The sequence below is a fragment of the Pilosibacter sp. NGB245 genome, assembly GCF_057397225.1.
Map to the genome: position 1 here is coordinate 1,522,652 of NZ_CM171584.1, position 57,671 is coordinate 1,580,322.

Consider the following 57,671-nt stretch of genomic DNA (forward strand, 5'->3'; position numbering starts at 1 on the left):
CGACAGGTACATCGAGCTCCGGAAGCACTTCCGGCAGTAGTTCCGGAACTTCCGGTCCGGGAAGCAGCACTTCCGGGACACAGAGTTCCTATCCGGAAGGTGCTTCCGGCTCCGGAAAGCTCGTGACGACATCTTCGGGCACGACCGGTACCTCCGGAAGTACGAATCCGGGAAGTACAGGTTCGTACCCGGAAGGCGCCTCCGGCAGCGGAAAACTTGTGACAGCGTCAAGATAGAACAAAACGTATTACAGGTCTGTTTCTGGAAAGACTATGCCTGGATCAAGATGATATAGGAGCTTATTCTGACAGGGACCGTGATTTACCCATTGCCTTTGCGGGCAGGAGATCAGGTATTTGTCTGAATGAGCTGGAATAGGAGAAGAATATGAAACAATGTATGAAAAAACTGGCGGCAGGACTGCTGGCGTTCGCTCTGATGGTCATGCTGCTGCCAGCAGGATCCATGGTCTCTTTTGCGGCTTCCGGGAAACTCTCATTTTCCGACCCGACCGCTTCGGTGGGAGATCAGGTATCTGTCACGATGAAGATCACTTCGGACGGAGCTCTCGGTTCCTCGGACGTGATGCTCCAGTATGATGCGGATGCCCTTGAATTTGTCAGCGGAACAAATGCAAACGGCGGCGCCGGTTCGGTCCGCGTGACCGGTTCTGCGGAAGCCGCAGACCAGAAGGTATTCAGTTTTACACTGAAATTTAATGCCTTAAAGGCGGGAACTTCCTCCATCACGGTGACATCCCAGGAGGTTTATGATGCAGATTCCAAGGCTGTAACACTTGACCATGTCGGAAGTGCTTCCGTGAAGATCAATGCGGCGGCGTCTTCCTCCAAAGATGCGTCCCTGTCATCCCTTGAAATCTCACCTGGTACGCTGAAACCGGCGTTCTCCGCCGATGTTACGGAGTACACGGCTGCGGTTTCCAGCGATGTGACTTCCGTAACGGTCAGTGCACCTGCAAAAGATGGAGCTGCAAAGGTTGCCATCAGCGGAAACGATGATCTTCAGGACGGGGAGAACACGATCACCTGTACCGTTACGGCGGAAGACGGGGAGACAACAAAGACGTACACGATCGTTGTGACAAAGTCTGACGATGCGGCATCTTCCGATGAGGAGACAACTGCGGATTCCACTGAGACAAGCGGCGGTGTTGTCGGCGAGGAAGGCAACTGGACGGTTGCGGATACCTTTGATGATTCGGAACTCCCGTCAGGCTTTACTGCGACGGAGATCGAGTATGAGGGAAGAACCGTAAAGGCAGCGACAGATGATTCCGGAATGACCCTGCTTTACATGACCGATGATACCGGCAAGGGAGATTTCTTTGTATACAACAGTGAGACCGGAACATTATCCGCATATGTGGTCGTCAAGATGGCGGAGAAGACGGTTGTCGTTCTTCCTCCTGAGTGCATCCCTGAGGGAACAGCTCTTCCGGATGGATTTGCCGAGTGCACCATCGATATCGGAGATCATACGGTTCACGGCTGGATCTGGAAGGACAGCGGAGATTCTGCTCCGGAATACTGTGTAGTCTACGGCCGGAATGAAAATGGCGATGAAGGCTTCTACCGCTATGATCAGAAAGAGATGACGCTCCAGCGTTATTTCCAGGATCCGGATGCGGCAGATGCGCGCAGCAAGTACTTAAAGGTTGCGGAGGATTACAACAGTCTGTTAAAGGACTATGAGATTCGCGGATTCTTTGTGATCGGACTCTTTGCACTCTGCATTATCTTAGTGATCATTGTGGTCGTTCTTCTGCTCAGAAAGCCGAAGGCACCGAAGAACCCGGGCCGCGACAGATACGATGACGAATATGATGACTACGAAGACGGACGGAAAAACAGAAAGTCCGGGAAGCAGACAACGAAAAAGTCCGGAATGACGGCGAAAGCACCGGAGAGAAGATCGGCCGCAAGACCGGCTGCCTGCACAGAAACACTTCCGTATGAGGAAAATGAAGAAGCGCCGCGCAGAAGACAGCCGGCTGCACAGACACGCCGTCCGGCGGTACAAACCCGTGAAACGGTAAGAACGGAAAGACCTTCCGCAGAAACCGGAACAGCAGCACCGGAGAGACCGGCAAGACCTGTCAGAAAGAATGTCGCAGATGTGGAAAAAGATCTGTCGAGAAATCTTGCGAAGGAAGCGGAAGCCGCGAAAGCAGCTCCTGGTAAGAAGACAGAGAATGATGATGGCTTCGAGTTCATCGATCTGGATCTGTAAGGAAATGTAAAAAACAACGAGCCAAGGTCCGCGCTTGCGCGAGACCTTGGCGACTGTCGCGATAACAAGGGGAAACTCGCGAAGCGTGTTTTCACTTGCCTGATCGGCTTAAACGTTGTGTACATGGAGAATGATAGAATAAAAAAGGTCTGAGCAGCATTAAAGACTCAGACCTTTTTGTGCAAAAAGTTTTATGTGATAAAATCAGCTGTTTCTTACCGGTTCATCTCACTTACCGGACCTGTGGAATGATGTTCGCGGATGATCCGGTCGATCTCTTTGAAATCGGAGGACGGAAGATCGCCGGGTACCGTGTTTTTGACGCTCGATGTGGCATTTCCGAACTGCATGGCCTTTTCAGGGTCGCCGTATTTTAAGAGTCCAAAGAGGACACCGGCCACATAGGCGTCACCGGAACCGATCCGGTCGATGACATCGATGTCGTTGTAAGGCGCCTCTGTGTAAAATTTATCAGAGCGTGCGTCGTAGACGATCGAAGTGAAGTTGTGTTTTCTCGGGCTGATGACCGTGCGCTGGGTGGTGGCAACGATCTTTACGCCATAATCAGTGGCATAGCTCTTCATGATCTCCTTCAGGTCACCGGTCTTTTTGAACATCCGGCGGCTTGTCTCCTCGGAGACAAAGAGCACATCGACGAGCGGAAGGATCTCCTCGATCGTCTTTCTGGCATCTTCCTCACTCCAGAGGTTCGCGCGGTAGTTGACATCGAAGGAGATCGTAGCTCCAGCGGCCTTGAATCGGCGGATCAGCTCCACGGCAACATTCTGCATGTTCTGACAGAGCGCTAACGAAATTCCGCTCGTGTGGAACATTCTCGCGGAGTGGTAGATGTCATCCGGGATCTCACTCATTTTGATCCTCGTGACGGAAGCCTGATGGCGGTCATAGACGATCGTAGGCTTTCTCGGGGCAGCGCCCATCTCGTAATAGTAGAGTCCTAGTCTTGCATCCGGTGTGTCGTCATAGACGAGATAGTCATCGGATACGCCGACAAAACGGATCCTGTTTTTAATGAAGGTTCCGAGCTCATTCTGCGGAAGTTTGGAAACGATACCGGTACGAAGTCCTAAAAGGGCAACGCCGGAAGCAACATTGAGTTCCGCTCCGCCGGCACGCTTTTCGAAGATATCGCCATCGACGATGCGGGCATGACGCGGCGGGGAAAGGCGCAGCATGATCTCACCAAATGTTATCAGATCGAAAGAATTCTTGTCCATATCATTTCCTCCGGATTTTATATATTGTGAAAAATTTAGCAGGTTATAAGGACAGTATAATCCCTGAATACAGATTCGTCAAAGGATTTTCTACATTTTCAGTCAATAATTTTCACCCTTTTTCATTGGCAGAAATTTCGGTTCAGAAGATTCCTGCCGGTAAAAAGGAAAGATAACATAGTCAAGGATGTAAATCCTGTAAAATTTCCCCTTTAATTCTTTGATAAAGTGTGCTAATATTTAGTATTATATCTATAACAGTTCGATATCTGATCCTGCCGGAAAAGGAAATACGGCGGAAATTGAAAATAGAAGGATGTACGGGCATGTTATTGAAAAAACGAAATGGAGGAAATTGATATGGCTGAGAATATGACACCGGCTGAGGAAACAAAAGAAGTAGTTTCCAAAAACTTTATCGAGCAGGAAATTGATAAAGATCTTGCGGAAGGAGTATATGACCATGTCCAGACCCGGTTCCCACCGGAGCCGAACGGCTACCTTCATATCGGACATGCAAAATCGATCATCTTAAACTCCGGTCTCGCAAAAGAGTATGGCGGAAAGTTTAATCTTCGTTTCGATGATACAAACCCGACGAAGGAAAAAACGGAGTTTGTACAGTCGATCACAGAGGATGTAAAGTGGCTTGGCGCTGACTTTGAGGACAGATTGTTCTTTGCTTCCAACTACTTCGACACAATGTATGAGTGTGCAGTAAAGCTGATCAAAAAGGGAAAAGCGTTTGTCTGCGATCTTTCTGCTGACCAGATCAAGGAGTACCGCGGTGACTTCACAACACCGGGTAAAAACAGCCCGTACCGTGACCGTTCGATCGAGGAGAACCTCCAGTTATTCGAAAACATGAAGAACGGTATGTACAAGGACGGTGAGAAGGTTCTCCGTGCGAAGATCGATATGGCATCCCCGAACATCAACATGCGTGATCCGGTCCTCTATCGTGTTGCCCATATGACACACCACAACACGGGAGACAAGTGGTGCATCTACCCGATGTACGACTTCGCTCATCCGATCGAGGACGCAGTCGAGCACATCACACACTCCATCTGTACTCTGGAATTTGAGGATCACAGACCTCTCTACGACTGGGTCGTAAGAGAATGTGAATTTGAGAATCCGCCTCGTCAGATCGAGTTCGCAAAGATGTACCTGACAAACGTTGTAACCGGAAAACGTTACATTAAAAAACTCGTTGAGGACGGGATCGTGGACGGCTGGGATGACCCGCGTCTTGTTACGATCGCTGCTCTCAGAAGAAGAGGATATACACCGGAATCTTTAAGAATGTTCGTGGATCTCGTCGGTGTTTCCAAGGCAAACAGCTCCGTCGACTATGCGATGCTGGAGTACTGCATCCGTGAGGACCTGAAGTTAAAACGCCCGAGAATGATGGCTGTTCTTGATCCGGTCAAACTTGTGATCGACAACTATCCGGAAGGACAGACCGAGATGTTAAGTATCCCGAACAACCTTGAAAATCCGGAGATGGGCGAGCGTGAGGTTCCGTTCTCAAGAGAACTCTACATCGAGCGCGAGGACTTCATGGAGAATCCGCCGAAGAAGTATTTCCGCCTCTTCCCGGGCAATGAAGTGCGTCTCATGGGAGCTTACTTCGTGACATGTACCAGTGTTGAGAAGGATGAAAACGGAAATGTGACAGTGATCCACTGCACATACGATCCGGAAACAAAGAGCGGTTCCGGATTTACCGGAAGAAAGGTAAAAGGAACGATCCACTGGGTATCTGTTCCGACAGCCGGAAAAGTCGAGTGCCGTCTCTATGAGAATATCGTGGATGAGGAAAAAGGAAAGCTGAACGCAGACGGAACCCTGAACTTAAATCCGAACTCCAAGACCGTCACGACCGCATATGTAGAGCCGAAGCTCATGGAGGCAAAGGCTTACGACAGCTTCCAGTTTATGAGAAACGGTTATTACTGTGTAGACTGCAAGGACAGCGAGGAAGGAAAGCCGGTATACAACCGTATCGTTTCCTTAAAGAGCTCCTTCAAGCTTCCGAAATAAAGATTTATGGAATTGATCGTACCGTTAAATGTACAGGGGGACAGGCCTCTGTATGAACAGATCTATCAATATATCAAAGATGAGATCCGAAAAGGCAATATAAGACCGGAAAAGCAGCTCCCTTCATCCAGGGATCTTGCGAAGAGCCTTAAGGTCAGCAGGAGTACGACGCAGCTTGCGTATGAGCAGCTGGTGTCGGAAGGTTATCTTGAGGCAGTTCCGCGAAAGGGTTATTTTGCGGCGTCACTGGACGGAATTTTTCCTCCGGTGGCGCGGCCTGCCGTTGCCAGAACGGATCAGAAAAGAGAGCTGTCCTCCGGCATGGAACAGGAAAATGCCGGGGAGCAGCTCTTTTCGGAAAAAATGGAAGTGGATTTTTCCCCGCGCGGGATCGACCTGGAGGGCTTTCCCTATGCGACCTGGAGAAAGATCAGCCGTGCTGTCCTGAAGGAGGAGGACCGGGATCTTTTTTTGAAGGGGGATCCGCAGGGAGACCTGATCCTCAGGGAGGCGATCCGGGAATATCTCCATGCGGCGCGCGGCGTGAACTGCGATGCATCCCAGATTATCATCGGAGCGGGAAACGAATATCTTCTGATGCTGCTCTCCCAGCTGCTCGGAAAAGATGCAGTGATCGCAATGGAAGATCCCACTTACCGACAGGCGTACCGGGTATTATCCGGCGTGGGGCATAAAGTCCTGCCGGTGGGGATCGATAAGAATGGATTCTGTGTAAAAGAGCTTGAGGATCAGACTGCGCAGGCCGCGTATGTGATGCCGTCCCACCAGTTCCCGACAGGGATCGTGATGCCGGTAAAGCGGAGGCAGGAGCTTTTATCCTGGGCGGGGGAGCTTCCCGGAAGGTATCTGATCGAGGATGACTATGACAGTGAATTCCGGTATAAGGGAAAACCGATCCCGGCGCTCCAGGGGATGGATCAGACGGGTTCGGTCGTGTATATGGGAACCTTTTCGAAGGCTATCGCCCCTGCGATCCGTGTGGGATACATGGTGCTTCCGGAAAGTCTGCTTTCCGTATACCGCAAAAAGGGAAGATTTTATTCCTCGACGGTATCCAGAGTCGATCAGAGGATCCTGGCGAATTTTATTTCCGGGGGATATTTCGAGCGCCATCTGAACAGGATGCGCGAGATCTACAAGGGAAAGCATGATGTACTCCTTGGTGCATTAAAACCATTGGAAAAACGGTTCGAGATCAAGGGGGAATACGCGGGACTTCATGTTCTTCTGACCGACAGAAAGGGTGAAGCGGAACAGGCGCTTTTAGCGAAGGCAGAAGAAAAAAAGGTCCGCGTCTACGGTCTGTCCGGATTTTGTATGGAAGAAAGGCGGGCAAAGGAATCCCACACGATCGTTCTTGGGTATGCAGGACTTACAGAAGAGGAGATCCGGAAGGGCGTGGAACTTTTGCGCGAAGCGCTGGAGTGAAAAAAGGATAGAGGAAAAGATACAAAAAGGGATATACATTTGAAAATGTATATCCCGAAGATTCAAAAGTGACTATTGAAATACATCGTGCTTCTCGTATCCGAGGTCGGAGGAGAGGGCGGATGCATAAAACTGGACAAGATCTCTCTGGGTCTCAAGAAGTTCCGGAGAGTCGATCCGGATCTCCGGGGCAATAATGCCGATGGAACCTGCAAGCTCGCCCTCAGAGTTGAAGACCGGGGCACCGATCCCGACAGCATCGTTGACATATTCTCCGCGGGTAATGGCGTAGCCGTCCTGGCGGATCTTTTTTAACTCTTCGCGCAGATCATCTGGGCGGACATGCGGGAACGCCTGGTCGTGGATGATGATGGTTCGGAAATATTCGTCGATGAAGGTCGGAGTCTGCCATGCAAGGAGGACCTTTCGGATCGCTCCGCAGTGCATATACATCTCGTAGCCGAATTCCTCGACGACCTTTAAGTGGCTCGGACCATCGACTTTCTCGATCACAAGGCCCTTATTGCCGACCGGGATCACGAGATAAGCGTCCTCCTTTGTCTGCTTTGCGAGCTGCGTCAGGATACTGTGGGCAGCATCCTGAAGACGGATCCCTCTGGCGGCAGCCTTTCCTAAAGGAATAAGTGCCGGACCGAGCCGGTAGGTGTGGGATCTGTCATCGCGGATCACATACTTTTTCTCACAGAATGTCTGAAGGATCCGGTGTACCGTACTTGGGGGAAGCTCCATCGCTTCCGCCAGTTCCGCGATCGAGAAATTGCGGTTTTTTTCTTTCAAAACTTCTAATAGCTCCATGGAGCGGAGAAGACTTTGTATCATTCAGTTTTTCCTTCCTCCGTATCGTCCTCAACTACAACGGAGGATGTTTTTTCATTTGCTGCAGATCCCTCTGCCGCAGAGCTGCTGTCTGCTGCTGTTTCGCAGGTTCCCTCTGCTGCTGAACATTCTGCTGTATCGGGATCTTCTTTTTTTTCTGCTGCAGGATCATCGGCGGTCTCTGCGTCTTTTCCGGAGTTGATCGTAATATAAGTTCTTTCCGGAGCATTTTCCGCTTTCTCTTCATTTTCATCAGAAGGGGAATCTTCTTCCTCGTATTCGTGAAAATCCTGATCGAGCTCATCATTGAAGGATTTTAATTTCAGATAGTAGGAGATACCGGCCGCAACTGCGCCGCCGAGCATCGCGCCAAATGCGATAAGAAGGCCTGATTTCTTTTTTGACATGGTTCATTCTCCTTTCCGCTGCATCCAGAGGATCGAAGATCCTGCCTGCAGCCGCCAGTCTGCTATTTATAATCATAATCGAATTCATGGGAAAAAGAAAGAGATAATTATGAAAAAAGTTAAAAAAATGTATAAAACCAATGAAAAGTTTTTACAGTATACGGACATTCCATGCCCGCCTACTGTAACAGGAAGATTCCCGGAAGGCTTGTCTGTATGAAGATTCTCCGCGTAAATTGATATATATTGAACGATTGACGGAGGAAAATGCAGAAAATTCATAGGTCACAAATTTTTCATAAAATAATTAGCACTCATGACTTGACAGTGCTAACAACATGTGCTATAACATGATTTGTGACGAGGGGTCAGGGAAAAGACCTTAGTCAGACTGAATAAGATAAAAGAAAAAAAGAATTGTGACTGAAAATTACAGAGCGGTCACAAGAGCTTGTAAAATGACAAGGAGGAGTCAGTAATGAAATTAGTACCATTATTTGACAGAGTTGTTTTAAAACAGTTAGTTGCAGAAGAGACCACAAAATCCGGTATCGTTCTTCCGGGTCAGGCAAAGGAAAAACCGCAGCAGGCAGAAGTGATCGCTGTTGGTCCTGGCGGAGTTGTTGACGGAAAAGAGATCAAGATGCAGGTAAAACCGGGCGATAAGGTCATCTACTCCAAATACTCCGGAACAGAAGTAAAAGTTGAGGAAGAAGATTACATCATCGTAAAACAGAATGATATTCTTGCAGTGATCGAATAATCACTTATTATTGATTGGAGGAATCTTAACATGGCTAAGGAAATTAAATATGGCGTTGAGGCCAGAAAAGCTCTTGAAGCTGGTGTAAATAAACTTGCTGATACCGTTCGCGTAACGATCGGACCGAAAGGAAGAAACGTTGTTCTCGACAAATCCTTCGGTGCTCCGCTCATCACAAACGATGGTGTTACGATCGCAAAAGAGATCGAACTGGAAGACCCGTTTGAGAACATGGGCGCACAGCTGTTAAAAGAAGTTGCAACAAAGACAAACGATGTTGCCGGTGATGGTACAACAACCGCTACCGTTCTTGCACAGGCTATGGTAAATGAAGGTATGAAGAACCTGGCAGCAGGTGCAAACCCGATCGTATTAAGAAAAGGTATGAAGAAAGCTACCGACGAAGCTGTTAAGGCGATCGCAGAGATGAGTGAGCCGATCAGCAGCAAGGACCAGATCGCAAGAGTTGCAGCAATCTCCGCAGCAAGCGATGAGGTCGGCGAGATGGTTGCAGACGCAATGGAGAAAGTTACAAACGACGGCGTTATCACAATCGAAGAGTCTAAGACCATGAAAACAGAGCTTGACCTTGTAGAAGGTATGCAGTTCGACCGTGGATACATTTCCGCATATATGTGCACAGATATGGAGAAGATGGAGGCAACTCTTGATGACCCGTATATCTTGATCACAGATAAGAAGATCGCAAACATCAACGATATTCTTCCGTTACTCGAGCAGATCGTTAAGACAGGTGCAAAGCTTCTCATCATCGCTGAGGATATCGAAGGCGAGGCTCTTACAACTCTTATCGTCAACAAGTTAAGAGGTACATTCAGCGTAGTTGGCGTTAAGGCACCGGGCTACGGCGACAGAAGAAAAGAGATGTTAAAGGATATCGCGATCTTAACAGGCGGTACTGTGATCTCTGATGAACTCGGTCTTGACCTCAAGGATGCTACAATGGAGCAGCTTGGACGTGCAAAATCCGTTAAGGTTCAGAAAGAGAACACGATCATCGTTGACGGTCTCGGCGACAAGAAAGCCATCGCTGACAGAGTTGCCCAGATCAAAGGTCAGATCGAAGAGACAAAATCCGATTTCGACAGAGAGAAACTTCAGGAGAGACTTGCAAAACTCGCTGGCGGCGTAGCTGTTATCCGTGTAGGTGCTGCTACTGAGACAGAGATGAAAGAAGCAAAGCTTCGTATGGAAGATGCTCTTGCAGCTACAAAGGCAGCTGTTGAAGAAGGTATCATCGCAGGCGGCGGATCTGCTTATGTTCATGCAGCAGAGAAGGTTGCAGCTCTTGTAAACGGCATGGAAGGCGATGAGAAGACCGGCGGAAAGATCATCTTAAAGGCTCTCGAAGCTCCGTTATTCCACATCGTATCCAACGCAGGTCTTGAGGGTGCTGTGATCGTAAATAAAGTAAAAGAGCTTCCGGTTGGCCAGGGCTTCGATGCTTACAACGAAGAGTTTGTTGATATGATCAAAGCTGGTATCCTTGATCCGGCTAAGGTTACAAGAAGTGCATTACAGAACGCAACAAGTGTTGCTTCCACACTCCTTACAACAGAGTCCGTTGTTGCAAACATCAAAGAAGAGACTCCGGCAATGCCGGCAGGCGCAGGCGGAATGGGCGGAATGATGTAATTTCTTCCGGATCCGTGCAATCTGAATGAAAATAAATAAGACCATCGGCGGTTCTTTGGGCCGTCGGTGGTCTTTTTTTACAAGTTACGGCATTTTTGAAAGCTTGCTGTTCTGGTATTCTCCGGACCAGGTCACATCCCGGTCAAACCAGGGGAGCGGAGGAAAGGCTTTTGCGTCCTCCTCGGAGGAAAACTCAATCTCCGCGAGCATGAGTCCGGCGAATTTTCCTTCAAAGACATCGAATTCCACGGTGAGATCCTCGCGTCCCGGGACAGGGAGCAGGTAGCGTTTTTTCGTGAGGACGTTCCCGTCCGCTTTTGTGAGCAGGTGGGCGTAGGCCTCTTTTGTGAGCGGAAGATTATATTCTTCCCTCGCGAGAAGTCCTTTGGATTTGTAGGTGAGGTAGTAGTTGTCATCTTCCTTCCGGATCCTCACCACAGGTTCGGTGCAGAGGTATGCCTGTTCGATCTCATGAAGAGGGAAGGACCCATAGTTTTCAGGAGGTGTCGTGACGAGAAATTTGCGTTCGATTTCCATGATAAATATCCTTTCTGGGATGCCGGCGGTTGCGGCAGGAGATTTGATCGCCAGTTCTTATGAAATTACCGGCAGTGATTGAAACAAACTGTAATAAATCATATCATATCGCAAGGAAAAAGTAAGGTCTTTTGTAAAAAAACATGTTACAATATCAGTAAACAAATGTAGATGAAAGTTCAGCGGTTCCAGTATGCGGAATCCGGGAGAATGTCCTGTTTTTGCATATCGGTCAACACTGTTCATGAGAAAAGGAGGAGTGCGTATGTGGACAAGGGCAGAGTTAAAGAACCGTGCAAAAATGTGTCTGAGCAGATAGTACTGGGCGGCATTTGCGGTGAGCCTGATCTTTGCGATCCTCAGCGGATTCGGCGGATCGAATGCAAACACGCAGAGAGTTACAAGCTACCTGGAGCAGAATGCGATGGGAAGCAGCCGGGATGACCAGAGCGGTCTTTTAATCGGTGAATTAGGAGGCGACGGCAGCCTCAGTGGAAGTACCCAGAGTGGTCTTGCCAGCGGGATCGAGCTTGTCCCTGGACTTGGCGACGCTTACGGACCGGGAGCCGGAAATGCCGGATCCATGGTTGCGAGCAACCTGTTTTACCGTCTTTTCGCGGGAGCGGTGGTCGTTATTGTGATCGTCTCTGTCGTGATCGGAATTTTTGTACAGCCATTGTTTGAAGTCGGACGGAACCGGTTCTATCTGGAAAGCCGTGTGACGGGGCAGTCGGCGGGTGTCGGAAAGATCTTCTGGGGATTTTCCAATGGATATTTAAAGATCGTGGGAACCCAGTTCCTTCGGGGACTGATCACAGAGAGTGTTGTGATCCTGGCCAGTCTGTTGGGATTTCTTGCGATCTTGTTTAATGGTGTTGAATGGATCGGCAGTGTATTTTGGGCAGTAATGATATGCGCTACGATAGGAGCTTTTGTTTCTGTTTATTTCCAGTACTGCTATCTGATGGTTCCATATATTCTTGCTGAAAACCCGGATATGAAGACGATGGAAGTTTTAAGACTCTCGAAAGAGATGATGGATGGACAGAAATGGAACGCCTTTGTACTCGGTCTTTCCTTCCTGGGATGGCAGCTTTTAGGAACCCTGCTCTGCGGTATCGGAACCTTCTTCGTCCAGCCGTATGTGGATGCAACCTTTGCGGAGCTTTACGCAGTGCTTCGCGGACCATATTCGGGACGCCTGAATGGATTCGGAGGGGAACCGTTTGTACAGAATAACGCGCGCTACGGCGGACAGTATGTGGAACCGGACAGTGTGAGAGATGTCGGTGGGAATGAAAACCCGGGCGGCGGATACGGTGCGTATGGAACCGGAAATATGAACGGCGGCTATGGACAGAATGGCGGAACCGGTTATTCGTACGGACAGGGACAGAACAGCGCCTCGGACAGCTGGAATGATATGCCGCAGGAGCCGTATCAGTATCATGGACCAGAGCAGACCGTGGATTCTTCCGCACAGCAGCAGGCGGATGCAGAGGATCGCGGAACAGAAGTAAAACGGTCGGAGGGCGGACCTGGACGCGGATATTATCTGAACGGGAAATTTTATCCGTATACGGATGATGAGAAAGACGGACAGTGATGTTGAAAAAATGTAACTATTCAGTAGGTCTGCGCACTTGCTGCGCTGACCGTAATAAAGCACAGGCCTGGAGGCAAAAATCCCATCGGCGAAGCCGATCTGGAATGGATTTTTGCTCGTAACTGTGAGGGTACTGAACAGTTACGAAAAAATGAGATTTGCGGGGGATTTCTACTGCGTTATAAGGCAGGGATTTCCCCCGCACTGCGATCAGAAAGGTGCGTAAATGAAAATGGCAAGAGTATATGCGTTTGTGGCAGACGGAATGGAAGAGGTGGAGTGCCTCGCGGTGTGTGACTGCCTGAGAAGAGCGAAAGTGGATGTGAAACTGGTCTCCATCATGGGAAGAAAGATGGTGACGGGATCCCACGGTTTTAAGATTGAGGCGGACTGTCTGTTCGAGGAGATCGGGGATGACGCAGATGTGCTGTTCCTCCCGGGCGGACTTGTCGGAACGAATAACCTGAAGGCGCACAGAGGTCTGGCAGAGATGCTGAAGGCCCATGCTGCAGCAGGAAAGCGGCTTGCGGCGATCTGTGCGGCTCCGAGTGTTTTAGGGGAGCTCGGTCTTGTCGAAGGCCATCGTGCGACCTGCTATCCGGGGTTTGAGAATCAGATGAAGGGTGCGGACTGCCGCGGCGACGGTGTGGTGACGGACCGGCTGATCAGTACCGGACGCGGAATGGGATGGGCGATCGACCTTGGGTTGGAGCTGATCCGTATTCTGGTGAGCGAGAATGAGGCGGAGAAGATCAGGAAGGCGATCCAGTATGAGAGATAAATAGACTCGCTGAGGGTGTTGGCTGAGGTACGCGGTGAGTATCCGGGCAGGTGCACGCGGGGATGCGGGGATGGTTCCGCTAAGCTTGCGTGTGCCTGCTAAAGGCGGAACACAGATGCCGCACTGTCTGAGCGCAGCGAGTATGCGGCATCTGTGTTCCAACGCAGTCACCCGCGAGCTAAGAGGAACCAGATCCCCGGATCAAGGTGCGCCTGCCTGGATACTCACCGCTGTGGGGCAGGCGCGTTATGTGAGCGTGGTGTGCCGGGAATGGTATGGACTGGCAGGCGTGGGGAGAGAATGCAGGTATTTGCAGCAAGAATATCCCGTATTTTCTGGATTTTTTGTAATTTAGGTCTGGTCTTTTTATGCGTCTTATGTTATAATTTCATGCGGCGCTATGTGCGCGTGACGGAGAAGTGATGCCTGCGGGCGGATTTTTCGCTGAGCGGCCATCATAATGCCGGAAAACGTGTAACGCCCAAAAAGCGGCAGTTACGAGATCATACGGGCGGGACCATCCGATCCCCGCTATCGATATATTTAAGGAGGAACTCATAAAATGAGCGTACAGGTTGAGAATTTAGAGAAGAATACGGCAAAACTTACAATCGAAGTGCCGGCAGAAAAGTTTGAGGAGGCTGTACAGCATTCCTATAATAAGAATAAGGGTAAATTCAATATCCCGGGCTTCAGAAAAGGAAAAGCTCCGTTCAACATGATCAAGAAGATGTATGGTGTTGGCGTATTCTACGAGGATGCCGTTGATGAAGTGATCGACGCAAGCTATCCGGATGCTGCAAAGGAGAGCGGACTTGAGATCGTTTCCCGTCCGGCTGTTTCCATCGAGCAGATCGAGGAAGGAAAGTCCTTCATCTACACAGCAAAGGTTGCTGTTAAGCCGGAAGTTACTCTTGGCCAGTATAAGGGCGTAGAGGTTCAGAAGACAAAATCTGACGTTACAGAGGAAGATATCGAGACAGAGATCAAGCGCGCAAGAGAGAAAAACTCCCGCCTGATCACAGTTGAGGACAGAGGCGTTGAGGATGGCGATCAGGTAACGATCGACTTCGACGGTTCCGTAGACGGAAAGAGATTCGAGGGTGGCAAGGCTGAGGACTATCCGCTTACGATCGGTTCCCATACATTCATCGACAACTTTGAGGAGCAGCTCATCGGCAAGAAGACCGGCGAAGAGTGCGAAGTAAACGTAACATTCCCGGCTGAGTACCATGTAGAAGAGTTAAAGAACAAACCGGCTGTATTCAAAGTAAAAGTAAAAGAGATCCAGAGAAAAGAGCTTCCGGAAGCAAACGATGAGTTCGCAAGCGAAGTATCTGATTTCGATACAATGGAAGAGTACAAGAAAGACCTTACAGAGAAATTACAGGCTGAGAAGATTGAAGCAGCTAAGACAGCAGACGAGGATAAGGTCGTTGCTAAGGTAATCGAGAACGCAACAATGGAGATCCCGGATCAGATGGTTGAGGAGCAGGTTAACGGTATGGTTAACGACTATGCGCGCAGACTTGAGAGCCAGGGTATCTCCTTCAAGCAGTATGTTGAGATCACAGGCATGACAGCTGAGAAGATCGGCGAGCAGATGAAGCCGCAGGCGATCAAGAGAATTCAGACAAGACTTGTTCTCGAGGCAGTTGTAAAGGCTGAGAACATCCAGGCTGACGATGCTGCAGTTGAGGAGCAGTTCGACAAGATGGCTGCAGACTTCAAGATGGATAAAGAACAGATCAAGGGTATGTTTGGTGAAGAGCAGATGGCACAGTTAAAAGAAGACCTTGCTGTACAGAAAGCGATCGACTTCCTTGTAGCTGAGGCAAAGTTCGTTGACTAATCAGGGCAACATACTTTAGACGGATCTGCACAGAAAACATGGTGGAAAGTGGTCTGATGACGGACCATGACCCGCATTCAGAGGGGGTTGCTGCGGAGAGCTTTTCGCGGCAATCCCCAGTCGGTTATACAGGGATAGTTCCGAAATGTGTGCAGACAGCCGGAATTTTGACGGTGAGCACAGGTTCCGGACAGATATTTCTGTGTGCCGCGATCATAAAAGAAAAGATGGAGGAAATAATATGAGCTTAGTACCTTATGTGCTTGAATCTACAAGCAGAGGAGAGCGTTCCTACGATATCTATTCCAGATTATTAAAAGACCGTATTATTTTCCTCGGTGAGGAAGTAAACGATGTGAGCGCGAGCCTTGTTGTGGCTCAGCTCCTGTTCCTGGAATCCGAGGATCCGAATAAGGACATCAACCTTTATATCAACAGCCCGGGCGGTTCCGTAACGGCCGGTATGGCGATCTATGATACGATGAACTATATTAAATGCGACGTATGCACGACCTGCATCGGTATGGCTGCAAGCATGGGAGCATTCCTTCTCTCCAGCGGTGCGAAGGGCAAACGTTTTGCGCTTCCGAACGCTGAGGTCATGATCCATCAGCCGTCCGGCGGGGCACAGGGTCAGGCGACGGAGATCAAGATCGTTGCGGAGCAGATCTTAAAGACAAAAGAAAAGCTCAACAAGATCCTGGCTGCAAACACAGGGCAGCCGCTCGACGTGATCGCCCGCGATACGGAGAGAGATAATTATATGACAGCGGAAGAGGCAGCCGCATACGGCCTGATCGACCGCGTGATCACAGGACACTAGGTCCGGTTATAAATTTAGAATTGAGGTGCGAACATGCCAGTAAGACCTGAGGAAAAGATCAGATGTTCCTTCTGCGGAAAGAATCAGGATCAGGTAAGAAAAATGATAGCCGGCTCCAACGGCGTCTATATCTGTGATGAGTGTATCGAACTCTGCAGTGAGATCCTTGAGGAAGAACTCGGAAACGAGGAGGAGGAAAGACCGGATTTCTCCGGAATCAACCTCTTAAAACCGAAGGAGATCAAAGAATTTCTGGACGACTATGTGATCGGACAGGATGAGGCGAAGAAAGTTCTTTCCGTGGCTGTTTACAATCATTATAAGAGAATCACATCGAAGAAGGAAAGTGATGTTGATCTTCAGAAGAGCAATATCCTGATGCTCGGTCCGACCGGATCCGGCAAGACTTATCTTGCGCAGACACTTGCGAAGCTTTTAGGTGTTCCGTTTGCGATCGCAGATGCAACGACGCTGACTGAGGCCGGTTATGTCGGCGAGGACGTGGAGAACATCCTCTTAAAATTGATCCAGGCAGCAGATAATGATGTGAGCCGTGCGGAGTACGGTATTATTTACATCGATGAGATCGATAAGATCACAAAAAAATCCGAGAATGTGTCCATTACCCGTGATGTTTCCGGCGAGGGCGTCCAGCAGGCGTTGTTAAAGATCCTGGAAGGTACTGTTGCAAGCGTTCCGCCTCAGGGCGGCAGAAAGCATCCGCAGCAGGAGCTGATCCAGATCGATACGACGAACATCCTGTTCATCTGCGGCGGTGCTTTCGATGGCCTTGAGAGAATTATCGAGTCCAGACTGGAGACAAGTTCCATCGGTTTCGGCGCGAAGATCGTGGATAAGAAAAATACGGATATCAGCAAGCTGTTAAAGCAGGCGATGCCGCAGGATCTTACGAAATTCGGTCTGATCCCGGAGTTTGTCGGAAGAGTCCCGGTGATGGTATCCTTAGATCTTCTGGATGAGGATGCCCTTGTGCGGATCCTCACGGAGCCGAAGAACGCGCTCGTAAAACAGTATCAGAAGTTATTTGAGCTGGATGACGTGAAGCTGGAGTTCACTCCGGAGGCTGTCCACGAGATCGCCCATATGGCGGTGGAGAGAAAGACGGGAGCAAGAGGACTCCGTGCGATCATGGAATCTGTCATGATGGATACGATGTACGAGGTTCCGTCCGATTCCAACGTGGGTATCTGTACCGTTACGAAGGATGCGGTGGACGGAAAGGAAAAGCCGGAAGTCGTATACCGCGATGTGACGGTGCCGAAAAAGGCGTTGTCCGGAAGATCCAGAAAAGATGGAAACGGGGAGATCGCGTAAGAGAACGGCTCTCCTTACAAAATGAACCTGCAGGACCCGTATCCCGCAGATAAGAGGGGCTGCTGCGCACAGAAATGTCACGGCAGCCTTTTTGACGCAATGTATCCGGAAACTGCCGGAGACGTTTTTTACAAATACGATCGATAGGACAGCCGCATTATCCGATGGGATGCGCTGACCTGTCTGAAACTGTCTCATAGAAAAAGGCGGAAATCACGACGATCGGAATGTCGGAAATGGATTTCCGCTCAGGAGAAATGAATGGAAGATAAGAAAATTACGATGCCGGCTGTGGCACTCCGGGGACTTACGATCCTCCCGGGAATGGTGCAGCATTTTGATATCAGCCGGGAAAAATCTGTCCGCGCGGTGGAGACAGCCATGATGGGAGACCAGAAGGTCTACCTTGTGACGCAGCGGAATCCACAGCAGGAGGTGCCGACGGCCGCAGATCTGTATCAGATGGGAACGGTATCCCAGATCAAACAGATCGTGAAAATGCCGAACGGGATCCTGCGCGTGATGGTGGAAGGATTAGAGAGAGCGGCTCTTCTCACACTGTTCGAAGACGGACAGTATCTGGAGGCGGAGATCGAGGACGCTCCGATGCAGGAGGAGCAGCTCTCGGATACCGTGAAGGAAGCGATGAGCCGGATCGTCAAGGAAAAACTTGAGGAGTTTGGAAACGCGAACCCGAAGGCGGTGAAGGACTTTATCGGAAGTCTCCTCGTGATCACAGACCTGGAGCCGCTCCTGACCCAGACAGCGAACGAATTCCCGTGGGATTTTGCTGTAAAGCAGGAGCTTCTGGAATGTGACTATGTAAGCCACCTCTACGACCGGATCGTGTATTATCTGATGCGTGAGATCGAGATCCTGATGATCAAGCGTGATTATCAGGGAAAAGTAAAGGAACATATCGATAAGAACCAGCGCGACTACATCCTGAGGGAAGAGCTGAAGGTCATCCGTGAGGAGCTGGGAGATGATGCCGGGGCGGAGGACGCTGACGGGTATCTGGAACAGCTTGAAAAGCTGAATGCGGATAAGGAGACAAAGGAGAAGATCAAAAAAGAGATCCAGCGTTTCAAAGGCATGCCGGGCGGAAGCCAGGAGGCAAATGTCCTGCGCACCTATATCGAGACGGTCCTCGAGATGCCGTGGAAGAAGACGTCCAGGGACAATCAGGACATCATCCATGCGAAGGAAGTGCTGGAGGAAGATCACTATGGTCTGGAGCAGGTAAAAGACCGCGTTCTGGAATTCCTTGCGGTCCGCGCCCTCACAAAGAAAGGCACAAGCCCGATCCTCTGCCTTGTGGGACCGCCGGGAACAGGTAAGACCTCCATTGCGAGATCCGTGGCCCGCGCGCTCGGAAAGAAGTATGTAAGGATCAGCCTCGGCGGCATTCACGATGAGGCGGAGATCCGCGGCCACAGAAAGACGTATGTCGGCGCGATGCCGGGCCGGATCGCCGATGCGATGCGCCAGGCAGGCGTGGCGAACCCGCTGATGCTCCTGGACGAGATCGATAAGGTCTCCGCGGACTACAGGGGAGATGTCTCGTCTGCGCTCCTTGAGGTCCTTGACGGAGAGCAGAATGGGAAATTCCGCGACCACTATCTGGAAATCCCGTTAGACCTTTCCGGAGTCCTCTTTATCGCGACGGCCAACGATGTGTCCACGATCCCGAGACCGCTCCTTGACCGTATGGAAGTGATTGAAGTGTCCAGTTACACGGAGAATGAGAAGTTCCATATCGCGAAGAAATATCTCGTTCCGAAGCAGTTAGAGAGAAACGGACTCACAGGGGAAATGCTCTCCTTCAGCGATAAAGCGCTGGAAAAGATCATCCACAACTACACGAGGGAAGCCGGAGTCAGGAACTTAGAGCGCCGGATCGGCGAGATCTGCCGGAAGGCGGCAAGAGAATTCCTTGAGAAAAAACGGAAATCCGTGCATATCACAGAGGGAAATCTTCAGAAGTATCTCGGAAAAGAAAAGATCACCTTCGAGAATGCCAACGAGGAGGATGAAGTCGGGATCGTGAGAGGTCTCGCATGGACCAGCGTTGGCGGGGATACTCTCCAGATCGAAGTGAATGTGATGCCGGGCGACGGAAAACTCCAGATGACAGGCCAGATGGGCGATGTTATGAAGGAATCCGCGCAGATCGCACTGACGTATGTAAGATCTGTGGCTGACCGGTACGGTGTGGAAAGCAAATATTTTAAGGAACATGATCTGCATCTTCATATTCCGGAAGGTGCGGTGCCGAAGGATGGCCCGTCCGCGGGCATCACGATGGCGACTGCGATGCTCTCCGCAGTGACCGGCAAAAAGGTCCTCGCCAGCGTTGCAATGACCGGCGAGATCACTCTGCGGGGGTGTGTACTGCCGATCGGAGGCTTAAAGGAAAAGACACTTGCGGCGAGAATGGCACATATGAAGAAGGTGCTCGTGCCGGACAAGAACCGGCCGGATATGGCGGAGATCTCGAAGGAGATCACGAAGGGCATGGAGATCGTGTTCGTGAAGACCATGGACGACGTGGTGCGCGAAGCGTTCGCGTGATACAGGAAAGCTGCACCAGCCAGATAGAAGGAGAATAGGAATGGTTATCAGAAATGTGGAACTTGAGACCGTCTGCGGTGTGACGAGCACACTGCCGGAGAATACGCTGCCGGAGTTCGCGTTCGCGGGAAAATCAAACGTGGGAAAATCTTCCCTGATCAACGCACTCATGAACCGGAAAGCGTTGGCGAGAACGTCCTCCCAGCCGGGAAAGACCCAGACGATCAACTTTTATAACATCAACGGAGATCTCTATTACGTGGATCTCCCCGGCTACGGTTACGCGAAAGTTCCGCAGTCTGAGAAGGTAAAATGGGGCAAGATGATCGAGAATTATCTCCATAAGTCCCAGATGTTAAAATGCGTCTTCCTTCTCGTGGACATCCGTCATGAGCCGTCTGCCAACGATAAGACTATGTACGACTGGATCGTTTACAACGGCTTCCGCCCGGTCATCATTGCGACGAAGCTTGACAAGATCAAGCGGAGCCAGATCCAGAAACAGGTAAAACTCATCCGGACCGGTCTCGGAATGGAGAAACAGGATATCCTGATCCCGTTCTCCGCTGAGACCAAGCAGGGAAGAGAGGATATCTGGACGCTCATCGACAAGATGGCTGCCGGAGAAGATCTTCTGACCGCCGAGGAGGAGATCCAGGCGGAGAAAGCCGCGGAATGGGCTGCGAAAAAGGCTGCGAAGGAAGCGGAAAACGCAAAGAAGGAACAGGAATAAGAGAATGTAAACAAAAAAGCGGCATTGCCACAGAACATGATCTGTGGAAATGCCGCTTTTGAATATCATCCCTTCATCAGCGTTTTCATCACATAGGAGTAGATCTCCTGGCTCCGCTCCTTCCAGTGGCTGGCCATCGTCTCAGCCTGGTCTTTGTCGGGGACGGAGAGATCGAAGCCGATGAGGATGGATTTTCCCTCCCGGACTTCGCAGTGAACGATGTAGTCCTGGTTTGTTGATTTATAGAAGTCGGAGATGACGCCAACCTCGTTGCGGAGGCGGAATTTGTTCTCTTTTAAGTAGCTGTCGATATCCTCGATGATCGCGGGGGAGATATTGTTTCCGAAGAAGGAGAGCGTGTCGTCACCCTCTTTTGTGATCTCGTAGCGGGAGGAATTGTGGGTGGATTCCATCCGGATCAGCCCCGCCTCTTTCAGCTCATTTAATGCCTGCTGGAGCGTAAAATACGTTGTATATTCATGATCCAGGAAAAAATCCGTGAGCTGGGAGTTTGTCAGCGGAAAGTTGACATGGTCCAGCATATATAAGATCATCAGTTTGTAGAGCGTGATCGGATCAGATAACATAGGGGTTGCTCCTTTATTTTAGAGTCTGTAAAAATCTTTGCGAATACATCTATTTTACAGGTTTCACTGAACGGATTCAAGTCCTTTTTCCGGCTTCCCATGAAAAAGGTCGAAAATTGTAGTGAATTTGAACGGAAAATGTGCTATGATGATACCACGAATATTTCAGCAGATCGCAAAAGCGCGGGGCGCAGAGCGATCGGGTATCGGATAATGAATTTAAGGTGAATGAATATATGAGAGAACGGATCATGCGCCTTTCCAGAGGAATCGTGGACGCGGAGACGCCGAAGCTGTTCCTTGAACCTGCGAAGGTCGAGGAGACTCTGGGGAGCGATACAGTTTATAAAAGAGAACTATACCTGGCAAGCGAGAATAATTTGTATATCAAAGGTCTTGCCTACTCAAGCCACAGCCGTGTAAGGATCTTAAAGAGTGCCTTCGGAGGCTTAAGAAACCATATTGTCTACGAGGTCGACACCTCCTGGTGCGAGAACGGAGACCTGATCAGGGGAAACTTCACGCTTGTCACGAACAGCGGAGAACTGGAGGTTCCTTTTCTTTTTCGTGTCGAGATGATCGAGTCCGTCCGTGTCCTGTCAACCCTGAAGACGATGGAAGACTTTGTGGAGCTGGCAAAAAGAGATATGGATCTGGCGCTGCGACTTATGGAGTACCGGGATTTTACGGAAGCGCCGTTCTTTAAGGACCTGAAGATCCGCACGATCTATGAGGGATTGAAGGGACATGGAAACCGCCAGAATGCATTGGAAGAGTTCTTCCTGGCAGCAGGCGTGAAGGAGCCGATCGAACTGACTCTTTCGACGGCGAAAAAGGTCTACGACAGACCGAAGGATATCGTGAGCGATAAAGTAGTCCTCCGGAAGAACACTTGGGGATATATCTATATGGAAGTCCGTGCTGACGGTGATTTCATCGAGATCCCGAAAAAAGTCATCACTCAGGCGGATTTTGAGGATGACCGTCTGGATCTCCGCTTCCGGATCCATCCGGAGCGGATGCACCGCGGAAAGAACCTGGGTGCGATCCGTCTTCTCACGGTCCACGGAGATACGGTGATCCGGATCGAGGCGATGGGAGAGGAACCGGAGAAAAAGCGCGCCGAGGGCGAGATCAGCAAGGCCGGTGTCTGCCGGTATATGAAACTCCGCGAAGCTTATGAGAGCGGACTTTACGACAAAAAACTCGTTCTCGGAAAGATCCAGAATGAGCTGGATGCGATCCGCGGCGCAAACGGCGGTTCCGTGATCCTGTCCTTACTCCAGGCGGAGACGTATCTGGATGCGGGAAGACCGGATCAGGCAGCGTTATGCCTGGATGATTCCTGGGAGACGGTCGCGGCTCTGAGAGACCGTCTCGGAACACTTTACTGCTACTATCAGTACCTTCAGTACCGGTTGGAGCCGGATGAGGAGAAAAAGGACGCGGTGATCCGCCTGTTCCGGAAGAAACTGGAGGATGCCAACGGAAGATTTTATCTGCAGCTTTTACAGCTGAAAATGATGCCGGAGATGTATGAGGAGGAGGAAGCGCTCGCGGAGAGCTTTAAGATGCAGTATAAGAACGGCTGCCGCAGCCCGTTCCTCTATATCGAGACGATCCGGCTTTTCGGGAAGAACCCGGAGCTTTTAAAGACGATGGATGTCTTTGAGATCCACGCTCTCTACTACGGGGCGATGAACGGACTTGTGGGGGAGGAACTGGCGGAGCGGATCTGTGCGCTGGCGCCGGGGGCGAAATTCTTCCACCGCCTGTATTACAGACTGCTCGCAAAGCTTTATGAAAAGTATCCGACGAAGGAGATGCTGACTGCGGTATGCTGTCTCCTGATCAAGGGAAATGTCCGCGGAAAAGAGAGCTTTTCGTGGTATGAAAAGGGGATCAGCCAGGAGATCAGTCTCACGAGGATCTATGAATATTTCCTCTATGCGCTTCCGGATTCCTACGAGCAGATGATGCCGCGCCAGGTCCTTTTATACTTCTCCTACGAGAGCGCCCACCTGGACCAGAAGAGCCGGGCGGCTCTCTACGCGAACGTGGCTGCCTATATTCCTCAGGATGATCCGCTCTATAAAAAATACGAGCGCGAGATGGAAAAGTTTGCCATGGAGCAGCTGTTCGAGTCCCGGATCAATAAGAGACTCGCGGTGATCTACAAACATATCATCTACCGGGACATCATCGATGAACAGGTGGCGCGGGTCTTACCGGGGATCTTAAAGGCGAACCGGATCCGGGTCAAAGATTCGGCGATGAAATATGTGATCGTCTCCAACGAGATCCTGACCGGCGAGGACGCTTACCCACTGCAGGACCAGACGGCCTATGTGCCGCTGTTTTTTGAGGACAGTGTGATCATGTTCCAGGATACCTTCGGAAACAGGTATCTGGACGTGGAATATACGAAAGAACCGGTTCTCGACGAGAAAGAACTGGAAGAAAAATGCTTTGAGATGTATCCAGAGCACCCGATGTTAAAGATGAAGGCGTGCCTGGAGATCATGAAGAAAAAAGATCTCGATAAAGAGGATGTGACTGAGCTCGAGACGGCTCTGGACAACCTCCCGGTGAAACCTGCCTATCAGCAGAAGATGCTGACGAGGATCATTTCCTATTACCGCGCGGCTCTCTCAGGCGATGATGAGGTGATGGACGCGGAGGGCGGTGCGTATCTCTTAAAACTTGATAAAAAGACACTCTCCAGACCGGAGCGTGTGGATGTCTGCGAGACGCTGATCGTCCAGAGTTACATGGTCCAGGCCTACGAGATGATCAAAGAGTTCGGCGAGGAGCAGATCCGCGTGAAACGGCTTGCGGCCCTTGTATCCCAGCTGATCCTGGACCGGATGTTCGAGGAGGATGAGCTGCTTCTCCACCTCGCGGGCCGCGTATTCGCGGACGGTCACGGAGACAGCGTGATCCTTGATTATCTCTGTGAACATTATAACGGCAGCGGCGAATCCATGTACCGGATCCTTGCGGAGGCTGTGAAGACCCATGTGGAGACATACGATCTGGAGGAGCGCCTGCTTGCCCAGTACCTGTTCTCCGGCTGTGAGAAACATATGGACACGGTATTTGATCTCTATGCGTCGAGAAAAGAGACCAGCGATGTGATTGTGAAGGCGTACTTTACGGTGAAGTGTACGGAATATTTTCTGCGGGATGTCGTCCCGGGGGATAAAGTGTTTGCGTACCTGGAAGGCGCAATCCATGGGATGGAGCTTCGGAAAGTCCCGGAAATCTATCTTCTGGCACTGGCAAAATTCTACTCTGGCCAGGCATCCATCTCCGAGGAGCAGAAAGAGCTTCTCTCCCGGATGATGGATATTCTCTCCGCACGCGGCATGGTATTTGCGTGGTATAAGGATCTGGCGAGATATGTGGAAATGCCGGGCGAAGTCATGGACAAGGAGATCATTGAGTACCATGGACGGCCGGACGGAAGACCGATCTTAAAGATCCGGATCCTGCCGGATGAGGAAGAGTTCCATGAGGAAGAGATGAACATGGTCTATAAGGGGATCTATGTGCGTCAGAAGCTCTTATTTGACGGCGAGATCATGGAATACGAGATCTGGGAGAATGAGGACGGAACGATGGTGAAGAAGGCGGAGGGCGAAGTGACCTGCAGCGAACCGGCGACCGGGGACAAAGGCAACCGCTTTACGGCTCTGAATTCCATGAATCTCTATCTCGGAATGAAGGATGACCGGAAATTGAAAGAAAGCATGACAGAATATGTGACGGACAGTCAGATCGCGAAAAAACTGTTCCGTCTGGCGTAACGAGGACAAAGGAATGGAGAAACTGATCATTGGCATCGACCTCTGCGATAACTACACCCAGGCAGCTGTCCTGGGGCGTGAGGATGCGTGGATGCTCCCGACCGTCATCTGCAGAAAGAAGGCTGCGGAAGAGTGGTATGTGGGGGAAGATGCGTACAAATATACGCTGGTGGGCGAGGGAGTCATCGTTGACAAGCTCCTTAGCCTGGCGGCAAAAGAAGGAACGTCCACTATCGGAGGCGTGAAATACGGCGGAATGGAGCTGCTGCAGAGATTCCTGGGCAGCATCCTCGCCATGGTCCGGGCAGAGTACGGCGGGCAGAAGATCGACGAGCTGGTCATCAGCCTGAAAAACATGGAGATGAAGCTTTTAGAAGGTCTTACGGCCAGCGTGGAGGCCCTAGGCGTTCCGAAGGGATGCATCCATATCGCAAGCCACACGGAATGTTTTGTCCACTATGTGTTAAACCAGAGGAGAGACGTCTGGGGAGGCCAGGTGGGGATGTTCTCCCTGTCGGACGAAGATCTGCGCTACTATGAACTGAAGGTCACGAGAGGACCCCGCCAGATGACGGCCATGGCGGAGCACGAGGAGCTGGAAGAGGGCTTTAGCCTGAGCGTCCTGGATACAGGCTCCGGGGCAAAGATGGCGGATAAGATCCTCTGCGCCTGCGGGGAGCGTTTTCTGCAGAAAAAGATCTTTTCCTCGATCTTCCTGACGGGAAAAGGCTTTGCGAGAACAGACTGGGCGCCGGAATTCATGAAACAGATCTGCAACAGGAGAAGAGTCTTTGTGGAGACGGCTCTCTTTGCGAAGGGCGCTGCCATGAAGGCAGAGGAATACTTAAACGAGAGCGATTCCCCGTCATTTGTCTGCCTCTGTGAGGGCAAATTATGGTCCACGGTCTCCATGGAGGTCATGAAGCGGGACGCGAAGTCGGAGCTCGTCCTGGCATCTGCCGGTGAGAGCTGGTATGAGGCGAGAAGTGTGGTCGAAGTGATCCCGGACGGGGAACGTGAGATCACGTTCACGATCACGCCGCAGCAGGAGCCGAAAAAGAAACGCCAGGTGAAGGTTACCCTTGACGGATTCCCGGAGCGTCCGAATAAGACGACGAAGATCCGGGTGGCTGTCGGCTTCCTCGATGAGAAGACGATGGTGGTCAAGCTCACAGACCAGGGATTCGGGGAGCTGTTCCCGAAGACGGACGCGGTGGTCCGCCAGGAGGTGACGTTATGAGTCTGATTCTCTGCAGACAGGAGCCTGTGAAGATTCCTCTTTATATCGAAGATCTTGGGATCCATATCTATTCTTCCCAGGAGCTCTGCTATGTGATCTACAATAACCCGCTGCTGGTTCTGGAGGACTTTATCGACAGCCGCCTCACGGAGTTCCTCCGGAGTGAGCTGCGCATGCCGTTCCTCGCGGAGAAGATCGAAAAATGGATGGAGAGCCGCGGTGCGACGGAGGAGATCCTGTATCTGATCCTTCAGGAGTGCAACTATTATTCCCCGAAGGAGCAGGCTGCTTACCGTCAGACGGTAAACGGATTAAAGAAACTCACGGAGGAAGAATACAAGAAACGCCGTGCGGATTATTTTTACGGTCTTGATCTCTTCGGAAAAGCAGTCACGATCTACGAGCAGATCTTAGACGGGGCAGGACGCCATCTCTCCGGGGATTTCCGCGGGAAAGTCTGGAACAACATTGCAGCCTGCTATGCGAAGCTTTTCTGCTACCAGAAGGCGATGCATGCCTACGAGAACGCCTGGAATGCAAAGGCGGAGGCGGAGTATGTGAAGCGCATGTACTTCCTCACGGCGCTGAATCCGGAGCTTAAATTAAAAGATAAGTTCCAGGAGATGATCGGGGAGGATGACAAGGAAGTCTGGGATCAGGAAGTGAAGGAGGCAAGGGAAGAGGCGGAAAAAGCGCCGGAGACCTTAAAACTTGCCGCTGTGTTCGAGAAAGACCCGGCCGGCCGGATCGCGGCGGCGGGGGATGTGCTGAACCGCTGGAAGATGGAATACAGGAGAATGCTGTAAGATCATTTTCACGGGCAGAAGTTTTTGGACCGGAAAATCCTGTGTGATACAGGGACAGTGGTGGATTTTGCTGACTTTTTCCTTGACATTTTATCAGGATTCTACTATATTAGGAAAGAGCAGTCGGAAAATATTTGCGGCTGTGAAGCGAACCGGATGAAAGAAAGAGCCGGTCTGGGAAACAAGTGAAAAGCTGGGAAGAAGAGGAGTACATTTTTTGCGCCTCCAGAGAGAACTGTCCATTGGCTGGAAGACGGTTTGGGAATGCGGAAATGGAAGGTAGCTTCGGAGCCGGAGCAGTGAACGGAAAGTAGCTGTTCCCGGGGAGAAACCTCGTTAAGAACAAATGAGATACTGTCTGAAGGATCGGAAGGTCCTGGGGATGGTGAATAAAGGTGGTAACGCGGTGATTCGCCCTTTGCATGAATGTGCAGAGGGCGTTTTTGTTTTAGCGGGAAAGTCCGGCAGGATTTCCGGAAAAACAAAAGGCACCGGCAACAGGAGTACAAAACGATGACAAAGAAAGATTCCAAACAGAAAAAAGTACAAATCACAAACTGCGAGACCTGCGCCTTTTACACATATGATGAAGAGTATGGCTACTACGTCTGCGAGGCAGATCTGGACGAGGACGAGATGTCTGCGTTCCTTCGGGGAAGTGATTTTTCCTGCGGGTTCTACCAGCTTGATGATGAATATGCCATCGTAAGAAAACAGATGTAGAAAAGAATAAGGAGAAGACCATGAAAGAACTGGAAAAGACCTACAATCCGGCGGACATTGAAGACCGCCTGTACCAGAAATGGCTGGACAACAAGTATTTCCATGCAGATGCGGAGAGAGGAAGACGTGAGGGCAAGAAGCCGTTCACGATCGTAATGCCGCCGCCAAACATCACAGGACAGCTTCATATGGGACACGCTCTTGACAACACGATGCAGGATATCCTGATCCGTTACAAGAGAATGCAGGGCTACGAGGCACTCTGGCAGCCGGGTACTGACCACGCAGCCATCGCTACCGAGGTCAAGGTTATCGACAAGTTAAAGAAAGAGGGCATCAACAAGAACGACCTCGGACGTGAGGGATTCTTAAAAGAGGCCTGGAAGTGGAAAGAGGAGTACGGCACAAGGATCATCAAGCAGCTCCACAAACTCGGTTCCTCCGCGGATTGGGACAGAGAGCGCTTCACGATGGACGCAGGCTGCTCCGAGGCTGTTTTAGAGGTATTTACACGCCTCTATGAGAAAGGATATATCTATAAAGGATCCAGGATTATCAACTGGTGCCCGGTCTGCAAGACATCCATCTCCGACGCTGAGGTTGAGCACAAGGAGCAGGACGGCTTCTTCTGGCACATCAACTACCCGATCGTAGGCGAAGAGGGAAGATTCGTTGAGATTGCGACGACAAGACCGGAGACACTGCTCGGCGATACCGCCGTTGCCGTAAATCCGGAGGACGAGCGCTACAAAGACATCATCGGAAAGATGTTAAAGCTTCCGCTCACAGACCGCGAGATCCCGGTGATCGCAGATGAGTATGTTGACAAGGAATTCGGAACCGGCTGCGTAAAGATCACACCGGCTCACGACCCGAACGACTTCGAGGTCGGAAAACGCCACAACCTGGAAGAGATCTGCATCATGAACGACGATGCGACGATCAATGTTCCGGGCAAATACTTCGGCATGGACCGCTATGAGGCGAGAAAAGCCATGGTCGAGGATTTGAAGGAAATGGGACTTCTCGTGAAAGTTGTTCCGCACAGCCACAATGTCGGCACCCACGACCGCTGCGGCACGACCGTAGAACCGATGGTAAAACCGCAGTGGTTCGTAAAGATGGACGAGATGGCAAAACCGGCGATCGAGGCATTAAAGAGCGGCAAATTAAGATTCGTTCCGGAGAGCTTCGGAAAAACATATCTCCACTGGCTCGAGGGAATCCGCGATTGGTGTATCTCCAGACAGCTCTGGTGGGGCCACAGGATCCCGGCTTACTACTGCGAAGAGTGCGGTGAGATGACGGTTGCAAAAATGATGCCGGAGAAGTGCCCGAAATGCGGCTGCACACACTTAAAGCAGGATGAGGACACCCTCGATACCTGGTTCTCCTCCGCATTATGGCCGTTCTCCACACTCGGCTGGCCGAAGGAGACCGACGAGATGAAGTATTTCTATCCGACAGACGTTCTCGTTACCGGATACGACATCATCTTCTTCTGGGTCATCCGTATGGTATTCTCCGGACTTGAGCAGACCGGCGAGTGCCCGTTCAATACGGTCCTGATCCACGGCCTTGTCCGCGATTCCCAGGGACGCAAGATGAGTAAGTCCTTAGGAAACGGGATCGATCCGCTGGAAGTCATCGACAAGTACGGTGCAGATGCTCTCCGTATGACTCTTATGACAGGAAATGCTCCTGGAAACGATATGCGTTTCTACTGGGAGAGAGTCGAGGCGAGCAGAAACTTCGCAAACAAGGTATGGAACGCGAGCCGTTTCATCATGATGAATATCGAGAAGGCACCGGCAGGCGAGGCGAAGCTCAGTGACCTTACGGCAGCAGATAAATGGATCCTCTCCAAGGTCAATGATCTTGCGAAGGAAGTTACGGAAAACATGGACAAGTACGAGCTCGGAATTGCCCTCCAGAAGGTTTACGATTTCGTTTGGGAGGAGTTCTGTGACTGGTACATCGAGATGGTAAAACCGCGTCTCTGGAACGATGAGGACCAGACGAAGGCAGCGGCGATCTGGACATTAAAGACAGTCCTGATCAATTCCTTAAAGCTTTTACATCCGTTCATGCCGTTCATCACGGAAGAGATCTTCTGCAATTTACAGGATGATGAGCCGTCCATCATGATCTCCTCCTGGCCGGTATATAAGGAAGAGTGGAATTTCGCCGAGGATGAGCATGCAGTCGAGGTCATCAAGGAGGCTGTCCGCGCGATCCGTAATGTGCGTACATCCATGAATGTTCCGCCGAGCAGAAAGGCGAAGGTGTTCGTTGTGACTGAGGATGCTGATCTCACAAAGATTTTTGAGAACAGCCGTGTATTCTTCAGCACGCTTGCTTCTGCGAATGAGGTTGTGATCCAGAAGGATAAGACAGGAATCGGCGAGGATGCCGTATCCGCAGTGATCCCGAAGGCAGCGATCTATATGCCGTTTGCGGAGCTTGTTGATATCGAGAAAGAGACGGAGCGCCTGAAGAAGGAAGAGGAGCGTCTTACGAAGGAGCTTGCGCGTGTAAACGGAATGCTTGCGAATGAGAAGTTTGTGAGCAAGGCGCCGCAGGCGAAGATCGATGAGGAGAGAGCGAAGCTTCAGAAGTATACAGAGATGATGGAGCAGGTGAAAACTCGGTTGGCGCAGCTTGGAAAGTAAGTGATAGCGCGAAAGTGCTGATGATATAGGGGCAGCCGCAGGTGTTTATTACCTGTGGCTGTTCTGTTTTGAAGGGAAGGTTGTCTGAGAGGTTGGCGGAAGTACGCGGTGAGCGTCCGGACAGGAGTGCCCGGGGATGCGGGGATGGTTCCTCTAAGCTCCCGGGCGCTTTGCTCGGTGATGGCGGTGAATGTCCATGGGTGGTGAGTTTTGCTGGAATGCGTCGAATTGTTCCGACAGGTTCAGGTTGCAAATTTGATGAGAAACGGGTATCATATGTGAGGGAAGCAGGTCACGACGAGGAGGAGTTTTCTTGGAGTACATAACGATGCAGGAGGCGTGGGATCAGATCGAGGCAATCCCGGGGTATGCGAGGAAGAAGAGCGGGATCCCGAAGATACGGGAGTTTCTCGGGCTTTTGGGCGATCCGGACCGGAAGTTTCAGGTGATCCATGTTGCCGGGACGAACGGAAAGGGTTCGGTTTGTGCTTTTTTGACATCGATGCTCTGCGAAGCGGGAATCCCGTGCGGAACGTTTGTTTCGCCGCATCTGGTGGATATCCGGGAGCGGTTTCTGATCGGCGGGGTGATGGTCCCGGAGGCGGATTTTGTAAGGGCGTTTCTGGAGGTGCAGGCTGCCTGTGAGAAATGGACTGCGCGGGGAACGCTTCATCCTACCTACTTTGAGTTTTTGTTTTACATGGGACTTTGTATTTTCCGGAATGCCGGTGTGGAGGTTCTGGTCCTGGAGACGGGAATGGGAGGTACATATGATGTGACGAACGTGGTGGAGGATCCGCTTGTTTCGGTCATCACGTCCATCAGCATCGATCACACGGCGTTTCTGGGATCGACGATCGCGGAGATCGCGGCGCACAAGGCGGGGATCATAAAGCGGGGCCATCCTGTGGTATATGACTGCAGTTCTCCGGAGGCGGCAGCGGTGATTTCTGCGAAGGCTGAGGAGCTGGGAGTACAAAAGTTTCCTGTGACGCCGGAGACGGCAGGTCGCGGGATCCGAACCCATCTCGCGGGTATGGAGGCTGATACGGCTGCCCGGCTGGACAGAAATCTGTTGGAGCTGTCTTACCGCGGAAGAGATGTGCTGTTTGAGATCCCGTTTGAGGCGCCTTACCAGTTTATGAACGCGGCGCTGGCGATCCGGGCGTTAGATATCTCGGGACTTCCTGTGACACCGGAGCAGGCGAAGGCAGGGGTTCGGAAAGCAAAATGGCCCGCGCGGATGGAACAGATCTGTCCGGGCGTATACCTTGACGGGGCGCACAATGAGGATGGGATCCGGGCGTTCCTGGATGCGGCCTGCAGGCTGAAGAAATTGCGGGATCCGGATCATGTGAGGATCCTGTTTGCGGTCTCCGCGGACAAGAAGTACCCGGAGATGCTGGCTGAGATCAGAGAGCGTCTGCAGCCGGATTTCTGGATCCTTGCGAAGATGGAGTCCCATCGGACGCTTTCCGTCAGGGAACTGGAGGAGGCGGCAAAAGTGCTTGCCGATCAGGAATGCGGGAAAAAAACGGAAATCCTGGTTTGTCCGGATGTGAAAGAGGCGTTAAACCGTCTGTTCCGCATTCACGGGGAGCATGATCTGACTTTGATCGCCGGATCGCTGTATCTGGCGGGGGAAGTGAAGGAGTGTTTCGGGAACTCAGGCTGAGAAAAGTGATAACGGATGCTGCGGAAGATACGAAAGCGGCAGCAGGAGCGGCGGTCTCGTGCATGGAACGGACTGCAGCGATAAAGGAGAGACAGATATGATCAATTTTGAAGAAGAGATCGAGCGTTTTAAACCGAGTCTGGAGGTCGAGGCGGTCAGCGATGCGATTGTAAAGAGTGACCTCACAGATATGGCTGACATCATGATGGACATCATGAAGGATATCAAGAAGGAAAAGTAATATATGGATGAAATGCAGAAGATCCAGTACGCGGCGAACAGCTATTATAACCGTGGTCTGGAAATGGCAAAGGAGAGAAACCTTTCCGGGGCGGCGAGATTTTTAAAGCGCGCCCTGCAGTTTAATAAATACCACACGGATGCCAGAAACCTTCTGGGACTCATCTTTTACGAGATGGGGGAGACGTCGGATGCGCTGATCCAGTGGGTCATCAGCATCAATCTCCAGCCGGACAACAACCGCGCGGACCATTACCTTGACGAGGTGCAGAGAAAGCCGGGACAGCTGGAGATCGCGAGCCAGATGGTGAAGAAATTCAACCAGGCACTGTTTTATGCGCAGAATGACAGCGATGATCTCGCAGTTCTGCAGTTAAAGAGGATCGTCGACGAGAAGCCGAATTTCGTGAAGGCGCATCTGCTCCTCGCGCTCCTCTACATGGAGCACGGCGATTATGTGAAGGCGGGAAAGTCCCTGGTCAAGGTGCTCCAGATCGACAACAACAACGAGAAGGCCACCCGGTACATGGAGTATGTAAAAGAGCATACCGGAAAGGCGGAGGTGGAAAAGAGAAAGCTGAAAAATGCGTTCTCCCACCGGGAAATGCAGGATGATGATGTGATCCTGCCGCCGACTTATAAGGAGAATACAGGCTGGCAGTCGATCATCAATATCGGCATCGGTCTTGTCCTGGGCGCGGTCATGGTCGTATTCCTCATCATGCCGGCGAGAGAGCGGGCGCTCAATTATGAACATAATCAGGAGATGCAGTCCTACACGGATAAGCTGAATCTCGCAAACCAGGAGACGGACAAGTTAAAGCTCCAGGTGGAGGATTACCAGAAGCAGAAGGAGGACGCGGAAGGTCAGTTAAATGACCTGAAGGGGGATTCAGGAAGCACGGTAAACCAGTATGCGACACTCGCAAAGATCCTCGATGCGTACCGAAAAGGGGACATGAACACGGCGGTTTTAAGCTATGTGGACATGGATCAGTCGAAGATCACGGATGACAGTTCTGTGGCGATCTTAAATGAGATCAAAGCGGACATGGACACAAATGCCCCGGCGGTCCTTATGGCGGCGGCTGCTCAGTCCACAGCTGCCGGTGACTATGACACAGCGCTCCACTATTATGAAAAATACATGGAGATCGACGACAAGAACCCGGAAGTCATCTACGACATGGGCATGGTGTACAAGTCAAAGGGCGACACCGACAATGCGAACCAGATGTTCGGACAGGTCATCATGAACTTTGCGGATTCGGAGTTTGCGGAGAAGGCGAAGACGGAGCGGGGATACTAGAAATCAAATAAAAATGATCAAGAGACTTTACAGAAGAAAAGCTGTGAGGTCTCTTTTTGTTTGGCCGGAAATAATCAGATTATAGAAAAGGAGAGGAAGAACATATGGAAGATTCATTTGTATACGAGGCGAAAGGTCCGACACTCATCATTCATCTGCCGAAGGAGTTTGACCACCATAACTGCAGGAATCTGCGGTATGAGACGGATCTTCTGATGGCGGAAAATTATGTTTCCAGGATCATCTTTGATTTTACGCGGACGCGGTTTATGGACAGCTCCGGCATTGGGGTCCTCTTAAACCGCTACAAGCAGATGAAGGCGGGGCACACAAGCTTTTACGGCGCCTGCCCGCAGGTCATGCGCGTTCTGAAGGTTGCGGGGATCCTGGGACTGATGCACCAGTATGAGTCAAAGGAAGAAGCGATCTACAGCAGGGAGGTATAGGGATGGAGACGACGGTGAAGAATGTGCAGAATGGGAAAGGCGAGGAGACGGCGGCGTGTGAGACGATGGAACTCGTGATGGAGAGCCGGTCCGAGAATGAGGAGTTTGCGAGAGTTGTCGCGGCTGTCTTTGCGAGCCGCCTGGATCCGACCCTGGAAGAGCTGGATGACATCAAAACGGCAGTCTCGGAGGCGGTAACGAATGCGGTGATCCACGGATACCGGGGCGGGAAAGGGAAAATAACTCTCGCTGCGACAGCATGGGGGAAAGAGCGGCTGTTTTCCGTGACGGTCCGTGACGAGGGCGTCGGGATCGCGGATGTGGAGCAGGCGATGGAGCCGATGTTCACGACATGCCCGGAGGACGGTCGGTCCGGCATGGGATTTTCCTTCATGGAGGCGTTTATGGACCAGGTGGAGGTCGTCTCCGCGCCGGGAAAGGGAACCTCCGTCACGATGAAAAAGAAGATCGGCAGGTGACGGGATGGCGGACACTGCGGAACTTTTAAAATGTTCACACGCAGGGGATAAAGAGGCGAGAGACCGGCTCGTTATGGAGAATGCAGGACTTGTCTGGAGTATTGTAAAGAGGTTTGCGGGCCGTGGAACGGAAGTGGAAGATCTGTTCCAGATCGGAAATATCGGGCTCATGAAGGCCATTGACCGGTTTGACACAGAGCTTGGCGTCCGGTTTTCAACGTATGCGGTGCCGATGATCCTCGGGGAGATCCGCCGGTTTCTCCGCGACGACGGCATGATCAAGGTCAGCAGACCATTAAAGGAGCTTGCCGGGAAGGTAGGAGCGGCGAGAGAGAAGCTGGAAGCGGATCTCGGGCGGGAGCCGACCGTGGAGGAACTTGCAAAGTCCGTAGGGGCGAGCCGTGAGGAGGTGGCGGCATCCATGGAAGCCGGGGCGAGAGTCGGCTCCATCTATGAACCGTTTGATCCCGGGGACGGGACCGGCGGCTGTCTGGCCGATAAGATCGCGGAAAAGACATCGGAGAACGACCGCGTCCTGGACAGGATCGTTTTGTCAGAGCTTCTCTCTGACCTCGGGGAGCGGGAACAGCAGCTCATAAAGCTGCGCTATTTTGAAAACCAGACCCAGACTGCAATCGCATCCCGACTTGGAATTTCACAGGTTCAGGTGTCACGGCTGGAGAAGAAGATCCTGCGGGAGATGCGGGAGAGGATGATGGGGTGAAGGGGACATTATAGAGTGATTTAAGGAAAATGATAAGAGTGTATTGGCTGTAGCTGATACACTTTTTTGTTGGAACGAACAGCAGGTAAAGAAAGATCACATTTGCAGATCAGAATTGCAGTCAGAATAAATTTAAAATGCGAGTTTGTAAAGCATGGATACGAAAAAGTGCTGTATCGATTGTACTGTTCGCATTCCTATGGTATGATAAAAGAAGTGAAATACTGAAGATGAAATAGATAATGGTAAGAGGTGACAATATGGCAGTGTGCTATAAAAAACTTTGGAAAATGTTGATCGATAAAGATATGATAAAAAAGGATTTACGCCTGCAGACTGGTTTCAGCACGACAACTATGTCAAAGCTGTCTAAGGATGAAAATGTCAGTATGGATGTAATTGAAAAAATTTGTACTGTGTTAAATTGCGATGTTGGAGACATCATGGAGTTTATACCTGATAAAAAAGAGGAACAGTAGAAAAAGCGGATTCTTCGGAAACAGAAAGCGACTCAAAATAATCAGGTGGCGAATGCTACCAAAGAGAGCGAGGTGTTACAATGACCATAGAAGAAATTCTTGCAGGAGAATCGAAGAATGTGGAGTTCAAAGAGAACCTGCCGGAGAAAAGCATTAAATATATGAAGTCTGTGGTTGCATTTGCAAATGGAACCGGAGGAAAAATCATTTTCGGAATTGCAGATAAAACCAGAGAGGTTATTGGCTTTGACAAGGAAGATGTGTTCAAAAAAATGGATGCCATTGCCAATGCCGTATCGGATAGCTGCGAACCGGCAATTATTCCGGATATTACATTACAGACAGTTGACGGTAAAACAGTCATTGTAGTGGAAATTTCTGAAGACAGACAGCGACCGTATTATATCAAAGCTCTTGGCAGAGAAGGCGGTGTATATGTCCGTGTTGCCGGAACTACCCGCCTTGCCGATGAGTACATGATAAAAGAGCTGATGTTTGAGGGAAGTAACCGTTATTTTGACCAGGCTTTGTGCACCGGACTGACCATTACAGATGAAGATATTGATGCTCTTTGCAAAGCAATGAAGGATCAGGCAGTTAAAAATGCTCATAACGAGGAGCAAAAAGCGTCCATCAAAGACGTTGGCAGACAGCAGCTCCGTTCCTGGGGAGTATTGATTGAGCGTGAAGGAAAAGATTATCCATCCAATGCTTTTGCGATTCTAACGGGCAAGGGAGGACTGCATGTTGCAACGCAATGTGGCGTGTTCAAAGGAACAACAAAAGCGGTATTTGTTGATCGTAGAGAGTATACAGGTCCGCTTTGGGAACAGATAGACGAGGCATTTCAGTTTGTTTTGCGAAATATTCACCTGGGTGCGACGATTGTGGGGCTTTATCGACAGGATGTTTATGAAATTCCACCGGATGCTATTCGTGAGTTGATTATCAATGCAATGGTGCATCGGAGCTATCTGGATCATGGTACGATACAAGTTGCAGTATATGACAACCGCCTGGAAATTACTTCTCCTGGAAAGCTGCCAATGGGACAGACCATAGAGCGCATGAAAAAAGGATATTCTAAAATTAGGAATGAAGCACTTGCTCATGCATTTGCATACATGAATCTGATCGAGCATTGGGGAAGTGGTATTCCGAGAATCATTGATAAAGTAAAATCTGCTGGACTGCGGGATCCGGAGTTTATTGGCGGTGAGGTTGACTTGCGTATCAACATTTACCGGGAGCAAAATAATGCCATTAGCATTAAGAATGGCGTTGATACAGAAAAAAATGGCATTGATGGCGTTAAAAATGGCACTGATGGCGTTAAAAATGGCATTGAAAATGGCGTTGATGAAGTGTTATACACAGATAAAGATCTCTCAGATCATATTCAAAAACTACTGAAGATCATTACCAAATATCCGACAGAAACGCAGGCACAGTATGCAGAGAAGCTTGGGGTATCTAAAAGAACAATCTCCAGAATTTTTTCGGAATTAAAAGAACAAGGCATACTTGAACAGCAAGGAACCAGAAGAAAAGCAAAGTGGATTATTTCCAAAAACAAATAGGAGGGGCAGCAAAGCGTCCGAGACGAATGTGCAGCCGGCGTTGCTGGGGCTGCTTTGCGAAGAAATTGGAGTGGGGTTCTCCCATACAAGAAAATGAGCGTGGATAGCGTCCATGCTCTGCGTGCGCAAGACTTGAGACTTATGAGATAACTTATGAACTTATGAGATGTCGGCATTTTTTATTTACTCTTAAAGCGTGATATATTATAATGTTAATATAATTTTGGATGTTTAGGAAACCACTTTGAAAGTAATAAGGCGATGAAAAATGGCAGTATCATACAAAAGATTATTCAAACTTATGATCGACAAAAAGATGCGAAAAAAGGATTTATGTGAGCTTGCTGGTGTCAGCACAAGCACTATGAGTAAGATGGGGCGGGATGAGATTGTTTCACTTGAAGTTATTGACCGGATCTGTCAGAAATTGAACTGTAATATTGAGGATGTTCTTGAGATTCTGCCTGACAGTCCCGATAGTAGGACATCAAGAGATGTAGAATAAGGACTAAAACAAAGGTAGGTGAAAGAATTGAAAGTACTTGATAATATCACCAGTACGGTTCGGGATGATCTGCAGGTAGAAATCAAAAGAGGCAGCAAGGTGTCAATAGCGGCAGCCTGCTTTTCGATGTATGCGTATAAAGAATTGAAAAAGCAGTTGGAATTGGTGGACGAGTTCCGCTTTATTTTTACTTCGCCCACCTTTGTTAAAGAAAAAGCCGAAAAGCAGAAGCGTGAGTTCTACATTCCCCGGCTTTCCCGTGAAACCAGTCTATACGGCACAGAATTTGAAATCAAGCTGCGCAATGAAATGAACCAGCGGGCAATCGCCAGGGAGTGCGCTGATTGGATCAGGGAAAAAGCGAAATTCAAGTCAAATACTACAGGTGAAAACATGGGTGGCTTTATGACCGTGGATTCGGGCGCGATACAGACAACCTATGTTCCAATCAATGGTTTTACCACAGTAGACATTGGCTGTGAACGTGGAAACAACAGCTACAACATGGTCACCTGCATGGAAGCTCCGCACTCTCAGCAATATATGCAGCTTTTTGATGGTCTTTGGAATAACCGGGAAAAGATGCAGGATGTCACGGACGTAGTTTTGGAAAACATTAGTACGGCTTATGCGGAAAATTCTCCGGAGTTCATCTATTTCATGACACTGTATCATGTGTTCAGTGAATTTTTGGATGATATCTCTGAAGATGAACTGCCGAACGAGGCTACTGGTTTCAAGCAGAGCAAAATCTGGAGTATGCTTTATGATTTCCAGCGGGATGCCGTGCTTGCCATCATCAACAAATTGGAAAAGTACAACGGCTGCATTCTTGCCGATAGCGTTGGTCTTGGTAAAACATTCACTGCTCTTGCAGTTGTAAAATATTACGAGAATCGAAACAAGTCGGTGCTGGTGCTATGTCCGAAAAAGCTGGCAGAAAACTGGAATACATACAAGGATAACTATGTCAATAACCCGATTGCATCGGACAGGCTGAACTACGATGTTTTGTTCCATACGGACCTTTCCCGCAATGGCGGACAGTCCAATGGTCTTGATCTGAACCGCCTGAACTGGGGCAATTACGATCTGGTAGTCATTGATGAATCGCACAACTTCCGCAATGGTATCGGTACGCACAGCAAGACGCAGGATAACCGTTATCAGCGTCTGATGGATAAGGTGATCCGTTCCGGCGTTAAAACCAAAGTTTTGATGCTCTCGGCAACGCCGGTCAACAACCGCTTTGTTGATTTGAAGAACCAGCTTGCCCTTGCCTATGAGGGGAACTCGGAGTTCCTTGATGAGCGGCTGAATACATCCAAAAACGTGGAGGATATTTTCAAGCAGGCGCAAAAGGCGTTCAATGCCTGGAGTAAATTGCCCCAAGAAGAACGAACCACAGATGCACTGCTGCGCACATTGGATTTCGACTTTTTTGAGCTATTGGATAGCGTGACCATTGCCCGCTCCCGTAAACATATTGAAAAATATTACGACACCAACGAAATAGGAAAATTTCCCGAACGGCTCAAGTCAATTTCCAAACGTCCCTGCCTGACGGATTTGAACAACGCCATCAACTACAACGAGATTTATGAGCAGCTCATGCAGCTTTCCTTGTGTGTATGCGCCGTCCAATTACATTTTCCCCAGCAAGCTCCAGAAATATAAAGAGTTGACCCACAACAAGGGTGAAAACCTGACCCAGACAGGCCGTGAGCAAGGTATCCGCCGCTTGATGAGCATCAACCTTTTGAAGCGTCTGGAAAGCTCGGTTCATTCTTTCCAACTGACATTGACCCGAATCAAAGAGCTGATCAATGGTACGATTCAGTCCATTAACCAGTTTGAGAAATACGGTCGGGCAGATTTGGATATGTACGATGCCGGCGGCGATGACTTTGATATAGACGATGAAAACACGGATTTCTTTACCGTTGGCAAAAAGGTAAAAATTGACCTTGCTGATATGGACTGGAAGAGTTGGCGCACGGAGCTTCAGCGGGATGCAGAGGTTCTGGAACTGCTGACCTTTATGGTTGCCGATATTACCCCGGAGCATGATGTCAAATTGCAGGAACTGTTAAAACTGCTATCTGAGAAAATTGAGAATCCGATCAATTCTGGGAACAAGAAAGTGCTGATCTTCTCGGCGTTTTCTGATACAGCCGAGTATCTGTATGACCATGTCAGCAAGTATATCAAAGATAAATACGGACTGAACACAGCGGTAATCACCGGTTCCATTGATGGTAAAACCACGATCAAGGGATTTCAGGCAACACTGAACAATGTTCTGACCTGCTTTTCCCCTATCTCCAAAGGTCGGGATGTTCTGATGCCTGGCAGTACCACGGAGATTGATGTGTTGATTGCAACGGACTGTATCTCGGAAGGACAGAACTTGCAGGACTGCGATTATCTGATCAACTATGATATCCACTGGAATCCGGTTCGCATTATTCAGCGGTTTGGCCGTGTTGACCGTATCGGCAGTCGTAACCAGTACATACAGCTTGTAAACTTCTGGCCGGACTTGACGCTGGATGAGTATATCAATCTGAAATCTCGTGTGGAGACCCGCATGAAAATCACGGTTATGACCTCTACCGGCGATGATGACCTGATCAATCCAGAGGAAAAGGGAGATTTGGAATACCGCAAAGCGCAGCTCAAACGCTTACAGGAAGAAGTGGTTGATATTGAGGATATGTCCGATGGAATCTCAATTATGGATTTGGGGCTGAATGAATTCCGGCTCGACTTATTGGACTACATAAAACGGAATGGAGACATGGACAAAAAGCCTCGTGGGCTTCATGCTGTGGTGCCTGCCACGGATGAACTGCCGGATGGCGTGATCTTTGTGCTGAAAAATATCAACAACAGCGTCAACGTGGATAACCGGAACCGCATCCATCCGTTCTACATGGTTTATATCGGAGTGGACGGTCAGATTATCTGCGATTACCTGAATCCGAAAAAGATGTTGGATGATATTCGCTTGCTCTGCCGTGGAAAATCCACACCGATCAAAGAGGCATACGAACGCTTTAACCGGGAAACGGATGATGGGCGGAATATGGCGGAAATGTCTGAGCTGCTGAGCGAAGCAATCAATTCCATCATTGATGTGAAAGAGGAAAGCGATATTGACAGTCTGTTCTCTGCCGGTGGAACATCCGCTTTAATGAGCGACATATCCGGGCTGGATGATTTTGAACTGATTTGCTTCCTTGTTGTGAAATGATTGTCTGGAGGTGAGATGCCGTGCTGGGATTGCCAAAATCGACGGAGTTTAACAAACGTATCCCTAAGCAGAAGTTTTATGAAAACATTGCTGTGACACCGGCTATGAAAAAAGCGTTCGTGGAGCAGATCAGGATTATCTACTGGCGCAATAAAATTGCTGCCACCACCCTGAATCTGGCTGCTGGCGAACAGGTGACAGAGATTGAGGTGTTCGAGGTGAGGTTGTCTGCCCCGGAACTGGACGAATGCGTGTTGCGCCAGATCGACCGGGAAATCCCGTATCACATCTTGTTTTTGCTGGAATACGAGGGCAGGTATCAGGCTGCTATCGGTTACAAGGAAGCTGCGGCGGGTAAAAAGGCCTTTAAAGTTGACCGCTATTATTATACGGATTGGCTGGAAGAAAGTGAACTTCCGGTGCATCTGGACGGGCTTTCGCTGGATGCCGTGTATGAGAATTTTGTACGGCAGATTGCGGGGACGGCTCTCGGTTCAGATAAATCCTCTACTCTGAAAGAAAGTGTAGAGCAGCAGAAACAGCGAGAACAACTGGAAAAGCAGATTGCGGCTTTGGAAGTAAAAATCAGGAAAGAAAAACAACCAAAGAAGAAATTTGAATTAGTACAAGAGCTGAAGAATATGCAGGGAAAATTGGAAGGTGCGGTGATAAGTTGAATATGGATGAAACATACAATCTTCCAGAATCGTTACGCAAAAGCATTGAGCTTCAGAATAGGTTGCAGGAAAGCTGCAAACCAATTTTAGAGCAGCAGGCTCGTATACAGCAACTTACTGCCCCTTTGCTAAATAGTTTACCTACAAGCAACCTTGCGGTATCTGCCTTGAATGGTCTTGCTCATATGACAGAGAGCCCGGCAGTACAACTGATTCGAGAGAATTCGATGCTGATGCAGAATGCAACGGCATCCTTATACAAATCTATCCAACCGTTCAGACTTGACAATTCGATATGGGAGCAATTTCATACAAATACCGCAGCTATATTAGATTCATATAGAGATGCTGTTTCGGGTAATTTGGCAACAGGCCTTTGTGCATCCTTGGCTGTGGTAAATGCACAGATTGCAGCTTCGCCAGCCTTGCAATGGATTCATAGCATTGATTTTTCACCGTGGATAGATACGTTGAGAAATCTACACATTGGGGACGATTTTCTAAAACGTTACCGTGAGCTAAATGACGTTTGTCTGACAGCTTTGTATGAATGCAAATGGTTCCCCTATGCAAGTTGGTCTGCTGATCTGAGGTTGACAAGAGAAATATATCATGTCTTGTCAACCAGTCGAGGAGCCAGTAAAAGGCGAGAAAAGAGAGTCGATAAACTGATTCTTGGATACTATACTCCACAACGTATCAAAGAAATTAAACGGACGTGGAATGATTCGGATTTAGAACCGCACATTAAGAAAATCCTTGGGCAAGCACTTGAAGCACACCTGCGTGGCGAATATGCGCTATCAATAGCATGTTTATCAACCATGTGGGAGGGATTGATTCATCATAAGCTGCATATTACGGGGCGGTACAGTCAAAAGAAGACCGGCAGAGATTTTAGCGAGTTGATAAAAGAAAATGATTTGAAGCCTGTGTTTGGAGAGTTTTACGAGAAGCTAATCGTCTGTGATTGTAATACGGTGGATGAGGTTGTTGAGGGAATCCCCAACCGGAATGGTGTTTCTCACAGCAAATATAAAAAATATCCAAACAAAAAAGCCTCACTGAATGCGATCTCAATAGCGGATTTTATCATACACTTGGAGCCAAAACAGGAAACGGAGGAACAATCAAATGGACAAACTGAAAATGCACAGCCTTGACGGCGTGGAGAGAAATATAGAGCTGATCGGCAAGCTGTTCCCCAATGCCATCACCGAAGTGATGCGTGACGGCAAGGTGGAACACGCCATTGATTTTGACGTTCTGCGGCAGGAACTTTCGGATTCCATCGTGGAAGGCCGAGAGGAACGCTATCAGTTTACCTGGCCGGACAAGAAAAAAGCCATGCTGGCGGCCAATGCGCCCATCACGGCAACACTGCGTCCGGTTGTGACGGACAGTGTTGGCAAAGATGGCACGCCCGGTGGCTTTGACAGCGAGAACCTTTATATCGAGGGCGATAATCTGGAAGTGCTGAAACTCTTGCAGGAAACCTATCTTGGCAAGGTCAAGATGATTTATATTGATCCGCCCTACAACACCGGCAACGATTTTGTCTATGAGGACGACTTTGCCCAGAGTGCTGACGAATATATGGGAAACAGCGGTCAGTATGACGAAGAAGGCAACCGGCTTGTGACCAATACGGAGAGCAATGGTCGTTTTCATACAGATTGGTTGAATATGTTATATCCACGACTGCGGTTAGCAAAGGATTTTTTGAGTGATGATGGGGTTATATTTATAAGTATAGACGATAGTGAATTGCGAAATGTGCTTAAAATTGGTGATGAGGTTTTTGGAAACGCAAATTTTGTTGCATGTTTGACTCGAGTGGCAAAGACAACTAGCTTCAGAGGGAATTATTTTGTGCCAAGTAAGGATTATATTGTTGCCTATTGCAAGAATATTGTCCTTCTTCCAGCGTTCCAGGATGAAGTTACGAATGACGAACAGTTTAAGAAAATCGAAACAGATGGACCGCGAAAGGGTGAATACTATCGTGATGATATTGCTTTCTATTTATCCACATTGCAGACACGTCCTAATCAGCGATACTTTATTGAATGCCCAGATGGAGAGTTAGTGGTTCCTCCGGGAGAGACAATTCCAGGAATAAAAAAAGACGGTGAAAAAGTGTTGCCGCATGATGGTGATGGTGTTTGGAGATGGGAACAGAAACAATACCTAGCAAAAAAGGATTTGTTGTCATTTAAGCAAACAAAAACATCTCCATTATTGAATCAAAATGGAGAGAGAGCAAAATGGAATATTTATACCAAAAGTTACTTGAATGATAAAAAGGAGAAAGGGAATATTCCCAGAGATCTCTTAGAAGGCTTTCTGAATCGAAACGGAAGCGAAGAACTTAAAAAACTAGATATTCCATTTTCGTTTCCTAAACCAAGCAGCCTAATAAAATATTTGATTAAAATATTAAATGCCGATAAGGATATAATTGTAATGGATTTCTTTTCGGGCTCTGCTACTACTGCTCATGCCGTTATAAGGTTAAATGCTGAAGATGGGGGCAATCGTAAATTTATTATGGTGCAGTTGCCGGAAAAGACGGATGAAAAGAGCGAAGCATACAAGGCTGGCTATAAGAACATCTGCGAAATCGGCAAGGAGCGTATTCGCCGGGCGGGCAAGAAAATCAAAGAGGATGCCGGCCTGACGGCTCCGGCGGATCTGGATATTGGTTTCCGCTGCCTGCGTCTGGACGAAAGCAATATGAAGCCTGTATACTACACTCCGGATGAAGTCGGTCAGCAGGATCTGTTCTCTCTGGTGGACAACGTGAAGGAAGACCGCACCCCGGAGGATTTGCTGTTCCAAGTGATGCTGGATTTGGGCGTGCTGTTGTCCAGCCCGATCGAAGTAAAAGAGATCGCAGGCAAAAAGGTGTTCAACGTGGCAGACGGTTTCCTGCTGGCCTGCTTCGACCATAATGTGACCGAGGAAACCGTCAAGGCCATTGCACAGATGAAACCTTACTATGCCGTGTTCCGTGACAGCAGTATGGCAAACGACAGCGTTGCCACAAACTTTGAGCAGATTTTCGAGACGTACAGCCCTGATACTGTAAGGAAGGTGCTGTGATATGGACGATAAGAAGAAAAAGGAACTTGCCATTCGTAGCTCCGCAGCAGAATACCTGACCTTTGTTGCCTCTACCGGCGAAAGTGATGCCAGCTTTGAAATGCGTTACGAGGATGAGAACATCTGGCTGACGCAGAAGATGATGGCGGCACTGTATGATGTTTCGGTTGCGGCAATCAATCAGCATCTGAAGCGGATTTTTGAAGATGGAGAGCTGCGGGAGGAAGCAGTTGTTAAGAAATACTTAATAACTGCCGCAGACGGGAAAAACTATAATACGAACCATTATAGCTTGCAGGCAATCATTGCCGTTGGTTTCAAGGTGAACAACCAGCGGGCTGTGCAGTTCCGCAAGTGGGCGGGGCAGATCGTCAAAGACCACACCATTCAGGGCTGGACGATGGATGTTGACCGCCTGAAAAAGGGTCATATGTTCACCGATGAGTATTTCGAGCGGCAGTTGCAGCAGATTCGGGAGATTCGTCTGTCTGAACGCAAATTCTATCAGAAAGTGACGGATTTGTACGCCACTGCGTTTGATTACGACAAAAACGCAAAGACGACCCGCCTGTTCTTCCAGACGGTGCAGAACAAGATGCACTATGCCGTCCACCGCCACACGGCGGCGGAGCTGATCGTAGAACGTGCGGATGCCAACAAGGAACATATGGGGCTGACCACATGGGAGAATGCCCCGGATGGGAAAATTCTGAAAGCAGATGTGTCGATTGCGAAGAATTATCTGAGCAAAGAAGAAATGAATTATCTGGAGCGCATTGTGTCGCTCTATCTGGATTATGCCGAGTTGCAGGCCGAGCGCAAAATCCCCATGAGCATGGAGGACTGGGCGAAGCGGCTGGACGGTTTTCTGGAGTTCAACGGTAACAAGCTGCTTACCGGGCCGGGCAAAATCAGCGCAGAACAGGCAAAACTCCATGCAGAAACGGAATATGAAAAGTACCGTATCATTCAGGATCGCCTGTATGAGAGCGATTTTGACCGTTTCCTGATGCTGGAGCAGGAGGTGAACCACAAAGATGAAGTTTAGTTTTAAGATTCAGCAATACCAGACCGATGCCGTGGATGCCGTGGCTCGTGTCTTTCAGGGGCAGCCTTACAGTGCGGGCGTGTCCTATCTGCGTGATATGGGCAGCCTGTCTGCAAAGCCCCAGCAGTTGAGCCTTGTACCGATGGACGAGGACGCTGCACAGTTGGAATTGCAGGATTTGATCAACGATTCCGGCTTCAAAAATGAAGCCCTGCAACTGACCGATGCGGACTTGGTACAGAATATCCGTGCATTGCAGGCAGAAAGCAATATTCATCAGTCGGACAAGCTGGTGGCACCGCTCGGCAGATGTTCTCTTGATATTGAGATGGAGACCGGTACCGGCAAGACCTATGTTTACATCAAAACCATGTTTGAGCTGAACAAGCGATATGGATGGAGTAAGTTTATCGTTGTTGTGCCGAGCATTGCCATCCGTGAGGGCGTAAAAAAATCTTTTGAGATCACCGCCGATCACTTTATGGAATGCTATGGCAAAAAAGCACGGTTCTTTATCTACAACAGCAGCAACCTGAACCAGTTGGATTCGTTCTCCAGCAACTCCGGCATCAACGTCATGATTATCAATACCCAGGCATTTGCCGCTTCCATGAACGAGGACAAGAACGTGGAAGGCCGCAAGGGTGATGCTGCGGCAAGAATTATCTATACCAAGCGGGATGAGTTCGGCTCCCGCCGCCCGATTGATGTGATTGCTGCCAACCGTCCGATTCTGATTCTGGACGAGCCGCAGAAGATGGGAAAAGAAGATTCTGCCACCCAGAAAGCGTTGAAGAAATTCAATCCTCTGTTCGCACTGAACTACTCCGCTACCCATGCCAAGCAGCACAACCTGATTTATGTGCTGGATGCGCTGGATGCTTACAACAAGCGGCTTGTCAAGAAAATCGAGGTCAAGGGCTTTGAGGTCAAGAACCTGCGTGGTACAGACAAATATCTGTATCTGGAAAGCATCATGATCTCCCCCAAGAATCCGCCAAGGGCAAAGGTGGAGTTGGAGGTCAAACACCAGAGCGGCACAAAGCGGGAATTCCGCACACTGGATGTGAGTGATAATCTCTACTATATCTCCGGCGAGATGGAGCAGTATAAGGGCTTTGTCGTTTCTGAAATTGACCCGATCACCGGCGTTGTGACATTTACCAATGGCGATACCATCCGCAAGGGTGATGTGACCGGCGATGTCTCTGAGGATGATATGCGCCGGGTGCAGATCTGGGAGACGATTATTTCCCACTTTGAAAAAGAGCAGGAACTGTTCAAAATGGGTATCAAGACTCTTTCGCTGTTCTTCATTGACGAAGTGGCAAAATATCGCCAGTACGATGAAGACGGTAATGAGCTTCTGGGCGAGTATGGCAAGATTTTTGAGCAGGAATACATGGCTGTTATGAACGAATATCGTTCTATTCTTGACCCGGAGTATACGGCCTATCTGGATGCCACCGATGTACATGATGTGCATAAGGGCTATTTCAGCATCGACAAGAAAGGACGCAGCGTCAACAGCTCGGTCAAGCGTGGAACCGATATGTCTGATGATATTTCGGCCTACGATCTGATTTTGAAAAATAAAGAACGGCTGCTGTCCTTTGAAGAGCCGACTCGTTTCATCTTCTCCCACTCTGCCCTGCGGGAGGGCTGGGACAATCCGAATGTGTTCCAGATTTGCACTCTGAAACACAGTGACAGCACCACGCAGAAGCGGCAGGAGGTTGGCCGTGGACTGCGCCTGTGCGTGAATAAGGACGGAAACCGCATGGATGCGGAAGTGCTGGGCGATAAGGTGCAGGATATCAATGTCCTGACTGTTATTGCAAGCGAGAGCTATGCAGGCTTTGTGGATGGGCTGCAAAAGCAGACCGAAGCCGTGTTGTATGACCGTCCCCGCAAAGCTGACATTGACTACTTTGTTGGAAAGAGCATCAAGCTCGATGGCAAAACGGTCAAGGTGGATGACCGTCAGGCACGGGCTATCTATCAGTATCTTGTCCGCAACAACTATGTGGATGAGCAGGATAATGTTACGCAGGATTATCGGGACGATGTGCAGGCCGGAACACTGGCACCTGTGCCGGAGACGCTGAAGCCTATCGAAGAGGGCGTACATACGCTGGTTCAGGCAATTTACGATGACAGTATGCTTAAATCCATGTTTGAGGATGGCAACAAGCCGAAAGTGCTGGAGAATCCTCTGAATGACCGATTTGAAAAAGCGGAGTTCCAGAAACTCTGGCAGACCATCAATCACAAATACGCCTATACGGTGGATTTTGATTCTGAAGAGCTGATTCAGAAGTCGATTGCGCACATCGACAGTGAACTGTATGTCAGCCGTCTGCAATATACCGTCACCTATGCTGGACAGAAAGACAAATTGAATGCCGATATGATACATGAGGGCAGCAGCTTTTATGACGCAAAAAGCAAGACGACTGTACTGAAAAATGCACACACCAGCCAGGTGGCGTATGATTTGATCGGTAAAATTGCGGAGGGTACAACGTTGACCCGCCGCACGGTAGCCCGTATTTTGCAGGGTATCAAGCCGACTACCTTTGCAATGTACCAGAACAACCCAGAAGAGTTCATCACAAAGACGATCCGTTTGATCAAAGAACAGAAAGCAACAATGATCGTGGAGCATATCACCTACGACACCATAGAAGGAAGCTATGACAGCAGCATTTTCACTGCAGAAAAGCACGCTCTGACAATGGACAAGGCCTATAAAGCGCAAAAGGCGATTCAGGATTATGTTTTCACCGATGGCATCGCAGAAAAGAGCGTCGAGCGTAAGTTTGCGGAGAGTCTGGACGGCTCAGAGGAAGTATTTATCTACGCAAAACTTCCGAAAGGTTTCTTCATTCCGACTCCTGTGGGACATTATTCCCCTGACTGGGCAATTGTGTTCCATGAGGGCAAGGTGAAGCATATCTATTTTGTGGCTGAGACAAAAGGCACGATGGAAAGCCTAAATCTGCGTCCAATTGAGAAATCCAAAATCGACTGCGCAAAAAAACTTTTTGCAAAATTGTCGGATGGCCTTGTGACATATGATCATGTAGACAGTTATCAGGAGCTTATGAACAAGGTACTGCAATAATAATGCATGAAAGGCGAAGAATATGACAGATCTGCGAAAAAAGTATCAATGGCGTAGGTCATGAATGCTATGCAGTTTGAAATGACATTGATTCAGAAAACTCTGCATAAAACCATTCCATCCTGCGCATCCTTCTCCTGACAGAAAAGTTTGGATGAAAAGGTGGAATGTGAAATGAAACCGTTGAAAGACTATGTGGAGATTATTTTTGCGGTGCTGGCGCTGGCGGCTCTGGTGTTTGCGTTCTGGTATTTTCTTGTGGCGGTTCCGGCGAAACATGCGGAGCAGTCCGGGACGTTTGTGATGGTTCCGGGGGCGGAAGCTCCAGTCCGGAAAGGGAGTGTCACAGGGATCTTAAAGACACTTGAGGACGTGGAAAGAAAGCCGTGGAAGGCATGAGCAGTACGACTGTCTACTTAAAAATCCCTCAGGTGAAAGAGGTTTACGAGACAGAAGTGTATCTGGGGATGATCGCAGATGTCCACAGCAGCGACAGGGCTGCGGAGGCGAAGGCGAAAGCCGTGAAGGTCACCTCATTTTCCGGAGAGGGAAAGGAGGCGGCCTATGTCGGAAACGTCATGGATCTTGTGGAAAAGATCGAGAAGACCGGGCAGAATATCCAGGTGGACAATCTCGGAGAAACAGATTTTGTTGTCACATACCGGGCGAAAAGGAGGAAAAGCCGCCTCTGGGAGTGGATGAAGACGGGACTTGTCTCTGCGGTGGCTTTTTTCGGGGCAGCATTTGCGATCATGACCTTCAACAATGACGCCAATGTGACGGATGTATTCGCGAAGCTCTACGAGATGGTCATTGGGACACGGGCGGACGGGCCGACGATCCTCGAGGCATCTTACTCCGTAGGACTTGCAGTGGGGATCCTGCTGTTTTTCAATCATTTTGCATCCTGGAAGATCACGGTGGATCCGACTCCGATCGAGGTGGAGATGCGCCTGTACGAGGAAAACCTGAATAAGACGCTGATCAAAAACGGCGGGAGAAAGGAGTCGGGGATCGATGTATCTTAGACTTGGACTCCTGGCGTTTGCGGGTCTCGGAGCGGGTGCTGTCATTGCGGCCGGAATCTTTGCCTTTCTTGCGATCATCGGTGTTTTTCCGCGGCTCATCGGTGTGACGCACACGGCAGAACATGTGCTGCTCTATGAGACACTGCTGATCCTCGGGGGAGTATGGGGAAATCTGGCGGATCTCTACCGTGTACCGTTTCCGTTTCCTGGGAGAATCGTGCTTGTAATATGCGGCATGTCTGTGGGGATCTTTGTCGGTTGTCTCGTGATGTCACTTGCGGAGACGTTAAAGGCGCTCCCTGTTTTAAACAGACGGATCCGGCTTGCGGTGGGACTTCAGTATGTGATCCTGGCTGTGGCAGCGGGGAAAGCGTTTGGGGCAGCAGTGTATTTTATAAGAGATTTTGGATAATGAAAAGCTGCTTTCGGGCAGCAAAAAGCCCATGGCTGCATAGAAATCCTGCAAAGTGCCTGTCAGCCTCTGTGGCGGTTGAAATTCTGCGCCGGAGTGTATGTGTGTCTGAGTTGAAAATTATGAGGTGAAACTTATGGAGATCGACAAAAAAGAATACGGAAACTATGTAAAGCAGGTGACGCCGGTCCACAACACCTGGAAAAATCTCTGGCGCGCATTCCTGGTCGGCGGACTGATCTGCATGCTGGGGCAGATTCTGATTTCTGTCTATATGTCTTTCGGTATCGAAAAAGAGAGCGCTGCATCATGGACAACCTTAAGTCTCATCGGACTCAGCGTGATCCTCACGGGAACCCATATATACCAGAAAATCGTAAAATTCGGCGGTGCCGGAGCGCTCGTTCCGATCACCGGTTTTGCAAATTCGGTGGTTTCGCCGGCAATCGAATATAAGGCGGAGGGCCATGTCTTCGGGATCGGCTGCAAGATCTTTACGATCGCCGGACCGGTGATCCTCTATGGGGTCTTTGCGAGCTGGGTACTCGGAATGGTGAAATTTTTCTGGAGATTCTAGGAAAATTCGGATCTTATACAGTCGAACGGTCTCTTCGTATGCTTTTGTATTTTACAATATTTTAGCTAAAAAGTCCTTGACTTAAACCTAAGTTTAAGTTTTATAATCATATCAGAAAATGAACTTATGCGGCTGTGTAAAAGAACAGCCGCAAACTTTTTATCACAAAAAGGAGGACATTGTGGCACAGAAAATTTTACCGGGAACCGGCGGAGAACATTATATTCCATATGAAGAGAGAACGGGGGAGGAGTCTGTTGTATACTTTACAAGAGATCTCTCCCCGGAAGGTCTGAGAAAGATCTACGAGCGCGTCAATGAGAAGATCGAGGGAAAGATTGGGATCAAGCTCCACACAGGCGAGAAGAACGGTCCGAATATCATCCCGCATACATGGGTGAAGGAACTGGTCGAGAAGGATCTTTCGGATGCAGCGATCGTGGAGACGAATACATATTATGAGGGAGACCGCTATACGACAGAACAGCACAGAGAGACTTTAAAGGTCAATGGCTGGACATTCTGCCCGGTGGATATCCTGGATGAGAACGGAACGACGATGTTCCCGGTAAAGGGCGGAAAATGGTTTACCGAGATGTCTGTGGGAAAAGATCTTGCAGATTATGATTCCCTGGTTGTCCTGACTCACTTTAAAGGTCACACGATGGGCGGTTTCGGCGGTTCCAATAAGAATATCGGGATCGGCTGTGCGGACGGACGGATCGGAAAGGGAATGATCCATACAGTAGAGGGTTCCGACAATATGTGGAGCATCAGCATGGAAGAGCTTATGGAGCGCATCGCGGAATCCACGAAATCAGTTGTGGACCATTTCGGTGAACACATCACATTCGTGAATGTTCTCCGCAACATGTCCGTATCTTGTGACTGTGAAGGATGTGCGGCTGCTCCGGTCGTAACACCGAACATCGGAATTGTTGCGTCCCGCGATATCCTTGCCGCGGATCAGGCTTCCGTGGACCTTGTGTACGCATTAAAGGAAGATCAGCATAAAGATCTCGTAGAGCGCATGGAGACCCGCCATGGTCTTCGCCAGCTTTCCTATATGAAGAAACTCCACATGGGCAACGACAAGTATAAACTCATCGATATCGATGATGAGGACCATGAGATCATTCCGAAGGAAGCAGTCAAAGATGTAAAGCCGTTTGAGGGCTGATCGTAACGCGCGAAACGCAGATATGGAAATAAAATATGGAAATGAAAAAGATGCTGAAATTCAGAGAGTGCTGGATTTCCGCATCTTTTTTTTCATTTTGGGGAAGATATCGGTATCAAACATTTGCATGCTGTCACAGTGTACGGAAACTTCTTGACCATGAATGGCAACGGGAAAACCGGAGCAGCAGATCATATGGGAGAAGTTGCGGAACGGTTGTTTGGCTATGAGCAGGCAGCGAAAGCGGATTGCAAATATCCGCTGAGAAATAAAAGACAGGAGCAGGAATGAAATGAAAGGAAAAACAGGAGAAGGAAAAAAACAGCGGGGTCGGGCGAGCATTGTATTTGAAACTCCGCCAGTGATTACCGCCGCAGCTTCAACCGTGGGAAAGAAGGAGGGGGACGGGCCGTTGGGGACATGTTTTGACCGGGTGGAGCTGGATCCCATGCTGGGGAAGAAAACGTGGGAGGAGGCGGAGAGCGAGCTTCAGAGCAGGACTGCGGGGCTTGTGATCGAAAAGAGCGGGCTTTCCAGGGAGGAGATCCGGTACTCGTTTGCGGGCGATCTTCTGGCTCAGCTCATTGCGACGTCGTTCGGGAATGTGAATCTGGAGATCCCGATGTTCGGACTTTACGGGGCCTGTTCCACGATGGGAGAAGGACTGGGGCTGGGTGCCATGTGCGTGGAGGGCGGATTCGCAGACCATGTGCTCGTGAGCGCGTCCAGCCATTTTGCCTCGGCGGAAAAGCAGTTCCGGTTTCCGTTGGAGTATGGGAATCAGCGGCCGTATTCGGCGACATGGACGGTGACAGGCTGCGGTGCGGTGATCCTATCTTCCGGGAGTTATCGGGGAGAGGAGCCGCCGCTTGCGAAGATCACGGCGGTGACGACCGGAAAGATCGTGGACATGGATTTTCATGATTCCATGAACATGGGCGCGGCGATGGCGATGGCGGCGCTCGATACGATCGTCAGGAATTTCCGGGATCTCGGGGTGGATGAGACGCATTACGATCAGATCATCACCGGTGATCTCGGGACTGTCGGAAGGAGACTTCTTCTCGATTATCTCATGCAGGCGGGATACCGGATCGAGAGCCGGTATATGGACTGCGGGATTGAGATGTTTTCACCGGAGGAGCAGGATACCCACGCCGGAGGAAGCGGTTGCGGGTGTTCGGCTGCGGTATTGTGCGGATATATTCTGCCGAAGATCCGGAGCGGGGAGTGGAAGCGGGTGCTGTTTCTGCCTACGGGAGCGCTGCTTTCGACGGTGAGTTTTAATGAGGGGAAGAGTGTGCCGGGGATCGCGCATGCGGTGGTGCTGGAGGTGTCGTAGCTTGTGCCGGTGGCTGTGCGGCTGAAGGTAGTGTTCACTGCGCGCAGTAGTAGCTATGAGGTTGAAAATAACTGCTGGAGATTTTTATATTAGAGAATTATATCAGGAGAAGGTGCCACTATGGAATATATAAAAGCGTTTGTGGTCGGTGGATTGATCTGCATGCTGGTGCAGATCCTGATGGAAAAGACAAAGATGATGCCGGGGAGAATCATGGTGTTGCTGGTGGTCAGCGGGAGTGTTCTGGGATTCCTTGGCGTTTATGAGCCGTTTGCAGAGTGGGCGGGGGCCGGAGCGACGGTTCCGCTTTTAGGGTTTGGAAATACGCTGTGGAAAGGCGTTGTGAAGGCGATGAGCGAGGATGGTGTGCTGGGAATCTTTAAGGGAGGATTTACGGCGAGTGCGGTCGGGATCAGCGGGGCGCTGGTGTTTGGGTATCTGGGGGCGATCGTGTTTCGGCCGGGGATGAAGGAATAGGGGGGGTACGCGGCGGGGAGACTCCGGGCGCGGACGCTTGGTGGATTCCGGGAGGGTTCCTCTAGGCTTGCAGAAGAATGCTAAAGGCGGATAGCTGCGGACACAACTCGCTGCGCTCAGACAAGTGTCCGCAGCTATCCAACGCATTCTCCTGCGAGCCAAGAGGAAGCCAGCTCCCGGAATCAGGCGGTCCGTGCCCGGAGTCTCCCCGCCGCTGTGTATTGGCATGGGTGGGCTGTTTTTGCCCTGGAAGGGCAAAAAGGCGCGGATGTTTGGAATGTGGGGAGATGAGGAGGTATGATAGATGATTTTGCACAGTAAAGGATGTTTCTTCTCCAGGGGATAAAGAGTGATGGCGGCATGTAAAAATACATGGAATCTTTTGCGAATATACGTTATAATCATACATTATGAGAATACTGGTCAGTGTTGCCGGAGCGGAGGAAGATGGATGGCTCATGGAGGGGATGCTGTATGTGGGGAGTCTATCGTATGGATATGGTGTGGGATGACTGACAGGAGGAGACAGGATCGTTTATGGCGAGGGTGAGTGATGTTTTGAAGCTTCCGGTCATGCGGGGAGTGCGTGTCCTTGCAGGGGAAGCGGGGCTTTCTGGGAAAGTGGAGCATGTGACGGTGATGGAGGTTCCGGAGATCAGGCAGTGGTTGAAGGGGAATGATTTTCTGATCACGAGTTTTTATTCTGTGAGGAAGAGTGAGGAGGAGCAGTGTGCGCTGATCCGGGAGGTCGCGGACATTTGCTGTTGCATCGCGGTGAAGACGGGGCCGTATGTGGCGTGTATCTCAGATCGTGTGCGGGAAGAGGCGGATGAAGTGGGGCTGCCGATCCTGGAGTTGCCGGAAGCTCTTCCTTATATTGATATTATCGTGAACGTGATGAACCTGATCTTTGAGGAGGAAGGAAATTCGGCGATCCTGGAGAAGTATGTGAAGGATATTCTATACGAGAATTACAGTGACAGGGTCCTGATGGCGGAGCGCGGGAGACTTTTTGGGATGGATGTGGAGCATGACTGGTTTGCGGCGGTCGTGATCAATTTTAGGAAGATGGTCGTGCCGGATGAGCAGGATTGGAAGGGGATCCGTTTTCTTGCCAGAGCGGTTCTTGGACTCTTTAGGGAGAGAGCGGAGATCACGGAGTGTATCCGGATCCCGTTAAAGAAGGGATATCTTCTCCTGGCAGAGGGAGAGACGGAGGACAAGGTCAGGATGGTCCTTGCGGATCTGTTTACGGAGGAGAAGATCCGGGAACTCTGGGATGCCGGGGCGGACCGGATCGTCTGTGCGGCCGGATCAGTCCGGAGAGGTCTTACCGGGATCCGGGATACATACAGCGATGCGTTTCAGGCGATCCGGGTCCAGAGAAAGCTCTGGCCGGAGACGAGTGTCTGTCAGTATGAAAAAGTCCGGGCATTCTGTGCGCTTCAGGAGTTTTTTGAGTCCGGAAAGGGAAAAACATTTGAAGAAATCTTAAAACCTGTGGAGAGTCAGGAGTTCCTCGATACACTTGCAACTTATTTTAGCTGTTCCGGAAACCTCGATCAGGCAGCGGAACTTCTCCATGCACATAAGAATACCGTGAAATACCGCCTGGGGCGGATCCAGGCGCTCACGGGGCTGGATCTTAAGAAACCGGAGGACAATTTTATGATCTATATGGCGGTACTGGCGTGGAAGCTGGGAGCGGGGGTATAGCAGTATAGAATGCAGGGTTCTTTCTTGGTTTACATGACTTCGATTCCCTGAAAATGAAAAACGGAAAACCATGATCCGGGTGGAAGGCGTTGTTTGTCTGTAACGCCAAAAACAATCCTCTTTTTTTGTCGTAATACACATATGATTCTGAGTATTTTGCGTTTATAATGATATTATCAGAAAAAGCATACTGGAAATCTGTTTCCTGAAGGAGAACAGGCGGACAGTTACGATAAACATGAGCATACGCAGGAGGAAGCGCATATGAAGCATAAACCCAAGGATATTCAGTACTGTGAAAGACTGTTTCAGAGTTTTTATGAGATCGGGAGCACGCCTCAGGGAGGTGTGACAAGACTTGGCTATACGGAGACGGAGGACGCGATGCATGAGGTCTTCAAAGGACTCGGAAGGGAACTCGGCGGATCGATCCATACGGATGAGGTCGGAAATACCTATGTGGCCAATACGGATGAGATGGGGTATACGCTGATCGGTTCGCATCTCGATTCCGTGATCGACGGCGGCCGCTATGACGGCGTCGCGGGTGTGATCGCGGGACTTATGGTGATGAAGTGGGCGAAGGAGGACGGTCTCCGGATCCCGCTGCGGGTCGGTGCATTCCGCTGTGAGGAGTCGAGCAATTTCGGCTGCTGTACGATCGGAAGCGGACTGATCACGAAGGAAGTCTACAAGCAGGATATCGGACATCTGACTGCGAAAAACGGGGAGACTCTGGAGCAGATCTTTGCCAGCCGCGGTCTGAACCTTCATCCGAAACAGATCTCCGGTGTGGGGCGTTATCTGGAACTCCATATCGAGCAGGGAAAGGTCCTCGAGGAATATCAGACGGAGGTCGGGATCGTCGGCACGGTCGCGGGACCGATCCGGTACCGGGTGTATTTGAGAGGAATGGCGGAACATTCCGGAGCGACGCCGATGGACATGAGGAGTGACGCGCTGTGTGCGGCGGCGGAGATTATCCTGGAGTTAGAAAAGATCGGAAAGCAGGAATCTGCGTACCAGTCCGTTGCAACCGTCGGCGTGATCCAGAATTATCCGAACGTTTTAAATGTGATCCCGGGACGTGTAGAGATCGGCGTGGACATGCGCGGGATCGATCAGGACAGCTTAAACTGCATGGAACGGAATTTCAAGGCCGCTGTGCGGGAAAGCTGCAAAAAGCGCGGCGTTGAGTATGTGGCGGAAAAGATCAACAGCATCCCGCCGATCAGGATGAGCTCCGAGGTGGAAGACGGCCTGGAACAGGCGGCAAAGAAGCTCGGGATCTCGAGCCGGAGAATGCCGAGCGGTGCCGGCCATGATTCCATGTCTTTTGCAGATATCTGCGACACTGGCATGGTATTCATCCCGTGTCGTGGCGGAATTTCCCATAACCCATCCGAGCACGCAGAAATTTCAAGTATCTGTGACGGGGCGCGGGTGATGTATGAATATCTGAAAACAGTCGCCGGTTTGCAGGGACAGGAATAGGCAGTGAGTTTGAGTGTGGTGCCTTCGGGTACATGCAGGAGAAAAATTCGGTGCACAATGAAATTCCG

General features: G+C 50.0%; 49 protein-coding genes and 1 other annotated feature (1 of these 50 cut by a window edge). Of the genes, 44 read left to right on the plus strand and 5 right to left on the minus strand.

The window, feature by feature from the left end; genetic code table 11:
- On the plus strand, positions 1-236 hold the final stretch of the coding sequence (locus tag ACXMYH_RS06925; RefSeq protein ID WP_215702829.1) for an N-acetylglucosaminidase. Its footprint begins 1,993 nt before the window's first position; only the last 236 of its 2,229 coding nucleotides appear in the window; its start codon lies off the left edge, out of view; it ends in the stop codon at positions 234-236.
- Positions 237-387: 151 nt separating this feature from the next.
- The gene (locus ACXMYH_RS06930) at positions 388-2,250 is read left to right on the plus strand and encodes a cadherin-like beta sandwich domain-containing protein (protein WP_486555768.1); all 1,863 of its coding nucleotides are present in this window, start codon (positions 388-390) and stop codon (positions 2,248-2,250) included.
- Positions 2,251-2,465: 215 nt separating this feature from the next.
- On the opposite strand, the gene ACXMYH_RS06935 is transcribed toward ACXMYH_RS06930, so the two are convergent.
- Positions 2,466-3,488 (minus strand): sugar kinase, encoded by a 1,023-nt coding sequence (locus tag ACXMYH_RS06935; protein WP_118296870.1) that lies wholly within the window; start codon positions 3,486-3,488, stop codon positions 2,466-2,468.
- A gap of 360 nt (positions 3,489-3,848) precedes the next feature.
- Here ACXMYH_RS06935 and ACXMYH_RS06940 point away from each other — a divergent pair, with 360 nt between their 5' ends.
- Together ACXMYH_RS06940 and pdxR are read left to right on the plus strand one after the other, a co-directional pair.
- Positions 3,849-5,537: a glutamine--tRNA ligase/YqeY domain fusion protein gene (locus ACXMYH_RS06940; protein WP_486555769.1), complete on the plus strand. Its 1,689-nt coding sequence runs from the start codon at positions 3,849-3,851 to the stop codon at positions 5,535-5,537.
- Positions 5,538-5,543: 6 nt separating this feature from the next.
- Complete coding sequence (gene pdxR, locus ACXMYH_RS06945; RefSeq protein WP_486555770.1) at positions 5,544-6,986, plus strand: MocR-like pyridoxine biosynthesis transcription factor PdxR; 1,443 nt, start codon at positions 5,544-5,546, stop codon at positions 6,984-6,986.
- Between the two features lie 72 nt (positions 6,987-7,058).
- Here pdxR and ACXMYH_RS06950 read toward each other — a convergent pair whose 3' ends face one another.
- Together ACXMYH_RS06950 and ACXMYH_RS06955 are read right to left on the minus strand one after the other, a co-directional pair.
- The gene (locus tag ACXMYH_RS06950; RefSeq protein WP_118531760.1) at positions 7,059-7,826 is read right to left on the minus strand and encodes an IclR family transcriptional regulator; all 768 of its coding nucleotides are present in this window, start codon (positions 7,824-7,826) and stop codon (positions 7,059-7,061) included.
- Entirely contained in the window at positions 7,823-8,230 is a 408-nt protein-coding gene (locus ACXMYH_RS06955) for a hypothetical protein (RefSeq protein ID WP_118531758.1), read from the minus strand. Before ACXMYH_RS06955 ends, ACXMYH_RS06950 begins: the two co-directional genes overlap by 4 nt.
- Before the next feature lie 478 nt (positions 8,231-8,708).
- Here ACXMYH_RS06955 and ACXMYH_RS06960 point away from each other — a divergent pair, with 478 nt between their 5' ends.
- Together ACXMYH_RS06960 and groL are read left to right on the plus strand one after the other, a co-directional pair.
- A complete protein-coding gene (locus ACXMYH_RS06960; RefSeq protein ID WP_015554836.1) occupies positions 8,709-8,993 on the plus strand; it encodes a co-chaperone GroES in 285 nt (94 codons plus the stop codon).
- 30 nt (positions 8,994-9,023) lie between these two features.
- Positions 9,024-10,649 (plus strand): chaperonin GroEL, encoded by a 1,626-nt coding sequence (groL, locus tag ACXMYH_RS06965; protein ID WP_118296864.1) that lies wholly within the window; start codon positions 9,024-9,026, stop codon positions 10,647-10,649.
- A gap of 84 nt (positions 10,650-10,733) precedes the next feature.
- Here groL and ACXMYH_RS06970 read toward each other — a convergent pair whose 3' ends face one another.
- Positions 10,734-11,186: a CYTH domain-containing protein gene (locus tag ACXMYH_RS06970; RefSeq protein WP_118531756.1), complete on the minus strand. Its 453-nt coding sequence runs from the start codon at positions 11,184-11,186 to the stop codon at positions 10,734-10,736.
- A 337-nt stretch (positions 11,187-11,523) separates the two neighbouring features.
- On the opposite strand from ACXMYH_RS06970, the gene ACXMYH_RS06975 reads away from it, so the two are divergent.
- The 7 genes from ACXMYH_RS06975 to yihA all read left to right on the plus strand — a co-directional run bounded on the left by ACXMYH_RS06975 (position 11,524) and on the right by yihA (position 20,890).
- Complete coding sequence (locus tag ACXMYH_RS06975) at positions 11,524-12,792, plus strand: DUF975 family protein (RefSeq protein WP_486555771.1); 1,269 nt, start codon at positions 11,524-11,526, stop codon at positions 12,790-12,792.
- Positions 12,793-13,024: 232 nt separating this feature from the next.
- Positions 13,025-13,573: a DJ-1 family glyoxalase III gene (locus ACXMYH_RS06980; RefSeq protein WP_215702824.1), complete on the plus strand. Its 549-nt coding sequence runs from the start codon at positions 13,025-13,027 to the stop codon at positions 13,571-13,573.
- A 562-nt stretch (positions 13,574-14,135) separates the two neighbouring features.
- Entirely contained in the window at positions 14,136-15,425 is a 1,290-nt protein-coding gene (gene tig, locus ACXMYH_RS06985) for a trigger factor (RefSeq protein WP_118531752.1), read from the plus strand.
- Between the two features lie 241 nt (positions 15,426-15,666).
- A complete protein-coding gene (gene clpP / locus ACXMYH_RS06990) occupies positions 15,667-16,248 on the plus strand; it encodes an ATP-dependent Clp endopeptidase proteolytic subunit ClpP (RefSeq protein WP_118296855.1) in 582 nt (193 codons plus the stop codon).
- Positions 16,249-16,281: 33 nt separating this feature from the next.
- Positions 16,282-17,583, plus strand: a complete 1,302-nt coding sequence (clpX, locus tag ACXMYH_RS06995; RefSeq protein ID WP_118296853.1) for an ATP-dependent Clp protease ATP-binding subunit ClpX — start codon at positions 16,282-16,284, stop codon at positions 17,581-17,583.
- A gap of 261 nt (positions 17,584-17,844) precedes the next feature.
- Positions 17,845-20,157 carry an endopeptidase La gene (gene lon / locus ACXMYH_RS07000; protein ID WP_118531747.1) on the plus strand — a complete coding sequence of 771 codons (2,313 nt, stop codon included), beginning with the start codon at positions 17,845-17,847 and terminating at the stop codon, positions 20,155-20,157.
- 40 nt (positions 20,158-20,197) lie between these two features.
- Positions 20,198-20,890, plus strand: a complete 693-nt coding sequence (gene yihA / locus ACXMYH_RS07005; protein WP_118296849.1) for a ribosome biogenesis GTP-binding protein YihA/YsxC — start codon at positions 20,198-20,200, stop codon at positions 20,888-20,890.
- A gap of 65 nt (positions 20,891-20,955) precedes the next feature.
- On the opposite strand, the gene ACXMYH_RS07010 is transcribed toward yihA, so the two are convergent.
- Complete coding sequence (locus ACXMYH_RS07010) at positions 20,956-21,477, minus strand: DUF4364 family protein (RefSeq protein WP_118296847.1); 522 nt, start codon at positions 21,475-21,477, stop codon at positions 20,956-20,958.
- 236 nt (positions 21,478-21,713) lie between these two features.
- On the opposite strand from ACXMYH_RS07010, the gene ACXMYH_RS07015 reads away from it, so the two are divergent.
- From ACXMYH_RS07015 to ACXMYH_RS07165, 31 genes are all read left to right on the plus strand, one after another.
- A complete protein-coding gene (locus tag ACXMYH_RS07015; RefSeq protein WP_118531744.1) occupies positions 21,714-25,286 on the plus strand; it encodes a DUF5717 family protein in 3,573 nt (1,190 codons plus the stop codon).
- A 13-nt stretch (positions 25,287-25,299) separates the two neighbouring features.
- The gene (locus tag ACXMYH_RS07020) at positions 25,300-26,526 is read left to right on the plus strand and encodes a DUF5716 family protein (RefSeq protein ID WP_118296843.1); all 1,227 of its coding nucleotides are present in this window, start codon (positions 25,300-25,302) and stop codon (positions 26,524-26,526) included.
- Positions 26,523-27,332, plus strand: coding sequence for a hypothetical protein (locus ACXMYH_RS07025; RefSeq protein ID WP_118320898.1), 810 nt, complete (start codon positions 26,523-26,525; stop codon positions 27,330-27,332). The genes ACXMYH_RS07020 and ACXMYH_RS07025 overlap by 4 nt, the downstream gene beginning before the upstream one ends.
- Before the next feature lie 186 nt (positions 27,333-27,518).
- Positions 27,519-27,754, plus strand: a binding site (T-box leader).
- Between the two features lie 91 nt (positions 27,755-27,845).
- Positions 27,846-28,055: a DUF6472 family protein gene (locus tag ACXMYH_RS07030; protein ID WP_021906052.1), complete on the plus strand. Its 210-nt coding sequence runs from the start codon at positions 27,846-27,848 to the stop codon at positions 28,053-28,055.
- A gap of 20 nt (positions 28,056-28,075) precedes the next feature.
- Complete coding sequence (locus tag ACXMYH_RS07035) at positions 28,076-30,727, plus strand: valine--tRNA ligase (RefSeq protein WP_118650249.1); 2,652 nt, start codon at positions 28,076-28,078, stop codon at positions 30,725-30,727.
- 313 nt (positions 30,728-31,040) lie between these two features.
- Positions 31,041-32,402, plus strand: coding sequence for a bifunctional folylpolyglutamate synthase/dihydrofolate synthase (locus tag ACXMYH_RS07040; RefSeq protein ID WP_486555772.1), 1,362 nt, complete (start codon positions 31,041-31,043; stop codon positions 32,400-32,402).
- Between the two features lie 97 nt (positions 32,403-32,499).
- Positions 32,500-32,643 (plus strand): hypothetical protein, encoded by a 144-nt coding sequence (locus ACXMYH_RS07045; protein ID WP_015554816.1) that lies wholly within the window; start codon positions 32,500-32,502, stop codon positions 32,641-32,643.
- A 3-nt stretch (positions 32,644-32,646) separates the two neighbouring features.
- Positions 32,647-33,951 carry a tetratricopeptide repeat protein gene (locus ACXMYH_RS07050; RefSeq protein ID WP_329752020.1) on the plus strand — a complete coding sequence of 435 codons (1,305 nt, stop codon included), beginning with the start codon at positions 32,647-32,649 and terminating at the stop codon, positions 33,949-33,951.
- Between the two features lie 104 nt (positions 33,952-34,055).
- A complete protein-coding gene (locus ACXMYH_RS07055; protein WP_015554814.1) occupies positions 34,056-34,397 on the plus strand; it encodes an anti-sigma factor antagonist in 342 nt (113 codons plus the stop codon).
- Positions 34,398-34,462: 65 nt separating this feature from the next.
- Entirely contained in the window at positions 34,463-34,876 is a 414-nt protein-coding gene (gene spoIIAB, locus ACXMYH_RS07060; RefSeq protein ID WP_486555855.1) for an anti-sigma F factor, read from the plus strand.
- 4 nt (positions 34,877-34,880) lie between these two features.
- Complete coding sequence (locus ACXMYH_RS07065; protein WP_329752019.1) at positions 34,881-35,600, plus strand: SigB/SigF/SigG family RNA polymerase sigma factor; 720 nt, start codon at positions 34,881-34,883, stop codon at positions 35,598-35,600.
- 260 nt (positions 35,601-35,860) lie between these two features.
- Positions 35,861-36,079 carry a helix-turn-helix domain-containing protein gene (locus ACXMYH_RS07070; protein ID WP_118320908.1) on the plus strand — a complete coding sequence of 73 codons (219 nt, stop codon included), beginning with the start codon at positions 35,861-35,863 and terminating at the stop codon, positions 36,077-36,079.
- 80 nt (positions 36,080-36,159) lie between these two features.
- Positions 36,160-37,659, plus strand: a complete 1,500-nt coding sequence (locus ACXMYH_RS07075; RefSeq protein WP_486555773.1) for an ATP-binding protein — start codon at positions 36,160-36,162, stop codon at positions 37,657-37,659.
- 268 nt (positions 37,660-37,927) lie between these two features.
- Positions 37,928-38,164, plus strand: a complete 237-nt coding sequence (locus ACXMYH_RS07080) for a helix-turn-helix transcriptional regulator (RefSeq protein ID WP_329752017.1) — start codon at positions 37,928-37,930, stop codon at positions 38,162-38,164.
- 27 nt (positions 38,165-38,191) lie between these two features.
- Positions 38,192-39,841 carry an SNF2-related protein gene (locus ACXMYH_RS07085; protein ID WP_486555774.1) on the plus strand — a complete coding sequence of 550 codons (1,650 nt, stop codon included), beginning with the start codon at positions 38,192-38,194 and terminating at the stop codon, positions 39,839-39,841.
- Entirely contained in the window at positions 39,765-41,420 is a 1,656-nt protein-coding gene (locus ACXMYH_RS07090) for a helicase-related protein (RefSeq protein ID WP_486555775.1), read from the plus strand. The genes ACXMYH_RS07085 and ACXMYH_RS07090 overlap by 77 nt, the downstream gene beginning before the upstream one ends.
- A 20-nt stretch (positions 41,421-41,440) precedes the next feature.
- Positions 41,441-42,097 carry a DUF4391 domain-containing protein gene (locus ACXMYH_RS07095; protein ID WP_486555776.1) on the plus strand — a complete coding sequence of 219 codons (657 nt, stop codon included), beginning with the start codon at positions 41,441-41,443 and terminating at the stop codon, positions 42,095-42,097.
- Between the two features lie 2 nt (positions 42,098-42,099).
- Positions 42,100-43,260: a hypothetical protein gene (locus tag ACXMYH_RS07100; RefSeq protein ID WP_329752014.1), complete on the plus strand. Its 1,161-nt coding sequence runs from the start codon at positions 42,100-42,102 to the stop codon at positions 43,258-43,260.
- Positions 43,232-45,202, plus strand: a complete 1,971-nt coding sequence (locus tag ACXMYH_RS07105) for a site-specific DNA-methyltransferase (protein WP_486555777.1) — start codon at positions 43,232-43,234, stop codon at positions 45,200-45,202. Before ACXMYH_RS07100 ends, ACXMYH_RS07105 begins: the two co-directional genes overlap by 29 nt.
- A 1-nt stretch (position 45,203) precedes the next feature.
- Entirely contained in the window at positions 45,204-46,250 is a 1,047-nt protein-coding gene (locus ACXMYH_RS07110) for a virulence RhuM family protein (RefSeq protein WP_486555778.1), read from the plus strand.
- A complete protein-coding gene (locus tag ACXMYH_RS07115) occupies positions 46,240-49,377 on the plus strand; it encodes a type III restriction-modification system endonuclease (protein ID WP_486555779.1) in 3,138 nt (1,045 codons plus the stop codon). Before ACXMYH_RS07110 ends, ACXMYH_RS07115 begins: the two co-directional genes overlap by 11 nt.
- A 174-nt stretch (positions 49,378-49,551) precedes the next feature.
- Positions 49,552-49,776 carry a hypothetical protein gene (locus tag ACXMYH_RS07120; protein WP_486555780.1) on the plus strand — a complete coding sequence of 75 codons (225 nt, stop codon included), beginning with the start codon at positions 49,552-49,554 and terminating at the stop codon, positions 49,774-49,776.
- Positions 49,773-50,405 carry a stage V sporulation protein AA gene (locus ACXMYH_RS07125; protein WP_118320928.1) on the plus strand — a complete coding sequence of 211 codons (633 nt, stop codon included), beginning with the start codon at positions 49,773-49,775 and terminating at the stop codon, positions 50,403-50,405. The genes ACXMYH_RS07120 and ACXMYH_RS07125 overlap by 4 nt, the downstream gene beginning before the upstream one ends.
- Positions 50,395-50,817, plus strand: coding sequence for a stage V sporulation protein AB (locus ACXMYH_RS07130; protein WP_118296825.1), 423 nt, complete (start codon positions 50,395-50,397; stop codon positions 50,815-50,817). Before ACXMYH_RS07125 ends, ACXMYH_RS07130 begins: the two co-directional genes overlap by 11 nt.
- 136 nt (positions 50,818-50,953) lie before the next feature.
- Complete coding sequence (locus ACXMYH_RS07135; RefSeq protein ID WP_329752008.1) at positions 50,954-51,394, plus strand: SpoVA/SpoVAEb family sporulation membrane protein; 441 nt, start codon at positions 50,954-50,956, stop codon at positions 51,392-51,394.
- A 181-nt stretch (positions 51,395-51,575) separates the two neighbouring features.
- Entirely contained in the window at positions 51,576-52,574 is a 999-nt protein-coding gene (locus tag ACXMYH_RS07140; protein WP_486555781.1) for a DUF362 domain-containing protein, read from the plus strand.
- A 159-nt stretch (positions 52,575-52,733) separates the two neighbouring features.
- Positions 52,734-52,865 (plus strand): hypothetical protein, encoded by a 132-nt coding sequence (locus tag ACXMYH_RS07145; protein ID WP_275950579.1) that lies wholly within the window; start codon positions 52,734-52,736, stop codon positions 52,863-52,865.
- Between the two features lies 1 nt (position 52,866).
- Positions 52,867-53,916 carry a stage V sporulation protein AD gene (locus ACXMYH_RS07150; protein WP_118531712.1) on the plus strand — a complete coding sequence of 350 codons (1,050 nt, stop codon included), beginning with the start codon at positions 52,867-52,869 and terminating at the stop codon, positions 53,914-53,916.
- Positions 53,917-54,036: 120 nt separating this feature from the next.
- A complete protein-coding gene (locus ACXMYH_RS07155; RefSeq protein WP_118513449.1) occupies positions 54,037-54,393 on the plus strand; it encodes a SpoVA/SpoVAEb family sporulation membrane protein in 357 nt (118 codons plus the stop codon).
- 537 nt (positions 54,394-54,930) lie between these two features.
- A complete protein-coding gene (locus tag ACXMYH_RS07160; RefSeq protein WP_486555782.1) occupies positions 54,931-56,109 on the plus strand; it encodes a PucR family transcriptional regulator in 1,179 nt (392 codons plus the stop codon).
- Between the two features lie 264 nt (positions 56,110-56,373).
- A complete protein-coding gene (locus ACXMYH_RS07165) occupies positions 56,374-57,603 on the plus strand; it encodes a hydantoinase/carbamoylase family amidase (protein WP_486555783.1) in 1,230 nt (409 codons plus the stop codon).
- The last annotated feature ends 68 nt before the right edge of the window (positions 57,604-57,671 follow it).

What these genes read in the sequence shown, in the direction of transcription:
- ACXMYH_RS06930 (WP_486555768.1), top strand. Translation starts at nt 388, where the DNA reads ATGAAACAATGTATGAAAAAACTGGCGGCAGGACTGCTGGCGTTCGCT.
- ACXMYH_RS06935 (WP_118296870.1), bottom strand. Translation starts at nt 3,488, where the DNA reads ATGGACAAGAATTCTTTCGATCTGATAACATTTGGTGAGATCATGCTG.
- ACXMYH_RS06940 (WP_486555769.1), top strand. Translation starts at nt 3,849, where the DNA reads ATGGCTGAGAATATGACACCGGCTGAGGAAACAAAAGAAGTAGTTTCC.
- pdxR (WP_486555770.1), top strand. Translation starts at nt 5,544, where the DNA reads ATGGAATTGATCGTACCGTTAAATGTACAGGGGGACAGGCCTCTGTAT.
- ACXMYH_RS06950 (WP_118531760.1), bottom strand. Translation starts at nt 7,826, where the DNA reads ATGATACAAAGTCTTCTCCGCTCCATGGAGCTATTAGAAGTTTTGAAA.
- ACXMYH_RS06955 (WP_118531758.1), bottom strand. Translation starts at nt 8,230, where the DNA reads ATGTCAAAAAAGAAATCAGGCCTTCTTATCGCATTTGGCGCGATGCTC.
- ACXMYH_RS06960 (WP_015554836.1), top strand. Translation starts at nt 8,709, where the DNA reads ATGAAATTAGTACCATTATTTGACAGAGTTGTTTTAAAACAGTTAGTT.
- groL (WP_118296864.1), top strand. Translation starts at nt 9,024, where the DNA reads ATGGCTAAGGAAATTAAATATGGCGTTGAGGCCAGAAAAGCTCTTGAA.
- ACXMYH_RS06970 (WP_118531756.1), bottom strand. Translation starts at nt 11,186, where the DNA reads ATGGAAATCGAACGCAAATTTCTCGTCACGACACCTCCTGAAAACTAT.
- ACXMYH_RS06980 (WP_215702824.1), top strand. Translation starts at nt 13,025, where the DNA reads ATGGCAAGAGTATATGCGTTTGTGGCAGACGGAATGGAAGAGGTGGAG.
- tig (WP_118531752.1), top strand. Translation starts at nt 14,136, where the DNA reads ATGAGCGTACAGGTTGAGAATTTAGAGAAGAATACGGCAAAACTTACA.
- clpP (WP_118296855.1), top strand. Translation starts at nt 15,667, where the DNA reads ATGAGCTTAGTACCTTATGTGCTTGAATCTACAAGCAGAGGAGAGCGT.
- clpX (WP_118296853.1), top strand. Translation starts at nt 16,282, where the DNA reads ATGCCAGTAAGACCTGAGGAAAAGATCAGATGTTCCTTCTGCGGAAAG.
- lon (WP_118531747.1), top strand. Translation starts at nt 17,845, where the DNA reads ATGGAAGATAAGAAAATTACGATGCCGGCTGTGGCACTCCGGGGACTT.
- yihA (WP_118296849.1), top strand. Translation starts at nt 20,198, where the DNA reads ATGGTTATCAGAAATGTGGAACTTGAGACCGTCTGCGGTGTGACGAGC.
- ACXMYH_RS07010 (WP_118296847.1), bottom strand. Translation starts at nt 21,477, where the DNA reads ATGTTATCTGATCCGATCACGCTCTACAAACTGATGATCTTATATATG.
- ACXMYH_RS07015 (WP_118531744.1), top strand. Translation starts at nt 21,714, where the DNA reads ATGAGAGAACGGATCATGCGCCTTTCCAGAGGAATCGTGGACGCGGAG.
- ACXMYH_RS07020 (WP_118296843.1), top strand. Translation starts at nt 25,300, where the DNA reads ATGGAGAAACTGATCATTGGCATCGACCTCTGCGATAACTACACCCAG.
- ACXMYH_RS07025 (WP_118320898.1), top strand. Translation starts at nt 26,523, where the DNA reads ATGAGTCTGATTCTCTGCAGACAGGAGCCTGTGAAGATTCCTCTTTAT.
- ACXMYH_RS07030 (WP_021906052.1), top strand. Translation starts at nt 27,846, where the DNA reads ATGACAAAGAAAGATTCCAAACAGAAAAAAGTACAAATCACAAACTGC.
- ACXMYH_RS07035 (WP_118650249.1), top strand. Translation starts at nt 28,076, where the DNA reads ATGAAAGAACTGGAAAAGACCTACAATCCGGCGGACATTGAAGACCGC.
- ACXMYH_RS07045 (WP_015554816.1), top strand. Translation starts at nt 32,500, where the DNA reads ATGATCAATTTTGAAGAAGAGATCGAGCGTTTTAAACCGAGTCTGGAG.
- ACXMYH_RS07050 (WP_329752020.1), top strand. Translation starts at nt 32,647, where the DNA reads ATGGATGAAATGCAGAAGATCCAGTACGCGGCGAACAGCTATTATAAC.
- ACXMYH_RS07055 (WP_015554814.1), top strand. Translation starts at nt 34,056, where the DNA reads ATGGAAGATTCATTTGTATACGAGGCGAAAGGTCCGACACTCATCATT.
- spoIIAB (WP_486555855.1), top strand. Translation starts at nt 34,463, where the DNA reads ATGGAACTCGTGATGGAGAGCCGGTCCGAGAATGAGGAGTTTGCGAGA.
- ACXMYH_RS07065 (WP_329752019.1), top strand. Translation starts at nt 34,881, where the DNA reads ATGGCGGACACTGCGGAACTTTTAAAATGTTCACACGCAGGGGATAAA.
- ACXMYH_RS07070 (WP_118320908.1), top strand. Translation starts at nt 35,861, where the DNA reads ATGGCAGTGTGCTATAAAAAACTTTGGAAAATGTTGATCGATAAAGAT.
- ACXMYH_RS07075 (WP_486555773.1), top strand. Translation starts at nt 36,160, where the DNA reads ATGACCATAGAAGAAATTCTTGCAGGAGAATCGAAGAATGTGGAGTTC.
- ACXMYH_RS07080 (WP_329752017.1), top strand. Translation starts at nt 37,928, where the DNA reads ATGGCAGTATCATACAAAAGATTATTCAAACTTATGATCGACAAAAAG.
- ACXMYH_RS07090 (WP_486555775.1), top strand. Translation starts at nt 39,765, where the DNA reads ATGAGCAGCTCATGCAGCTTTCCTTGTGTGTATGCGCCGTCCAATTAC.
- ACXMYH_RS07100 (WP_329752014.1), top strand. Translation starts at nt 42,100, where the DNA reads ATGGATGAAACATACAATCTTCCAGAATCGTTACGCAAAAGCATTGAG.
- ACXMYH_RS07105 (WP_486555777.1), top strand. Translation starts at nt 43,232, where the DNA reads ATGGACAAACTGAAAATGCACAGCCTTGACGGCGTGGAGAGAAATATA.
- ACXMYH_RS07110 (WP_486555778.1), top strand. Translation starts at nt 45,204, where the DNA reads ATGGACGATAAGAAGAAAAAGGAACTTGCCATTCGTAGCTCCGCAGCA.
- ACXMYH_RS07115 (WP_486555779.1), top strand. Translation starts at nt 46,240, where the DNA reads ATGAAGTTTAGTTTTAAGATTCAGCAATACCAGACCGATGCCGTGGAT.
- ACXMYH_RS07120 (WP_486555780.1), top strand. Translation starts at nt 49,552, where the DNA reads ATGAAACCGTTGAAAGACTATGTGGAGATTATTTTTGCGGTGCTGGCG.
- ACXMYH_RS07125 (WP_118320928.1), top strand. Translation starts at nt 49,773, where the DNA reads ATGAGCAGTACGACTGTCTACTTAAAAATCCCTCAGGTGAAAGAGGTT.
- ACXMYH_RS07130 (WP_118296825.1), top strand. Translation starts at nt 50,395, where the DNA reads ATGTATCTTAGACTTGGACTCCTGGCGTTTGCGGGTCTCGGAGCGGGT.
- ACXMYH_RS07135 (WP_329752008.1), top strand. Translation starts at nt 50,954, where the DNA reads ATGGAGATCGACAAAAAAGAATACGGAAACTATGTAAAGCAGGTGACG.
- ACXMYH_RS07145 (WP_275950579.1), top strand. Translation starts at nt 52,734, where the DNA reads ATGAATGGCAACGGGAAAACCGGAGCAGCAGATCATATGGGAGAAGTT.
- ACXMYH_RS07150 (WP_118531712.1), top strand. Translation starts at nt 52,867, where the DNA reads ATGAAAGGAAAAACAGGAGAAGGAAAAAAACAGCGGGGTCGGGCGAGC.
- ACXMYH_RS07155 (WP_118513449.1), top strand. Translation starts at nt 54,037, where the DNA reads ATGGAATATATAAAAGCGTTTGTGGTCGGTGGATTGATCTGCATGCTG.
- ACXMYH_RS07160 (WP_486555782.1), top strand. Translation starts at nt 54,931, where the DNA reads ATGGCGAGGGTGAGTGATGTTTTGAAGCTTCCGGTCATGCGGGGAGTG.
- ACXMYH_RS07165 (WP_486555783.1), top strand. Translation starts at nt 56,374, where the DNA reads ATGAAGCATAAACCCAAGGATATTCAGTACTGTGAAAGACTGTTTCAG.